Source organism: Streptomyces sp. AC512_CC834 (genome assembly GCF_019049325.1).
Classification (GTDB): Bacteria; Actinomycetota; Actinomycetes; order Streptomycetales; family Streptomycetaceae; genus Streptomyces.
In genome coordinates, this window is sequence record NZ_JAGMUO010000017.1 from 1 (window position 1) to 55,470 (window position 55,470).

Below are 55,470 nucleotides of genomic sequence, written 5' to 3' on the forward strand. Positions count from 1 at the left end.
CCGGGTCAGGCTGCCCTCAGCTTCGACCGCACTGCTGCGACAGCACGGCGGTGGTGGTCTTTCACCTCCACTCGAACAGCGAGCGCCTCACGGCGCACGCACTCATGTCCACAGGCGTGATCATCGCTTTGATCGTGATCGTGGCGGCCGTGCTCGTCGTCGCGGCCGTACTTGCCCTGCGCGCACGGGGCCCCCAGCACGGCGGAAGCCTGAAGCGGCGCTTCGGGCCCGAGTACGACCGGGCCGTGACCCGGCACGACGGCGACACCAAGGCCGCCGAGCGTGAACTGACCGAGCGTGTGGAGCGGCACGGGGCGCTGCGCGAACGGCCGTTGGAAACCGCCGAGCGCGAGCGCTTCGAGGCCCGCTGGACCGCGGCCCAGGAGCGCTTCGTCGACTCCCCGCGCGAGGCGGTCGGCGAGGCGGACCGGCTGCTCGCGGAACTCGCCGGTGCCCGGGGCTTCCCGGACGGCGGACAGTACGAGGAGCAGCTCACGGCGCTGTCCGTGCACCACGCCCACCAGGTCGAGGGCTACCGGCGCGTGCACCGCGTGACGCACGCGCGCGTGGACGGTGTGCAGGACGGGGGCGCGGGCACGGAGGAGATGCGCGCGTCCATGGTCGAGGCCCGCGCGCTGTTCGAGGCCCTCATGCGCCCGTCCCGGCACGACGGCACCCACCACGACGATGCCCGAAACCGCCCCGGGACCGGCGGCAACGCACCGGCACCCGCCCGCGCGCACCGCACCTGGTCCTTCAACAAGCGCCAGCCGAAGGAGAGTTGAGGCACATGTCCGATGTGACCCGGCAGGTCGGCGGCACCCCCGCCGAGCCGGACCGGCAGACACAGGCACAGGCACAGCCAACGGCGCACGCACAGCCAACGGCGCAGGCGCCGACACCGACACCGGCGCCGACACCCGATGTCGTCGGCGGCGAGAGCGGGCTCCTCCCGCGCGACGAGTGGGACAAGCTCGGTCAGCGGCTGCACCACGCGGTGGCCGGATTCGTCGACGCGCCCCGCGCCTCCGTCGAGGAGGCCGACCGGGTCCTGGAGGAGATCACCGCCCGCTTCACGGACGCCGTGACGCACCGGCGTCGGACCCTGCGCACGTCCTGGCAGGACGTCCCCGAGGAGGACAGCGGCGCGCCGAGCACGGACACCGAACAACTCCGCCTGGCCCTGCGGGACTACCGCGAGCTGGCGGACCGCCTGATGCGTCTGTGAACGACAGGCGCTACCGCTCCGCCCGGCGCTCCCGCCATTGCCGTACGACCTCTTCGACGTCGTAGGGCTTCAGACCCAGCGGGGGGCCGGGCGGCGGCTTGAACATGACGTCGCGGATCTTGACGTTGATCTCCTCGACGATGCGGCGCACCACCCGCTCCGACGGTGCCTTCGCCGCCGCCTCCAGGGCGTCCTCCGCCTCCTTGCGCAGGGCCAGCGTGGGCGGCAGTACGGAGAAGCCCTCGCGGGCCATCTTCCGCTTGACCCACCACAGTTCGTCGTAGGTGCTGTCGACCTCGCTGGGAAGGGGCTTGCCCGCACCGGGCAACTGGGCGAAGTCGCCGCGCGCGTCCGCGTCGCGAATTTGTTTGTCGACCCAGGACTCGAAGTCGACGCCGGGTGGCTTTCGCTCGGTCATGACCCCATTGTGCCGGACACCGGACCACCGGTCGATCTATCATGCGGCGGCGACAAGCCAACGACGGACGTGCCAAGCCAACGACGGACGTCTCGGGGACCTCGAAGGAGCGCACGTGCTCGAACTCACCATGGCCACCGTCACCGCGGCGGACGCGGGTGTCACGGCCGGTATGCAGATGGCCGACGCGCCCAGCGAGCCGGACGCGGTGTTGCGGGTGGGCCGGGACAAGTCCGTGTGCCGGCTGTCGACGCCGGACGACTGGCTGTTCGTCTCCCGGGCCCACCTGGAGTTCCGGTGCGGCCCCGACGGCACGTGGAGCCTGGCCTGGCTGCGCGGCTCCCAGCCGGACCCCTCCTGCGAGGTCCGGCTCACCGTCGGCGAGCACGCGCAGGCCCTGTCGTACGGCGGCACCGTGCCGCTGCCCAGGGGCAGTAGCGGCGAGGTCGTGGTCCAGGACCGCGCGGAGCCGCGCAGTGTCAACGTCGGCTTCTACCACGAGGTGTAGGGCGGCCGGGGACCGGTCGTTCAGGCCAGTACGCGTGCCAGCGCGAACCCGTCGTACCCCTTGCTGCCGACCGTCTGTACCGCGGTGCCGCTGAGCCGCGGGTGGCTGCCGATCATTTCGATGGCGGCGCGGGTGCCGCGTACGTCGGCGCCGGTGTCGTCGGCGTCGGCCACGCGGCCGTCGCGGACCACGTTGTCGATGACGATCAGGCTGCCGGTGCTGGTGAGTTTCAGGGCCCACTCGAGGTAGTGCGGGTTGTTGCCCTTGTCGGCGTCGATGAAGACCAGGTCGAAGGGCGGCGGGTTGTCGTCGGCGAGCTTCGGCAGCGACTCCAGGGCCGGGCCCACGCGTACGTCGACGAGGGCGTCGAGGCCGGCGCGGGCGATGTTGCGGGTGGCGACCTCGGCGTGCCGGCCGCTGTACTCCAGCGTGACGAGGCGGCCGTCGGCGGGCAGGGCGCGGGCCAGCCAGATGGTGCTGTAGCCGCCGAGCGTGCCGATCTCCAGGATGGTGCGGGCGCCCTGGATCTGGGCGAGGAGCTGAAGGAGCTTGCCCTGGTTGGCGGCGACGTTCACCGGGGGCAGCCCGGCCGCGTCACTCTCCCTGCGGGCGGCTGCCAGGGCGTCGTCGTCGGGCGAGAGGTGGGTGGTGAAGTAGGCGTCGACGTCGTCCCAGAGCCGTGACTCGCTCATGCCGGTGTGCACCCTGTGTCTCCAGTCGGTCGGACCAGTCTAGTTAGCTCTTCTAAGTAGTTCCGCTAACGAATATAGACGCGAATATAGACGCGGGACGCGGGCACCGCAGGGCATTTCAGAGACGTGTTCGGACCCCGGCGTCCGCCCCGGCCTCCGTCATGAAGGAGCCCGCGGCACTCGGCCGCGGGCTGAAAAGCGACCATGGGCGTTGATGCGCCGTTTACGCCCGGTATGCTTTTCGTTGCGTTGTGCACCAAAATGGCGTACACGCAGGGACATCCGCGCGCCGCGCGGCGTTTCCTCCCGCGTGACCTGTGATCCTTCTCGCTCCCACGGGAGGCGTCCGGAGCTCCCCCGCACTATCGTCGTCCGAACATGTTGTCCGAACAAACGGCCGGACGACTGAAGAAGAAACGGAACGAAATGCGGGCGGCCGTCAGGTTGAGCGGGGGTTGCCTGCGTCTCCTCCCGGGGGTGGTGCGAGCCTCGTAGGGTTCGCGAGGGCGACACACTGCGTACACGGGCACGGTACGTACGGTACGAACGGGGCGGGAGGCCGACGAGGCGTGGCGAATGCGGAGCACAGTGGGCGACCGGCGGAGACCTTCGGAGCGTCGGCCGCCGACGCGACCAGAGCACGACTGCGGGTCGCGCGCCTCGGCCTGTGGCTGGTCGCCGCCGTCCTCGCCGTCAGACAGGTGGCCGCGGTCCTCGGCACCCCGCGCGGGGAACGCCTGACGGACCTGGAGACCTGGGTCGGCGAGCACGGCGTCCTGCACGTGGAGGGGTCCCTCTACGACTCCACGCAGTTCACCGGCACCCCCTTCGTCGGCCTCGTCCTCAAACCCTTCACCCGCGCCGCCGAGCAGGCCCTCGGCTGGGGCTGGACCTTCGGCTCACTGCTGCTGGTCGTGGCCCTCGGCCTGGTCGCCGCCCGGGCCCTGCCCCAGCCGGTCGGACGCCGTACGGCGCTGCTGGCGGCGCCGGTCGCCATCAGCCTGCTGATGCTGTCCCTCCCGGTGCGCAACGCGTTCTGGCTCGGCCAGACCAGCATCATCCCCGTCCTCCTCGTCCTGCTCGGCTGCTTCGCCGTACGCGGGACGCACGGCGACCGCGTGGGCGGCGTGCTGATCGGCGTCGCCGCCGCGTTCCAGCCGACGGTCCTCCTCTTCGTCCCCCTGCTGTGGTTCACCGACCGCAGACGGGCCGCCCTGTCGACGGGGCTCACGTTCCTCGCCTGCACCGCCGTCGCCTGGGCGGCCATGGCGCAGGACTCGTACACGTACTGGGTCCACCACATGGCCGGCGTGGGCCTGGGCGGCGAGGCCGACGACCTCGCCAACCAGTCGCTGCACGGCGCCCTGCTCCGCCTCGGGCTCTCCGGCCCCCTGGAGATCGCCCTCTTCCTCCTGCTCGGCGCCGCAGTCGCCGTCCTCGCCCTGCGCCGCGCCGTGCGCTACGCCCGCGACGGCCAACTGCTGCTCGCGGTCGCCGTCACCGGCTGCGCGGCCGTGGTCGTGTCCCCGGCGACCTGGCAGCACCAGCTTCTGTGGGTGCTGCCCGCGGTCGTCGGCCGGGTCGGCAGGCGCGCCTCCGACCGGTACGTGTGGCCGGTTGCCGTCGTCCTGGTCATGACGCTGCCCGCGAAGATGATGCTGCCGAACATGTCGGTCCTGTACCCGCTGCGGGACAACGTCGTCTTCCTCGCCGCGCTGGCCGCCGCCGTCGCCGTGCCCTTCCTGTCGCGCACGTCCCCGTACTTCGAGACACCGGTGCCGACGGCCTACGCGCCGCCGGTCCCGACCCGTTTCAAGCACGTCCCCCTGCTGCCGTTCCTGCGCCGGGTCCTGACCCGCCCCAACCTCCTCCTGGAGCTGCTCCTCATCCGGGTCACCTACGCCGCCTACTCTCAGGTCCGCCTCGCGGCGACCGGCGGCAGCAACTCGGCGGGCCGGGCGCGCGCCGAGGAGCACGGGACGCAGATCCACGACATCGAGCGATTCCTGCACATCGACATCGAGCACGCGATCAACCACGCGGTGGTCGGGGTCGGCTGGCTGCGGGACTTCTTCGACTTCTACTACAAGTCGTTCCACTTCATCGTCCCGCTGACCATCCTCGGCGTCCTGTACTGGCGCCGCGCCGTCGACTACCGCTGGGCCCGCGCCTCCCTGGGCTTCGCCACGCTGCTGGCCCTGGTCGGCTTCTGGCTCTACCCGCTGGCCCCGCCGCGGCTGATGCCGGGACTCGGGATCATCGACACCGTGCACGGCGTCCAGGACTTCACGAAGCCGGACTACGGCACGCTGACGCACCTCACCAACCAGTACGCGGCGATGCCGTCGCTGCACTTCGGCTGGTCGCTGTGGTGCGGGCTGGTGATCGCGATCATCGCGCCGAGGGTGTGGATGAAGGTCCTGGGCCTGATGCACCCGCTCTTCACCGTCTCCGCGATCGTGGCGACCGGCAACCACTGGATCCTGGACGCGGTGGGCGGCGCGGCCGTGGTGGCCGCCGGCTTCGGCCTGACCTACCTGTTCCAGGGCCCGAGAGCCCGGACGGTCACGGCGGCGGCCGAGGCGGCCAACGCCGCCCAGGCCCCCGCGCCCGTCCAGGCCCCGGCCTCCGCGCAAGCTCCGGCCCGCTCCCCGGCCAAGGATGCCGCCCCCGCCGGCGAAGACCTCAGCAGCGATCTCCCGCATCCGGCGAAGGACCGTACCGGGAGCTGAGCCGGTACTCACCGGGCGCCTCGACGGTCAGCCGGGTGAACTCGCCGTCCTGGGTGAGACACCCGCCGTCGCTGCGCAGCCACGGCGACCAGGCGATCCGTACGGTCACCGCCCCGGGCCGGTCCACGCGCAGCACCAGGTCGGCGCCGCTGGCCGTCACGACGGTGCCCGGCGCGGAGACCAGCGGTACGGCGTCCCGCACCCGGTAGACCTGCCAGTGCGGGTCCTGCCAGACGGGCTCCAGCCACTCGGGCCGCAGCTCCGCATCCCGTACGAGCGCGGCCTCGGCCTCGGCGGGGCCGTCCGGCTTGCCCAGCGGGGCGACGACGAAGCCGACCGCCCAGCGGTCCAGCCACGCCCGGTACGTCGCCGCGGAGAAGGTGCCGTCGTAGAAGAGGCGGGCGCGTTCCACGTCGAGCTGCCGGTTCCAGCCGCGTGCCATGTTGACGTGCGGGGCGAGTGCGGAGGCTTCGCGGTGATTGCGGGCGGGCACCACCTCCACCCGCGTGCGATCGGCGCCGAGCCCGTCCAGGGCACCCACCACACCGTCGGTCTCGGCGGCCCAGGCCGGCACGACGGTGGACACCTTCAGATCGTCGACGGTCTTCTTCCCCACCCACCCGGTGGAGTAGACGAGCCCGACGGCCAGCAGGCCCGACACCAGCCGCCGCGACCGGGCCGCGGTGAGCGCGGGAGGGGCGGTGAGCAGGGCGGCCAGCAGCACGGCGGGCGCGAACAGCTCCGCGAACCGCTCGACGTTCGTGCCGACCGGCGAGGCGACGAGATACGTCAGCACGGTCCCGAGCGCGTAAACGGCCCCGCTCCACCGGGCGACCCGCCAGGTACGCGGGGCCAGCACGGTGATCGCGAGGCCGAGCACGACCGGCGGCCATATTCGGGCCGCCGGCATGGGCTGCTCCCCCGTGAAGGGGAAGAACAGCGTCGTCAGCCCGACGACGGCCGCCGGGGGTATGAGAAGCACGAGGGCGCGCCCCCAGTCCCGTACGAGCAGGAACGCGGCGCCCACGACCGCCAGGAACAGCCCGGCCACCGGCGAGGCCATCGTCGCCAGCGCCGCGTACCCGGCGGCGAGCCACAGCCGCCGCTCCCGCACCAGCGGCACACAGGCGGCCAGCGCGAGGGCGACACCCAGCGCGAAGGTGGCCCGCCCCGAGGCGACGTCGCACCACAACGCGAGGGAGGCGAGCAGCGCGGGCCACACGGGCCGACGCACCCCGCACCGCACGATCAGCACGGCCGCGAGCCAGGAGGCGGCGAGTCCGGACACGACCGTGACCGTGCGCACGCCGACCAGCGCCATCAAGTACGGCGAGATCACGCTGTAGTTGGCCGTGTGCATCCCGCCGTACCAGAACAACCCGTACGCCGAACCGCCGTGCCGCGACGCGAAGTCGGCCCACGCCTCCTGCGCGGCGAGGTCACCGCCGCCCGTGGCGAGAAATGCCCACCAGACCACATACAGCGGGATGGTGGGCAGCGTCGCGAGCAGCGGCACGCGATGCCGGTGCCCGAAGGCGCGCAGTGCGTCGCTCGCGCGTCTTTCCCGACGCCGTTCGGGCCGGGTGACGGTCAGTTCGGCAGGGGCCACGGTCGAGTTTCCGTTCGGCGTCGTCAAGGTGCACGGCAGGGACACGTGCGAAGACGATAAATCGAACAGAAACGTTGACCGGGTCCGGTCAGATCATTCCGGAGTGGTGGCGGCCCAGCCGACGAAGGCGGTGAAGGTGGCGGGGGTGAGGGTGAGGATCGGGCCCGCGGGGGTCTTGGAGTCGCGTACGGCGACGGTGGTGTGGCGGGCCACCTCGGCGACCTCGACGCAGTCGCCGCCCTGGTCGCCGCTGTACGACGACTTGTGCCAGGCCAGCGGGCCGAGCGGTGCGCACTCCACGCACTCGCCGCCCTGGTCGCCGCTGTACCTGGACTTACGCCACTGGATCCTCGTCGGCATCGCCTTGCTCTCCATAGCGTTCCTCCATCACCCGGCGGATCAGCGCCGCCGAGTCCTTGAGGGAGAGCGCGGCGGCTCGGAGATGATCGTAACGGAGTGAACAGTCGTTGACGGTCTCCGGGTTGGCGGACGGATGCCCGGCGCCGTATCCCTCCGTGTAGACGATGGCCGGGTCCCTCGCGAAGCGATAGAGGTTGAATGAGCCTTGGAGGCCCGCGTGCGCTCCCACCGAGAACGGCAGTACCTGGACGTTGATGCGTGGATTGCCCTCGAAGGACAAAAGGTGGGCCAGTTGACCGCGCATCGTCTCTCGGTCGCCGATCTCCTGACACAGCGCGGCCTCGCTGAGGACCGCCCAGAAGACCGGTGGCGCCGTCTTCTCGAAGACGCGCTGGCGGGCGAGGCGTACGGCGGTGCGGTCGTCGAGGTCGGTTGGGTCGAGCGCGCTGAGTACGGCCCGTACGTAGGAGTCGGTCTGGACGAGGCCATGGATCATGCGTGTCTGGAACGTACAGATCTCGACCGCGTGCGACTCCAACTCGGCCACCTGTTGGAACCAGGCCGGGAGCTGGCTGCGCATCACCAGGTCGACGAGCCGGGACAGCAGCCCGCCCGTGCCCAGCGCCGCGTCGACGCGCTCGCTGAACTCCGGCGTCGGCAGCTTCCTCGCGGTCTCGATCTGGCCCACCAGGGAGCCGGTGTAATTGACGATGTCGCCGAGCTGCCGTTGCGTGAGCCCGGCCGCCTCTCGGTGGCGGCGCAGCTCGAAACCGTAGTAGTCGAGCGGTGACGCGCCCGGGTCGAGGACGTTGATGTGGGTCATGCGGAGAGCCCCCTCTCGTACAACTCGGTCCACGGCGGGACCGGTTGTATCCGTTCGGTAGCCCACGGTAGTCGTCCGACGTCAGGCTCGTGCCGTGAACGAATACTTTCCCTCGGTCCTCGTGGGCCACTGTGCGAACCAGTACCGGATGAGTTTCACGGCCGGCGCGCACTCGGCCGGGCATGTCCGGCGCATCGTCCGCTCGTACTTGCGCGAGTGGGACCTCGCCGAGTTGACCGACGCGGTGGAACTCGGCGTGACCGAGCTGCTGGCGAACGTCGTGCGCCATGTCCCGGACCGTCGCTGCACGTTGCTGTTGCTGCGGCGGACGGGCGGGGACGGGAGTGGAGTCCGGGTGGAGGTGGCGGACGGCAGTCCCCGGCAGCCCGTGCGGGCCGCGGGCGTGAGCGACGACGCGGAGTGCGGCCGGGGGCTGGTGCTGCTGGAGGCGGCGGCCGACAAGTGGGGTGTGGAGCCGGGGCCGAGGGGTGGCAAGACCGTGTGGTTCGAGTGCGGGGGCGGCTCCGCACCGGCCTAGAGCTGGGCGAGGAAGGGGTCGATCGCCGCCCACGTCGCCTCCGGGGCTTCGAGGTGAGGGAGGTGTCCGGCTTCCGGAATCTCGATGAACTGCGCGCCGGGTATGGCGCGTGCGACGGCCCGCCCATAGCCCGGCGTGACGATTCGGTCGCTCTCGCCCCACACCACGAGAGTCGGGACGTCCACCGCGTCGAGCCGGCCGAGCAACGTCGGATCGCTCATGTGCGGGCCCGCGACGGCGGCCATGGTGCGTCCGTTCGCCTGCTGGGTTGCGCGCTGCTCTTCGGTGAGGCCGGCCGGGTCGACGTAGCCGCGCTCCGGGTGGTGCCAGGCGGCCTCGGCGAGCCCGCGGGCGTCGAGGGTGAAGAAGTCCGCGACGGGCTCGCCGTCCACCACCGCGCCGACGCCGTCGATGACGACCACGGCCCCGATCACTCCTGCGTAGCGGTCGTCCGAGGCTGCCTGTACCGCCGTCTCAAGAGCGACCCACCCGCCGATCGAGGACCCGATCAGCACGACGTCGCGCTCTTCGTGCTCGCGCAGGCGCGCGAGATAGGCGGCCGCGAGCTGAGCGATCGAGGTGATGGAGTCGGGGCGCGCCGTCCCCTCCCAGCCGGGATGCGTGGGCGCGAACGTGTGCATGGTGGCTGCGAGATGCCCCACGACGGGGGCGACGGTCCGGGGTCCACCGCCGCCGTGCAGCACGAGTGCGGTGCGGGCTGCGGGGGAGCCGGCCTGGAGGGCGGGAAGGTCTTCGACGAGAGAGATGTTCATGGCAGCACTCCACTCTGAATCAACATGTTTATATAAGAGTGTTGATACACTACCACCATGACGACCGACCTGGAAGCCCTCGGGCAGGCGATCAAGCGTGCCCAGTACCGCAACCACCGTGCGATGGACGCAGCGCTGCGCGAGATCGGGGTCAGCCTCGTCCAGTGGGACGCGCTGCGCGCCGTCGAGCGGATGCCCGGAGCCTCAGGGCACGAACTCGCTGTCGCGACGTTCCAGAGCGACCAGGCGTTCGGCACCCTCGCGAACCGGCTCCTTGATCGCGGGCTCATCACCCGGTCCGCAGGCCATGGACGACGCCTCGATCACGCGCTCACCGAGGCGGGGCAGGCAGCACTCGCGGAAGGGCGGCAGTTGGCGGTCGGTGTCCTGGAGGACCTCTTCGCACCTCTCGAGGAGTCGCAACGAGCGCAACTGCTTCGAGTGCTCCGGGATCTCACCGCGGGCGCGTGCTGAGACAGGGCCGCGCCGCGCAAGGCGGCCCGGAGGGGCGTCCCCCGCCCAGGGAGCGGGGGACGCCCGGTGGTCACACCGCTGCGGTGTGGCCGGTGACCGGGCAGGCGCCGGTTGCCGCCGCCGTACCGAAGGCGGCTGTCTTGGCGGTGGGTGCCGTTCCGCCGATCTGCTGGAGTATCTCGTCGGAGAGCAGGTCCTCCTTGCCCTTGAGCGCGTCGGCGACTTCGAGATCGGTGTTGAAGACCATCTCGGCGGCGACGTTGTCCTGGACGATTCGCGCGAGGTTGTCCAGGGCGACGAAGATCGGGTCCGAGGGGGTCTCCACGGTCGGCAGGTCGATGAGGTGGGTGTCCACCTTCGCCTGGTTCATGGTGCGTCGGATGATGATGGACGCCTGGTTGAGCTCGGCCGTGGTCCAGATCGACAGCACCGTGACGTACAGGTTGCTCCACGCCTGTTCACCGATCAACGCGCGCCATCGCTTCATCAGGTCCTCGATGCCGGTGATCTGCGCGGTGGCGGCGAAGGTCATGTTGACGCGGATGGACGGGTAGACGGTGGCCGCGAAGCGGTTGAACGACACCATGTCGAACGACTGGGCCGTGACGGACGCGTCGATGAACTTGACCGCCTCGCTGAGGATCTGGTCGCAGGAGTTCTCCAGGTCGAGGGGAAGGTTCGCGGTGCCGAGCTTGGTGTGCGCTGTCCGGAGCGTGGTCTTGAAGGCGTTCAGCGGGGTGATCCAGCCCTTGTCGCCCGGTGTTCTGGTGACGACCATGTCGAGGTCGTGCGGGTCGATGCGGTCCGCGTTGGGGATGTTGGGGACCTGGTCGCTCAGGTAGGCGGCGAGTATGGAGAAGACGCCCAGGGGAACGTGGGCGATCGACTTGGCGAGCTCGAAGTACGCCGGGACGGGGTCGACGGTCTCGACCTGCTTGCCGTCGTTGATGAGCGTGAAGCGTCCGCCGACCGCGTTGTTGGAGACGACGATGACCGGGCTGAGCTGGGTCGTCAGTTCGCTCTTGAGGGTCGCGTAGTTCGCGCGCATCCTCGCGTTGACGGCGCGTATCGCGTCGCGTGCCGCCTTCTCGTCGGTCGCGGTGGTCCCCGCGGTGGCCGCCGAGGCGGTGGAGGCCGACTGGCCGGTGAAGAGAGTCGCCGCTCCGACGGCCGACGCGGTACCCAGAAATCCTCTACGTGTTGCCATGCCCCGTCTTTCCTTCTTGGTGACTGGAAGTGCCTTGTGGCGATGTGGGGGGAACAGCGTGGGGGGAGTTCGAGGTGGGGGGAGTTCGAGGTGGGGGTGCAGGGAGGCCTCAGGGCTTCAGGGCCTCAAGGGCTCACGTCAGGGACTTCTGTGACGGGACAACGACCCCGTAGAGATCCTGGACCGTGGCGAGAGCGGCCTCGTGGACCTGCTGTGCGGGAACGCCGTCCGGGTCGCCCTTGAGGGGCAGCGGCCGGGTCGCGGAGGCGTCGGCGACCACGGTCGGCGCGTTGCCGTTGAGGAACGCGCCCTGGGCGGTGAACAGGGTGCACATGTTGGTCATGAACCCGGCGACGATGACGTTCTTGTTGCCGGCCTTCTTGACCTTCTCGGCGAGGTCGGTGCCGTGGAAGGCGTTCGGAACGCTCTTCTCGACGACGGGCTCGCCCTTGACCGGCTTGAGTGCCGGGATGATCTGCCCCGCTTTCGACTTCAGGTCGTAGCCCTTGTCGACGATGTGGATGACCGGCGTGCCCGCCGCACGGGCCCGCTTCAGCAGGGCTTCGGCGTTGTCCACCGCGGTCTTCCAGCCGTCGAGCTCCATCACGCCCTCGGTGTAGGTGTTCTGGTAGTCGACGAGGATGAGCGTCGCGTCGGAGAGCGTGGCCGGGGTCTCGTCCAGGCCGTTGAGCTTCCGCAGCGTGGTCGTGTCCTTCGCGACGTTCTTCTCCGCGGTGGTGGCGGTGGCGCCGGTGGCCGAGGGCTTCTCGTCGGAGGTGGCGGCCTGCGAACTTCCGCCGCACGCGGTGGCGGTGACCGAGAGGACTGCGGCGGCGCCGAGCGCGAGAGCGGGGCGGAGCAGCTTCATCAGGAGATCTCCTTCTGCGACAGAACGACGACGCCGTACAGGTCGGCGATGGTGGCGAGGGCGCTGTAGTGCACCTGGCGGGCGCCCAGTTCGGTGTCCGCGACCGGCAGCGCGCGGGTGGCGCACGCATCGGCCACGACAGTGGGGCGGTTGCCGCGCAGGAAGGCGCCCTGTGCGGTGAAAGCCACGCACATGTGGGTCATGAACCCGGCGATGACGAGGTCGCTGTTGCCCGCGGCGTCGACGTGCTTGTCCAGGTCCGTGCCGACGAACGCGTTCGGCACCTTCTTGGCGACGACGGGTTCGCCGTCGACCGGTGCGACGCTGGGGTGGATGGCGCCGATCTCGGCCCGGATGTCGTAAGGCGTCCCCTCACCGCCGTCGTTGACGACGTGGATGACCTTCGTGCCCCCCTGGCGGGCACGGGCGAGCAGTTGGGCGCCGGCGTCGAGTGCGGCCTGCCAGCCGTCGAGTTCCATGACGCCGGTCGTGTAGGTGTTCTGGTAGTCGACGAGTACCAGGGTGGAGGCGGCGAGCTCCGCGGGGGTGTCGTCGAAGCCGTTGAGCCGGCGCAGCGTCGTTCTGGGCATGGGAAACCGCCTGGATTCGCGTGTCGGGGGGGAGCAGTTCACCGGTGCGGTGACCTGTACTTACGACGCTATGGCCCACCGGTCTGTGTCGGCAATGTCAACTAACATGCAGATACCGACATGACCGTTGCCGAACGTGGGGGTCGCTTGAGTACCGTCAGACGACTGATCGTCATAGTTCTCTTCGAGGGCGTCGACCTGCTCGACGTCACCGGCCCACCGGAGGTCTTCTCTCTCGCGCGGCGCGAGACGGACGAGGCAGCGGGCTACCAAGTGGTCCTCGTCGCCGAGACCATGGAGCCGGTCACCACCGGGGCCGGGGTCCGCGTCCTGCCCGACACCACCTTCGACGGACTGGCGGTGCGGAGCATCGACACCCTGATCGTGCCCGGCGCCGTCGAGGTGGACGACCGGCGCCGCGTGCACCCGCTCACCGACTCCGCCGTGGTGGAGCGGGTGAGGCAGCTCGCCGGCCGGACCCGGCGGGTCACGTCCGTGTGCGTCGGAGCACACATCCTCGCCGCCGCCGGACTCCTCGACGGCAAGCGCGCCACCACCCACTGGTCGACCGCGCGCCAACTCGCCGCCGAACATCCCGCGGTCGAAGTCGACGCCGATCCGATCTTCATCCGTGAAGGTGATGTCTGGACCGGCGCCGGCATCAGCGCCTGCCTCGACCTCTCCCTCGCCCTCGTCGCCGACGACCTCGGCGAGGCGGTGGCACTGCGCGTGGCCCGGCAGCTCGTGATGTACCTGAAGCGGCCCAGTGGGCAGAGCCAGTTCAGTGTTCCGCTGGAGCAGGTCTCCGCGACGCGGCGCATCGAAGACCTCCGGCACCACATCATGCGCAACATCACCGAACCGCTCACCGTGGCCGACCTCGCGACCCAGGCCCACGTCAGCGACCGGCAGCTCACCCGTGTGTTCAAGACCGAACTCGGCACGACCCCGCACGCCTATGTCGAGTCGGCCCGCGTGGAAGTGGCACGCCACCAACTGGAAGCCACCGACGCGACCCTCGAACGGGTCGCGGCGGCCTGTGGCTTCGGCACCGTCGACACCCTGGTCAGGGCCTTCCGCCGCAGACTCGACACGACACCGACCGAGTACCGCCGCCGCTTCCGGACCGGCGCGGGCACCCGCGGCTAGCCCAGCCCCGCGCGGGCGCGCCACCACAGGAAGGTGGGGAGGGCGCTCAGCGTCATACCGGCCGTGCCGATCCACAAGGTCCCCGTCGCACCGAAGGCGGAGCCGGAAACTCCGCCCATGAGCCCGCCGAGCGGAATGCCGCCCGAGGAGACGAACCGAGCCGTCGCGGCCATCCGGCCCAGGAGCCGGTCCGGGGTGAGAGCCTGCTGGAGGCTCGACTGGGCCACCACGCGGACGACGCCGCCCATGGAGAGCGCGGCGAGCCCGACGGCGCCCCCGTACAGGGTCCAGCCGGGGCGTGCCAACGGCATGAGTACGGCCAACGGGCAAGTGGCCAGCGTGGCAAGCCAGATGACCGGCCCCTGGCCGATCCGCTTCGACAGCGTGGTGGCCGTCAACGCGCCCAGCAGGGCGCCACATCCCATGCCCGACAGGACGAGTCCGGTGCCGAAGGGCTTCAGGCCCATCGTGCGCTCCAGGAAGACCAGCAACATCGTTTGGTACATGACCAGGGAGAGGTTGAACAGCGCGTCCGAGAGGATGATCGCGCGCAGGGCGGAATGCTGGCACACGAACCGCAGACCCTCCTTGATCTCTCTGCTGAGTTGGGGCCTCTGGCTTGGCTCCGGTTTCTCCTCCCGGCCGCGGATCGTGGCCGCGCAGAGGCCGGACATGGCCATTCCGGCCGAACTCGCCATGAGCGTGGCCGGAGCCCCTACCAGGCCGACCAGGGGGCCCGCCACCGCCGGGCCGCCGATGCTGGTCACCGAGCGGATCGCCGAGAGCTTGGCATTCCCCTCCACGAGGTTGTCGCGTCCCACCAACTGCGGCAGGTAGCTGACGTGGGCAACGTCGAAGAACACGGTCAGTACCCCGTGCAGCAGGGCGACGGCGTACAGCAGCCGGATGGTGAGCAGGTCGGTCCACGACGCGACCGGGATCGTCAGGAGGGCCAACGCGCGGAGGAGGTCGGTGCCGATCATCACCGACCTCTTTCGCATGCGGTCGACCCAGGCGCCCGCCGGCAGCCCGACCAGGAGCGAACCGGCCGTGGTCGTCGCGGCCAGCAATCCGACCTGGAACTCGTCGGCGTGCAAGGTCGCGATCGCGACCAGGGGCAACGTCAGGAAGATGATCCGGTCGCCCAGTTGACCGAGTGCGGTGGCGGCGAAGAGGCGCCCGAAGTCCCGGTCGTTCAGGAGCCCGAGCCGGGGAAGCCCGGACATGCCTATCCCCTGGGGGCTGAGGAGACGGGACGGTCCACTCCGAACTCGTAGACCACCTCCCGGTACCGGTCCGGAATGACCATGTCGGCCGTTTCCACCGGGCGCCGGTCGGTGTCGTACATGGTGCGTTCGATGTGGAGGACGAGGTCTCCCGGGCTGATGCCGAGGAGGTGCGCCTGAGCGCGGGTGGCACGGGCCGGGCGCGGGATCTCGACGACCGTCTCGACGACGATGCCGAGGGAGCGCATGCGCTCGACCACCCCCGCGCCCGCCAAGTGCCCTGTCTCGGGCAGCACGACCGCTGTCCCGTCCGTGAGGGCCAAGGGCTCCCAGGACTCGGAGAGCTGGACCGGTTGTCCACCGGTGAGGAACTCGTACCGCGTGGTGACACAGAGGTCGCCGGGGTCGATGTCCAGCCGTTCGGCGATTCCTTCCGGGGCGGGGACGCGCACCCGACTGTCCGCGTCCCAGGCGTCGGCCCTGCCCCGCTCCCTCGTGTCGGCGCGACGGGGAGGCCCGCTGCGGCGTTCCCGGTGCCGCGAGCGGACCAGGCGCAGGCGCTCACGCGGGCTGCGGACGTACGTGCCCGAGCCCGCGCGTCCTTCGAGGAGCCCGTCGACGATCAGCCGGTTTACGGCCCGCTGTACGACATTGCGCCCGACCCCGTACTCGTCGGCGAGCCGTGCCCGCGACGGCAGCCGCGCCCCGATCTCCCACTCTTCCGCGAGAATTCGCGCGCGCAGCACGTCGGCCACGGCGAGGTACGGCGCCTCTCGGGGCATGGGTGGACCTCCGGTCGTCTCAGGGATGCCGGCAAGCTACTGCACCGCGTGAAAGCTGATGCAGTAGAAATGCGCTCGGCCGCTTTCCGCCCGCGCCCACCGGCCCCACCCGTGCCCACTCGTGAACACTCCGCCCCTCACTGTCCTCGACGCGCTCATCCGAGCGCGCGAAGGACACTTGCCTCCGTAGTGTTCACGCTTGGGCCGCAGTGCGCGGCCCTCGCCCCGTCGGCTCCTTCATCCAGCGCCGCTGCCTGTTCCCGGAGGGCCCGTATCAGTCTGCTGGCCTGGACGTGGTTGCGGCGGAGGATCGTGGCGACGCCGAGGTGCCGGGTCGGAGTCGGGGGGCGTGATCGGGACAGTGCGCAGCCCTGGCGCCGGACTGCCCGCCCTCCCGCACGACACACTGGTGCCGGAGGAGATCGTGGATCCCACCACGTGGCTGGTGCGCACCGACCTGCCCTGGCACGACGCGGCGTACCTGGAGGCGCACTACGCCGAGGGCAAGCGCCAGGCGGAGGCCGTCTTCGCCCAGTATCACGGGTTCGACTCGCCTCCGTGCGCAGCGCCCACGTGCTCGGTGGCGGCGCCCAGGAATTCACCGGCCGACTCGCACACTACGTCGGGCACATCACCCGGGGCACACCGCTCCTGGTGCACGCCGAGGCGTTGCCCACGGTCTTCATCCACTACGAGGAGCCGGCGGACCTGCTGCTGTGGGCGGCCACGGGCACCGACGCCGCCGGCCCGGTCAACGCCTGCTCCGACGGCCTGCTCGACGTCCGCGGCCTGGCCGCCGTGATCGCCGCACGGACCGGCCGACAGGCCGTCTTCCGGAGCGTCGTCGCGGGCGAGCCGGCCTCGCCGTTCTCCTTCGACCGCCATTACGCCACGAGCAACGCCCGTGCGAAGGCCATCGGCTTCCGCTTCTCCCACACGACCGACTGGCTTCCCGGTGCCGTCACCGAAGCCCTCGACGCGTCCGGCGCCCACGCCTGAGGAACGGACAGACCATGCGGTACCGCACGATCGGAAACACCACCGTCAGCGCCGTCAGCCTGGGTGTCATGCCGCTGTCCGTCGAGCACCGCCCGGACGAAGAGCGGGCGACGGCCACCATCCACGCCGCCCTGGACGCCGGGCCACCAAGGGCGGCCGCGGACGCCCCGGCGACGGCAGCCGGACCGTCACCGCTACCCCCGCCCACCTCAAGCGTGCCGCCGAGGGCTCCCTGAAGCGTCTGGGCGTCGACGCCCTCGGCCTGTACCAGCTGCACAAGCCGGACCCGGCCGTGCCCTGGGCGGATTCCGTGGGCGCGCTGCGCGAGTTGCTCGACGCCGGAACGATCCGTGCCGCCGGGATCTCCAACGTCACCACCGGCCAGATCCGCGATGCGCACGCGATCCTCGGCGATGCGCTCGTCTCCGTAGAGAATCAGTACTCGCCCACCGTGCGCGACAGCGAGCCCGAGCTGATCTCCCGCAGTTCCCTCGACGGACCGTCCGGACCGGTTTCTGTGAGCACCGCCTTCCACCGCATCACGGCCGAGCACGGCGCCAGCCCACAGCAGGTCGCCCTGGCCTGGCTGCTGACCCGTTCCCCGGCGATGATCCCGGTCCCGGGAGCCGGCCGCCCGACATCGATCCAGGACTCCGCCAAGGCGGCCGAGCTGAGGCTGAGCGAGGCGGAGCGGGCACAGTTGGACGACGCACTGCCCGGCTGAGCCGACGCACCAGCGCGCCGCGATTCCAGGCTGAAGCGGGGCACATCTCACGATGGGCCCGCACACAGCCGGTTTGACGCTAGCGTGATCGGCGTGACGGCTGAAGACGACGCGACGAACCGCGAAGTGCTGACAGGCGGCATGGCGAACGCAGGTGCAGTCTTCCGTCGAGGTGCTCTGGTGGATCGCCCGGCGCCGCCCACCGGGCGTGCCATCCATGCCCACCTCCGTGCACTGGCACATCACGGCTTCGACGCGGCGCCGACCCCCGTCCGCCTCACTCAGGACGGCCGCGAGCAGCTGACCTTCCTTCCTGGCGACGTTGCGCTGCCGCCGTTCCCACCTTGGGCAATGACCTGGACTGCACTGACGTCGGTGGGCAGCCTGCTGCGGCGCCTTCGCGAGGCCAGTGCGGCCATTCCCCCCGACATCCACGTCGCATGGCCCCGAGACCTTGCTGACCCGGAGGGCGGGACGGTGCTGTGTCACAACGACGTATGCCCGGACAACGTCGTCTTCCGCGACGGCCGTGCCGTCGGCCTGATCGATTTCGACATGGCTGCCCCTGGCCGCCCCCTCTGGGACGTCGCCATGACTGCCCGCTACTGGGTCCCCATGCTCGACCCCGCATCAGCGACCGCCCTGTACCCTGCCGGACTGGATGCCCCTGCGCGACTGCGGATCCTTGCCGACAGCTACGACCTCTCGCTGCGGGAACGCGCCGAACTGCCGGGCGTCATCGAGCAGGCCACGGCAGTATGCCGGGCCTTTGTCGCGCGCCGCGTGGCCGACGGCGACACCATCCATCTCCGGGCACTGGCTGAGCGCGGGGGATGGGAGCGCTGGGACCGTATCCAAGCTTGGCTGGTACGTCACCGCGAGACGTTCACCGCCGCCCTACTGGACTGACCTGCCAAGCCCGGGAGAACGAGCTCACCGCGGCCTGAGCGTCGTCGGCTCTTCGCGGACCCGAGCGTATACGCAGGCGTATACTCCGGGCATGAGCGATGCGATGATCCGGGTTCAGGCCGAGGTGCGGGACCGGTTGGCAGTGATCGCGGAGGCGCGGGGGATGTCGATCCGGTCCCTGGTGCAGGAGTTCGCGGAGTCGACGCTGACGGAGGAGGAGCGTCGGGAGCGGGCCGAGAGGGCGCGCGCCTATCTCGCCGACAACTTCGGAGTCGAGGTGGGGGACGAGGAGAGCGCGGTGATGGGACGCAGGCTCCGGGAGGCGTTCGCCCGGCAGCAGGGTGAGGCCGCGTGATCCTGCACCACCTGGTCCTCGACACGCCCACGCTCGTGGCGCTGTCGGGCAATCGGCAGGTGTCCGCCCTGATCCACCGGGCCTACTTCGAGACGGAGACCCGTTTGTGGGTGCCGACCCTGTCCGTTCTGGAGGCGGAGAACGAACTTCTCGGCATCGCCGAGCACGTCGGACAACTGGACGTGGTGCACACCGTTGACCTCGATTACCCCGCAGTGCTCGCGGTTGCACGGATGAGTCGCGACGGTGTGCCGTCGGGAATCGGCGCGGCCGTCCACGCGGCTCGGCATCTGCCCGAGTGGGGTGCGGACGCGCTGATCGCCACGGTGGCTCCGAAGGCGTACGAGGGGCGCGGTCTTCCGGTGCTGGACCTGAACCGCTGACGCCAGGAACACCACCGCCCGGACACGCGAAGGCGGCGGCCCCGGGGATCAGGGGCCGCCGCCGTCCGTCGGCTACGAAGGCCGCTTCGTAGGTGAACCCCGTCACCTGGGGCGGCTCACCTCGTCCGCCTTCTCGAAGGTGACCGGGGTCTCGAAGGCCGCCCTGCGGGTTGCGCGGCGCAGGGCCTTGAGGACCGGGGTGCCGAGGGTCAGGGTCAGGACGACCGTCATGGCGGCGCGGCCTCCGTCCCAGCCGAGGGATGTGGTCAGGCAGTAGGTGGCGAAGCGGGCGAGGTTGGTGGGGATCGAGGCGTCCGGGTCGAAGGCGATGTTCGAGGCGAGCGTGTTCATGAAGGTCCAGCCCGCGAGGTTCATCACCGTGCCGTAGGCGAAGGCCGCCAGGAAGCCGTACGCCGCCAGCATCAGCAGTTCCGCGCGGCCGCGCAGGCGGTCCGGGCCCGGCAGCAGGCCCGCGCCCATCGTGAACCAGCCCATCGCCAGCATCTGGAACGGCATCCACGGCCCCACCCCGCCCGTGAGCAGCGCCGACGCGAACATCGTGACCGAGCCGAGGACGAAGCCGAAGCCGGGGCCGAGGACCCGGCCGCTGAGGACCATCAGGAAGAACATCGGCTCCAGGCCGGCCGTCCCCGCACCGAGAGGGCGCAGTGCCGCGCCCGCCGCCGCCAGGACGCCGAGCATCGCCACCGCCTTCGGCCCCAGGCCCGACTCCGAGATCGTCGCCGCCACCACGGCCACCAGGAGCACCAGCACGCCCGCGAACAGCCACGGCGCGTCCTGCGCGTGCGCGTTCAGCGAGGCGTCCGGCGGGGCCAGGAAGGGCCAGCCGAAACCCGCCACGCCCACCGCACTGACCAGGACCAGCGCGGCTACCGAACGCGGGCCCAGGCGGACGGCGCGGGCCTGACGGTCGCCGGGAGTGGTACGGCTCTCGGTCATGACAGGGCCTCCTGTACCTGGGCCACCGTCAGCCACTTCCTCGGCGCCAGCACCTTGGCGACCTGCGGGGCGAAGGACGGGGAGGCCACCACCACGTCCGCCGCCGGACCGTCGGCGATCACCTCGCCCTCGGCGAGCAGGACGACCCGGTGGGCCAGTTCGGCGGCCAGTTCCACGTCGTGGGTGGCCAGCACGATCGCGTGGCCCTCGGCGGCCAGGTCGCGCAGGATGCGGGCCAGCCGGGCCTTCGCCGCGTAGTCCAGGCCCCGCGTCGGCTCGTCCAGGAGGAGGAGGGGAGGGCGGGCCGTCAGGACGACGGACAGGGCGAGGGTCAGGCGCTGGCCCTCCGAGAGGTCCCGGGGGTGCGTGTCGTCCGCGATGCCGGGGAGCAGCTCCGTCAGCAGCGCGCGGCAGGTGCCGGCGGGTGCCTGTGCGTCCCGGTCGGCGGCCGCGCACTCGGCGGCGACCGTGTCGGCGTACAGCAGGTCGCGCGGCTCCTGCGGGACCAGGCCGACCCGGCGCACGAGGTCACGGGGGGCCGTGCGGTGCGGTACGGCGTCGCCGGCGCGGACCGAACCGGCGGACGGTTCGACCAGGCCCACGAGCGCGGAGAGGAGGGTCGACTTTCCGGCGCCGTTGCGGCCCATCAGGGCGACCGTCTCGCCGGGGGAGACGGTCAGGTCGACGTGGCGCAGGGCCTGGACGCGGTCGCGGCGGACGGCGAGGGAACGGACCTCGGCGGCGTACGGGGAGGGGGCCGCGGGACTCTCCGGGGGCTTGGCGCGGCGCCGCCAACGGCGGGGGGCGGGCCGGAGCGGCGGGGGTGTGGGCAGCGTGGCCGTCGACGGTGTGTGGTCCGGGATCTCCCGGTCGGCCAGCCGTTCCCGCAGCGGGGCCGCGCGGCGGCGGGCGTCGCGGACCGTCAGCGGCAGCGGGGACCAGTCCGCCAGCCTGCCCAGGCCCACCACCGGCGGGTACACCGGGGACACGGCCATCACGTCCGCCGGGAGGCCGAGGACCGGCGGCGCGCCCGGGGACGGGAGCAGGACGACCTGGTCGGCGTACTGGATGACGCGCTCCAGACGGTGCTCGGCCAGCAGGACCGTCGTACCGAGGTCGTGGACCAGGCGCTGGAGGACGGCCAGGACCTCCTCCGCGGCGGCGGGGTCCAGGGCTGAGGTCGGCTCGTCCAGGACCAGCACCTCGGGGTGCGGGGTGAGGACCGAGCCGATGGCGACCCGCTGCTGCTGGCCGCCGGAGAGCGTCGCGATGGGGCGGGACCGGAGGTCGGTCAGGCCCAGCAGGTCCAGGGTCTCCTCGACGCGGCGGCGCATCACGTCCGGGGCCAGGCCCAGGGACTCCATGCCGTAGGCCAGTTCGTCCTCGACGGTGTCCGTCACGAAGTGGGAGAGCGGGTCCTGGCCGACCGTGCCGACCACGTCGGCGAGTTCGCGCGGCTTGTGGGTGCGGGTGTCGCGGCCGGCCACGGTGACCCGGCCGCTCAGCGTGCCGCCGGTGAAGTGCGGGACGAGGCCGCCGACCGCGCCGAGGACGGTGGACTTGCCGACCCCCGACGGGCCTGCCAGCAGGACGAGTTCGCCCTCCGGGACGTTGAAGTCCACGCTCCGGACCGTGGGTTCGGCGGCACCGTCGTACGTGACCGACACGTTCTCGAAGCGGATCACGACGGCTCCTTCACAGCGGTCTCCACGGTGGTCTTCGCAGCGGTCTCGGGCGCGGGGGTGATGAACGCCGGGAGCAGGCCGACGAGTACGGCCGCCGCGGGCCACAGCGGCAGCGACGGCGCGACCAGCGGGACCACGCCCGGGTGCAGCGCCGCCGGGTCGCGGGCGGCGGCCAGGAACAGCAGCGCGGCGACCGCGACGCCGGACGCGGTGACCAGCCAGGCGCGGGCGCCCCAGCGGTCCGGGCGGTAACGGGTGCGGACCGTCCGGCGACCGCCGAGCCACAGGCCCGCGAGCGCGGCGGCGAGACCGCCGACGAGGACGGGGATGCCGTACGTGCCGCCCGCGGCGGTCAGCAGACCGTACGTCCCCGCGCAGACGCCGAGCAGTCCGCCGAGGGTGAGGGCGGCGGTGGTACGGCGTACGGGGGCCGGCACGTGGGCGGTACGGCCGTAGCCGCGGGCGTCCATCGCGGCGGCGAGCGCGACGGAGCGCTCCAGGGCGCCCTCCAGCACCGGGAGCCCGACCTGGAGCAGACCGCGTACGCCCCGGTCCGGGCGGCCGCGCAGGCGGCGGGCGGCGCGCAGGCGCTGGACGTCGGCGATGAGGTTCGGGGCGAAGGTGAGGGCGACGACGACGGCCACGCCCATCTCGTACAGGGCCCCGGGGAGGGACTTGAGGAGGCGGGAGGGGTTGGCGAGGGCGTTCGCGGCGCCGACGCAGATGAGGAGCGTGGCCAGCTTCATCGCGTCGTACAGCGCGAAGGCGAGGCCCTCGGCGGTGACCCGGCCGCCCAGGCGGATGCCCTGCGCCCAGTCGGGGAGGGGGACTTCGGGGAGCGTGACGAGGGTGTGGGTGCCGGGGATGGGGGAGCCGAGGACCGTGGTGAACAGGAGGCGGATGACGAGGACCGCCAGGGCGAGCTTGACGAAGGCGCCGTAGGAGCGGGACCAGGGGGCGTGCGGGCGGCGGGTGATGACGACGTAGGCGGAGACGGCGATGAGGAGGGCGAGCAGGAGGGGGTTGGTGGTGCGGGTGGCGGCGGTGCCGAGGGCCAGCGCCCAGAGCCACCAGGCGCCGGGGTGCAGGGGTGCGGTGCGCCGGCGGCGGGGGGTGGGGGCGCTGACCGGTGCTTGCCGGGTGCCGCCTCGCTGTGGGACGGGCGCCGCCCCGGCCGTACGACTGCCCCCGGGCTGCGGCTGTGCGGCGCGACTGCCCGCAGCTTCAGCCGGTGGCATTTCTGCGCCGCCTTGCCTGCCAGGCGCCTGCGGCGGCCAGGGCGGCGACGATCGCGATGCCCGCGACGAGGCCGACCGACGGGCCGTCGTCGTCCTGCGTGTTCTTCTGCGTGTTCTTCTGCTCCGGGGCGGCGGAGGCCGTCGAGTCGCCCTTCTGCGACACCTGCTCCCCGCACCCCGTCTTCGGGTAGCCGGCGATCGCGCACAGCAGGGCGTTGGTGTTGTAGCGGAGCGGGCCGGCGACGGCGGCCAGGGCGTCGGCCGTCGTCGCGTCGGGGGAGACCTGGGCGCAGGCCGTGCGCGGGGCCGGCGGGGTCTCGCCGGACGGGGCGTCGGCGGCCGTGCCGAAGTCGAGGACCAGGGCCACCCGCTTGCTGCCGCCCTTCGGCGGGGTTTTCGCGCAGATCGAGTCGAAGTCCGCCGTGCCGCGCGGCTGGGCCGCGTCGCCCGAGTCCTCGCTCACCGCGAAGCGGAAGCCCTGTACGTCGCCGTCGGAGGGGCGGACCAGGGAGGGGCCCTGGGTGGCGTAGACCCAGTGGTCGCCGTCGCGGTCCCAGAAGGACCAGTAGCGGTAACCGGCGGCCTGCGCCTGGCCCGCGCTCCCGACGAGCAGGAACGCGGCCAGGAAGAGGAGGGCGACGCGGCGGGTCACGGCTGCTGCTTCTTGTTGCGGTTGCTGAGCAGGAAACCGATACCGATGCCGAAGACCAGGCAGACGCCGACGAACCACCAGACGCCGAAGGGGGAGTCGTCGTCCTTCTGCTCGTCCTCGGCGCCGTCCGCGGCCTTGTCGCCGGTGGTCGCGGCGTCGCTCGCCGCTGCCCCCTGCGGTGCGGGACCCGTGGCGTTCAGCAGCTCCACCAGGTCCGTGCCGCCGAAGTCGCGCGGGTCGGTGCCCGTGGCGTGGGCGGCGAAGATGAGCTGTGCGTAGGCGGCCGGGCCGCTCTCCTCGGCCCACTTCGCCGCGTTCTTCTTCAGCCAGGCCAGCGGCTTCGCCGCCTTGTCGGCGCCGCCCTGCGCGGCGAGGGCGACGACGGCGTCGGCGGTGTTGCCGTAGTCGGGCTGGTCGGCGGAGCCGCCGAGGGCGGACTTGAGGTGGCCGTCCTTGGCGACGGCGTCGGCGAGGTACGCGGCGGCGTTGGTGGCGGCCTGCTCGCGGGTCGGCTTCTTCGCGTCGGCGCAGGTGGCGGCGTCGGTCTCCTTCTCCGCCTCGGCGACCAGGTCCTTGCCGAGCACGCCGAGGACACCGGCGGCGGTGGCGTCCGCGTTGGCGAGCAGCTTGCCGTCCTTGTCGGGCTGGAAGGCGAAGGCGCCCGCGCCCTTGTCCTCGGCACAGGGCAGGGCGAACGTCAGCAGGGCGTCGTAGGGGGACTTGCCGTCCTTGCCGACCTGCTCCGGGTCGGTCCTGGTGGCGGTCAGCGCGCCGATGACGACGGAGGTGGAGTTGGCGTCGCTGGGGCCGCCGGGGCTGTAGCCCCAGCCGCCGTCCTTGTTCTGCACGGACTTCAGCCAGCCGAGGGCGTCCTCGAGGACGTCGCCGTGTCCGCCGACGGCCCACAGCGCCTGGACGGCGGCGGCCGTGTTGTTGGTGTCGACCATGGTCTTGGCGTCGCAGGCCTTGGCCGGGTCGGCGCGGAAGGGGGCGAAGGCGCCGTTGTCGCACTGCTGGTCCGTGAGCCACTTCACGGCCTTCGAGGACGGGATCACGCCCACCGTGTCCTGCGCGAGCAGGGCCAGGGACTGGCGCCAGACCCCGTCGTACTGGGGGTCGGTGGACCCGTACAGCCCGGACGGCGCGGACGGCGTGGACGCGGAGGCGGACGGCGACGGATCGGCGGCGACCGCGGGCGCGGCGGCGGCGCCGATCACGGCTATGGCGGCCAGAGCCGCGGCGCTGCTGCGACGGCGGACGTTCATGATCGGCGGGTGCCTTTCCCTGTGCGGGGCCGGGCAGCACGGGGCACCCCCGGCGGCTCGGCCCCGTATGCCTCGACGGTGCCCGTGCACCGGCGGGCGCCGGGCACGTGAGCCGGTCACATCCGCGCGGGGCAGTCCGGCTCACCGTCCGGAAGCCTCAAGGGCTCGGCGGGCGGCTCACGGTTGCGGGTCAGCGCCGGAATTGCACCGGCTTCCCCCCGTACGGGTGATGACGACGCCGCCACTTTACCCGTCCGCGGGATCCGGGCCGAGGGGTGGCCGGACGGGAGCGGCGGCCGGGGGCTACGTTCCGGGCATGCGGACGGGGCGACTGATCGGGGCGGGGCGTACGGCCGACGTGTACGAGGCCGACGCGGGGTGGGTGCTGCGGCGCGACCGGGCGGGCATCGGGGACGCCGCGGCCGAGGGCGCGGTGATGGAACACGTACGGGCGCACGGCTATCCGGTGCCCCGGGTGCGTTCCGGCGGGCCTGAGGCACCGCGTACGGACCTGGTCATGGAGCGGCTGTCCGGGCCGACGATGCTGCGGGCGTGCCTGGACGGGGCGCTGACGCCCCAGGACGCGGGCGCCGTGCTCGCCCGGCTGCTGCGGCTGCTGCACCAGGTGCCCGCGTACCGCTCCGCCGACCCGGGCGTACGTGTCCTCCACCTGGACCTGCACCCGGACAACGTGATCCTCACGGCCGACGGGCCCCGGGTCATCGACTGGTCCAACGCCGAGGAGGGCGACCCCGGCCTCGACTGGGGGACGTCGGCGGTGATTCTCGCCCAGGTGGCGGCCGGTGACGGGCCGATGGCCGAGCCCGCCGGGGTCATGCTGGCCGCGCTGCTCGCCGACCCGTCGGCCGCACTCACGCCGGACGGCCTCGCTCAGGCGTTGCGGCGACGGGCGGCCAACCCGACCATGAGCCGCGGTGAGGTGGAGGTGCTGCCCGCCGCCGGGGAGCTGATCCGCTCCCGCCTGGGCTGAACGGCGGGCCTCAGGGGCGCTGGCCGCTTACTCTCCCGGCCCGGTCTCCGTCAGGTCGATCAGTCGGCACACCGTTGCGATGTCCACCCGGACCTGGGCGAGGGACGTGCGGCCGGCGAGCCAGGTGATCAGGGTCGAGAGCCAGGTGTGCTCGATGACCCGGACGGCCGACAGTTGCTCGGGGGTCGGGTTCTCCAGGCCGCCCATCGCGTCCAGGATGATCGCCGTGGTCTGCCGGGAGACCTGGTCGACCTCGGGGGAGACGCTGCGGTCGGCGAAGGTCAGGGCGCGGGCCATCGCCTCGGCCAGCCGCGGTTCGCGCTGCAGCGCGCCGAAGGCCCGCATCAGGGTCTGCGCCACCCGGTCCGCGGCCGTCGCACCGGTGGGCGGGCTCTTGCGCAGGGCGCCGTGCAGCCGCTCCAACTGGTCGTGCATGGTCGCGACCAGCAGATGCACCTTGGACGGGAAGTAGCGGTACAGCGTGCCGAGGGCGACCTGCGAGGACTCCGCGACCTCCCGCATCTGCACCGCTTCGAAGCCGCCCCGGCAGGCCAGCCGGGCGGTCGCGTGCAGGATGCGGCCGCGGCGCTCCCGCTGCCGCTCGGTGAGGGGCGGCGCGGCGGAGTGGCGCGCGAAACCGGAACCGGAAGCGGAACCGGGAGCGGGAGCGAAGGCTTCCGCTCCCGGCTTGTCCACCTTGCTCGTCTTGGTCACCTTCTCGCCCTCACCTCCCCCTCACCCGGCCCGGCGGCGTGTCGCGCCGTGGCGTGAATCACCTGATCCACTCGTCACAGCTTCCCTACCTGCCGGTAGATTCGGAGCCTCTGACGATCAAGTCTGAAACTTGTTCTAGATTAACGTCCCGACGTAGTGTCACGGGAGCGCAGTGAGAAGGGGGCCCAGAGTGACCGCCGAGGCCAGTCAGACGGGTCCCCGTCCGGAGCCCGCCGCCGACGGCTTGCGACCGCTCCGCATCGCACTCCTCACGTACAAGGGAAACCCGTTCTGCGGCGGCCAGGGCGTCTACGTCCGCCACCTCTCGCGTGAACTGGCCCGCCTCGGCCACCGCGTCGAGGTCATCGGCGCCCAGCCCTACCCCGTCCTCGACGAGGAGCCCGTCGAGGAGAGCCTCGTCGGGAACCGGCTGTCCCTCACCGAGCTGCCCAGCCTCGACCTCTACCGCCAGCCCGACCCCTTCCGCACCCCCAAGCGCGACGAGTACCGCGACTGGATCGACGCGCTCGAGGTCGGCACAATGTGGACCGGCGGCTTCCCGGAGCCGCTGACGTTCTCGCTGCGCGCCCGCCGCCATCTGCGCGCCCGCCGCGGCGACTTCGACGTCGTGCACGACAACCAGACGCTGGGGTACGGACTGCTCGGCGACGTCGGCGCGCCGCTCGTCACCACCATCCACCACCCCATCACCGTCGACCGGCAACTCGAACTCGACGCCGCCGACGGCTGGAAGCGCCGGTACTCCGTACGCCGCTGGTACGCCTTCACCCGGATGCAGAAGCGCGTCGCGCGCCGCCTGCCCTCCGTGCTCACCGTCTCCGGCACCTCCCGCCAGGAGATCGTCGACCACCTAGGCGTCCGGGACGACCGCATCCACGTCGTCCACATCGGCGCCGACACCGACCTGTTCTCGCCCGACCCGTCGGTGCCGCGCGTGCCGGGCCGGATCGTGACGACGTCCAGCGCCGACGTGCCGCTCAAGGGCCTCGTCTTCCTCGTCGAGGCACTGGCCAAGGCACGCACCGAGCACCCCAGGGCCCACCTCGTCGTCGTCGGCAAGCGGCCCGCGGAGGGGCCCGTCGCGCAGGCGATCGAGCGGTACGGCCTCGCGGACGCCGTCGAGTTCGTCAAGGGCATCTCGGACGCCGAACTGGTCGGCCTCGTGCGGTCGGCGGAGGTCGCGTGCGTGCCGTCGCTGTACGAGGGGTTCTCGCTGCCCGCCGCCGAGGCCATGGCGACCGGCACGGCGCTGCTCGCCACCACCGGCGGGGCCGTCCCGGAGGTCGCCGGGCCCGACGGGGAGACCTGCCTCGCGGTGCCACCGGGGGACGCGGACGCGCTGGCCGCCGGGCTGAACCGGCTGCTCGGCGACCGCGAACTGCGGGCCAGGCTCGGCGCGGCCGGACGCGAGCGCGTGCTGCGGCACTTCACCTGGGCCCGCGCCGCCGAGGGCACGGTCGCCCGTTACCGGGAGGCCATCGGACCCTCCGCCCCGGCCGCCCCGGCCGACCCGGCCGACCCGGCCGACCCGAGGGTCGTGGCCGCGACCCCGACCCCGACCTCGACCACCAGTGACACCGGCGTCTATCCCGAAAGCAGGGCCACGTGCTGACCGTCGACTTCTCCCGGTTCCCGCTCGCCCCGGGCGACCGCGTCCTGGACCTCGGCTGCGGCGCCGGACGGCACGCCTTCGAGTGCTACCGGCGCGGCGCCCAGGTCGTCGCGCTGGACCAGAACGGCGAGGAGATCCGCGAGGTCGCCAAGTGGTTCGCGGCGATGAAGGAGGCCGGCGAGGCCCCGGCCGGCGCCACCGCCACCGCGATGGAGGGCGACGCGCTGGCCCTGCCCTTCCCGGACGAGTCCTTCGACGTCGTCATCATCTCCGAGGTGATGGAGCACATCCCCGACGACAAGGGCGTCCTCGCCGAGATGGTCCGGGTGCTCAGGCCCGGAGGCCGCATCGCGGTCACGGTCCCGCGCTACGGCCCCGAGAAGGTCTGCTGGACCCTCTCCGACGCCTACCACGAGGTCGAGGGCGGCCACATCCGCATCTACAAGGCCGAACAACTCCTCGCCCGGATCCGCGAGGCGGGCCTCAAGCCGTACGGCACCCACCACGCACACGCGCTGCACTCGCCGTACTGGTGGCTGAAGTGCGCGTTCGGCGTCGACAACGACAAGGCGCTGCCGGTGCGGGCGTACCACAAGCTGCTGGTCTGGGACATCATGAAGAAGCCGCTGGCGACGAGGGCCGCCGAGCAGGCGCTGAACCCACTGATCGGCAAGAGCTTCGTCGCCTACGCGACCAAGCCGCACCTGCCGACGGTGGACGCCGCGTGACAACCTCGCGCACGCCCCGCACGCCCCGTACCGAACACCTCGTCCTGCCCGGAGTGCTCACCGAGGAGCAGGCCGCCGCGACCGTCCGCGGCATCCTCGACGTGCAGCGCGACGACGGTGCGATCCCGTGGTTCCGCGGCCACCACCTCGACCCCTGGGACCACGTCGAGGCGGCGATGGCCCTGGACGCGGCCGACGAGCACGAGGCCGCCGAGCGGGCCTACGAGTGGCTGGCCAGGCACCAGAACCAGGACGGCTCCTGGTACGCCGCCTACGCCGACGGGGACTTCGCCGACGTCACCGACCGCGGCCGGGAGACCAACTTCGTCGCCTACGTCGCCGTCGGCGTCTGGCACCACCACCTCGCCACCGGGGACGACACGTTCCTGGACCGGATGTGGCCCGTCGTCCACGCGGCCGTCGAGTTCGTGCTGCGCCTCCAGCAGCCCGGCGGACAGATCGGCTGGCGCCGCGACGACGACGGCACCGACACCACCGACGCGCTGCTCACCGGCAGCTCCTCCGTCCACCACGCGCTGCGCTGCGCGCTCGCCATCGCGGAGCAGCGCGAAGAGCCGCAGCCCGACTGGGAGCTGGCGGCGGGCACGCTGCGGCACGCCATCCGCCACCACCCGGAGCGGTTCCTGGACAAGGGCCGCTACTCGATGGACTGGTACTACCCGGTGCTGGGCGGCGCGGTGCGGGACACGGAGGCCAAGTCCCGCATCGAGGAGAGCTGGGACCGTTTCGTCGTCCCGGACCTCGGCGTGCGCTGCGTCGTCCCCAACCCGTGGGTGACGGGCGGCGAGTCGGCCGAACTCGCGCTCGCCCTGTGGGCGGTGGGCGAGTCCGACCACGCCCTGGCGATCCTCCAGTCCATCCAGCACCTGCGGGATCCGGACAGCGGCCTGTACTGGACGGGCTACGTCTTCGAGGACGACGCCATCTGGCCGCGCGAACTCACCACCTGGACGGCGGGCTCCCTGCTGCTCGCCGTCGCCGCGCTCGGCGGCCACGAGGCGACCTGCCAGGTCTTCGCGGGCGACCGCCTGCCGATGGGGCTCGACCCGGACTGCTGCGTCTGACCGCCGGTTGCCGGGCCGGGTCCGGTGCTGGATCAGTGCCGGTGGAGGCGGTTGGCGATGGCGTGGCCGATGAAGAGGTAGACGACCGCGGCCAGGCCGTAGCCGGCGACGACCCTGGCCCAGGCCTCGTCAAAGGTGAAGAGGTCGTGCGACCAGCCGGCCAGCCAGTCGGCCGCGTCATGGACGAACCGCACCAGGTCGTTGGCCCGGTTGGCGTCCAACAGGTACATCAGGATCCACAGTCCGAGGATGAAGGCCATGATGTCCGCGATCACCGCGACGGCCGTTCCGGCGGAGTTGGACCCACTGCGAGTTCGAGGGGACATGCCTTCCGTCTGGCCCCGGATGTCTGTTTGAAACCAACGACGACGGCCCCTCGCCCGGAAGTACCGGTGGGCGAGGGGCCGTTGGCGTTGAGAGTTGAGCGTTGAGCGGGTGGGCGGGCGCGTCAGCCGCGCTGGATGCCCGAGGTGTCCTGGAGGACGCCGCGACGGCCGTCCTGCGTCTGGGCGACCAGGTTGGCGCCGCGCTGCTCGACGGCCAGGTACCAGGTGCCCGGCGCCAGCTCGGCGATCGGGGTGGGGGAGCCGTCCTCCGCGAACAGCGGACGCGGCACCGGCACGGCGAACCAGAACGGCGAGAAGTCCCCGGCCGGCTGGGCCTGCGCCTGCTGCGGGGCCTGCGGCTGCGGCGCCTGCGGCTGACCGGGCTGCGGCTGACCGGGCTGACCCGGCTGGCCGCCGAAGGACGGACCCGGCTGACCCGGCTGACCGGGCTGACCCGGCTGGCCGCCGTACGGCTGCTGCTGGGCGCCCGGGTAGCCGTAACCACCCTGGGGCTGGCCGCCGTAGGGCTGCGGCGCGGCCGGACGGGAGGCCGGGAGCAGGGACCCCTTGAGGGCGGGGAGCAGCGGGGTGGCCACGGCCGCGGCGGCCATGATCAGCGTGGCGATCAGGGCGAGGATCAGGCCCAGGCCGGCGCTGATACTGTCCACGCCGCCGTCGTTGTCGAAGGCGCCCGCCGGGTCGAAGATGTTGCCGAGCGCGCACCACGCGGCGAAGACCGTGAACGCGATGCCGAACGGGCCGAGGTCGAGACCCGCGACCTTCTTGGGCTGCGGCAGGGTACGGGCCACGACGATGAGCGCGGCTCCGATGACGCCCGCCAGGACGACACCGAGAACGACCGAGCCACTGCCCCACAGGCTGGGGACTTCGGCGCCGTCCGGGGCACCGTCGATCGAGTAGATGTCGAGGAACGACGCGATCAACAGCAACACCGCTGCTCCGATCACCACGCCGTCGCCTCGAGTGAGGGAGCGGATATTCACTTCAGGTCCTTCGTAGGTCGTCTCGTCGTCGGTAGAGGCGTCGCTGTCACGATGGCGCCGAAAGGTTCCGGTGTGAAGCGCGGGGGTGGCCCCTCATCGTACGGACGACACTATCGTCCGTACCTCGGCGCTGTCCGCAGGGATCGGGGCGCTGATCGCTACCCGCGCAGGAAACTCACAATTCCCTCAGACATTCCCTGCGCCGCCTTCTGCCGCCAACTTCCGCTGGTCAGCAGCGCCGCGTCCTTGCCGTCGCGCATGTTGCCGCACTCGATGAACACCTTGGGAACTGTTGACAGATTGAGACCGCCCAGGTCCGTGCGCGTCACCAGACCGGTGCCGTCGCCGAGGTAGTTGGAGGGCGCGGTGCCCGTGACGCGCACGAAGCTGCCCGCGACGCGCTTGCCCAGCTCGGCGGAGGGGGCGACGATGTCGCGGGTGTCGGCGGCGCCCTCGTGCACCGGCCCCGGCATGATCACGTGGAAGCCGCGGTTGCCGGCCCCCGACCCGTCGGCGTGGATGGAGATCGCGGCGTCGGCGTGGGCCTCGTTGCCGATCCGGGCGCGCTCGTCCACGCAGGGTCCGTAAGAACGGTCGCCGTCCTGCGTCAGCTTCACGGTCGCGCCCTGCTTCTCCAGCAGGGTGCGCAGCCGGTGGGCCACGTCGAGGGTGAACTTCGCCTCGGGCCAGCCCGCGTTGGTGGCGGTGCCGGTCGTGTCGCACGCCTTCCAGTGCGTACCGACGTTCACCTTGCGGTTGATCTCGGTGGCGTGCTGGAAATTGGCCGTGTTGTGTCCCGGGTCGATCACGACGACCTTGCCCTCGAGAGGGCCGGAGGCCGCCGCGGGCGCGGACTTCGAGGCGGACGCCGACGGTTTCGACGGTTTCTCCGACGTCGGGACGGACGACGAACCCGTCGTGGGCTTCTCGCCGTCGTCGCCCGCGGAACCGCCGGAGGACGGCGCCGACGACGTCCGTACGCCGCCCGCGCGGTCGGAGCCGCCCCCGTCCCCGTCGTCCGGGCCGCCGACCGCCGCGTACACCCCCCACCCGAGCAGCGCCCCGGGCACGAGCGCGGCGACCGCCACGGTCAGCGGGCGGCGCAGTGGGGAACGGCGGGGCTGGGAAGGTTCGAAGTCCGGGCCTGTGTACGACACGTCAGCGACTCTAACCGCGCCCTCAGATCCCCGCGCCCGTTCGCCGCAGGACGCGCAGCGAGCCGGTCGCGGAGACCTCGGTGAACGCTCCTGAGGCGAGTGCCCTGAGGTAGACGCGGTACGGGGCCTGGCCGGTGAACTCGTCGGCCGGTTCCGGGAAGACGTCGTGGATCGCCAGGAGGCCGCCGTCGGCCACGTGCGGTGCCCAGCCCTCGTAGTCGGCGTTCGCGTGCTCGTCGGTGTGGCCGCCGTCGACGAAGACGAGGCCGAGCGGGGAGTTCCAGACCGCCGCGACCTGCGGGGAGCGGCCGACCAGGGCCACCACGTGCTCCTCCAGGCCGGCCCGGTGCAGGGTGCGGCGGAAGGTGGGCAGGGTGTCCATGACGCCCAGCTCGGGGTCGACCGTCTCCGGGTCGTGGTAGTCCCAGCCCGGCTGCTGCTCCTCGCTGCCCCGGTGGTGGTCGACGGTGAGCGCGGTCACCCCGGAGCGGCGGGCCGCGTCGGCGAGCAGGACGGTGGAGCGCCCGCAGTACGTGCCGACCTCCAGCAGCGGCAGCCCGAGCCCACCGGCCTCCACGGCGGCGGCGTACAGCGCGCGGCCCTCGTGCGCCGGCATGAACCCCTTCGCGGCCTCGAACGCGGCCAGGGCGTCGGGGGAGGGGGACGGGGAGGGTGCGGGGACGGAGTCGGGGGCCGCGGTCATGGGGGCCTTTCGGAGGTGGTGTGCGGGTGTGCAGGCGCCCCACATGCTGCCGCACCCCCTGCCGCGCGGTGCGACAGGGGGTGCGGGGGACTGGCCGGGGCCGGAGGGTCGGGTGGGGACCTGTCTCAGGCGGCGGCCCCTCACGCGGGGGACCCGTCAGGCGGGGACCGTCTCGCCCGGCAGGGAGAGGTCCAGGTCGACCGGGCGGTCGCCGCCGTGGGTCGCCGAGTGGGCGAGCGGGCCGTGGCCCGCGGCGCGGGCGGCCAGCACGTACGGGCCCTCGGCGGGGACGGCGAGGGTGTAGCTGCCGTCGCCGGTGGACAGGGTCGCGCCCGCCTGGCGTCCGTGCCGGTCGATCAGCGTGACCTTGGCGCGCGCGACGGGGGCGCCGTCGGCGGCCAGCACCCGGCCGCGGAAGCCGTGCGGCGCCTCTCCGGCTCCGGCGAGCGCCTGCTCGGCACGGGCCAGGTTCGCGTCCTCCTCGCTGCTCGCGCGTAGCTGCGTGACGGTGGCCGGGCTGCGGCGGGGGAGGAAGAAGGCCAGCGCCAGGCCGACGGCGACCGCGGCGGCCGCGATCAGGAAGGAGACGCGGAAGCCCTGCATGGTGGGGACGGCGACGCCGCCGACGTCGTTCGCCGTGTTGGCGAGCACCATGCCGATGACGGCGCTCGACACCGACGTACCGATGGACCGCATCAGGGTGTTGAGGCCATTGGCCGCGCCCGTCTCCGAGGCCGGGACCGCACCGATGATCAGCGCGGGCAGCGAGGAGTAGGCGAGGCCGATGCCCGCGCCGATCAGCATCGAGGTGATGATGGTCTGCCAGGCGGCGTTCATCAGGCCGAGGCCGCCGGCGTAGCCGACCCCGATGATCAGCAGGCCGGCGATCAGGGTGGTGCGGGGGCCGTAACGGGCGGACAGACGGGCGTACACCGGCGCGGTGAACATCATCGTCAGGCCCAGCGGGGCCACGCACAGGCCGGCGACGACCATCGACTGACCGAGGCCGTAGCCGGTCTCGGAGGGCAGTTGGAGGAGCTGCGGCAGGACGAGGGAGATGACGTAGAAGGAGACGCCGACCATGATCGAGGCGAGGTTGGTGAGCAGTACCTCGCGGCGGGCCGTGGTGCGCAGGTCGACCAGCGGAGCCTTGACGCGCAGCTCCATCAGGCCCCACAGGAGCAGGACCACGACGGCGGCGGCGAACAGGCCGAGCGTGGTGGGCGACGACCAGCCCCAGTCGCTGCCCTTGGTGATCGGCAGGAGGAAGAGGATCAGACCGGCGGCCAGGCCCAGCGCGCCCGGCAGGTCGAAGGAGCCCTTGGCGCGCAGCGGGGACTCCGGTACGACCAGGAGGGTCAGGACGATGGAGAGGACACCGAGGCCGGCGGCGCCGTAGAACAGGGTGTGCCAGTCGCTGTGCTGCGCGACCAGGGCCGCGCCGGGCAGTGCCAGGCCGCCGCCGACGCCGATCGAGGAACTCATCAGCGCCATCGCCGAGCCGAGCCGCTCACGGGGCAGCATGTCGCGCATCAGGCCGATGCCGAGGGGTATCGCGCCCATCGCGAAGCCCTGGAGCGTACGGCCGACGATCATCGGGAGCAGGGCGTCGGTGAACGCGCTGACCAGCGCGCCGACCACCATCACCGACAGGCTGACGATCAGCATGCGGCGCTTGCCGAACAGGTCGCCGAGCCGGCCCATGATCGGCGTGGCCACGGCTCCGGACAGCAGGGTGGAGGTCATGACCCAGGTGGCGTTGCCGGGGCTGGTCTCCAGAAGTTGCGGCAGGTCTTTGAAGACCGGGACGAGCAGGGTCTGCATCACCGCGACGACGATGCCCGCGAAGGCGAGCACCGGGACGGTGGCCCCGCTCGCTTTCCGGACGGGTTCGTCGGTCGTCGTGTGGGACATGGGGTGGGGCCTCCAGGCCGGAGTCGGCGAATGCGTGGGTGATCGGGGATCAGGGTGATTCGGGGTGATCAGAGTGATCGGGGTGGTCGAGTTGATCGAGGTGTGTGCAGGCTGAACCTCGTGCGCCTGGGCAACTATTCCGTTGCTTCGAGTCCCTAACTAATTCTTGACCTTCTCTTGGGGACGCGCCTACGTGCAGTTCACCGGCCGGCCGCCTGGGCCCCTGGCCCAGGCCCTGGACCCGTCCCTGGTCTAGGCCCCTGGTCCTAGGACGGGTGGAAACGGGACTGGGGACCAAATTCCGATGCAAGGGGCGCCGCCGGGTTGAGACCATGACACCCATGCTCGAAGCCCCCGGTACCTCCACCGCCGCCACATCCGCCCGAATATCCCCGCGCCGCACGCCACCGACCTGGCTGGTCGTGGCGCTGGCCTGCGCCGGACAGTTCCTGGTCGTGCTCGACGTGTCCGTCGTCAACGTCGCCCTGCCCTCGATGCGGGCCGACCTCGGGCTGAGCCCGCAGGGGCTGCAGTGGGTGGTCAACGCCTACGCCATCGCCTTCGCCGGGTTCATGCTGCTCGGCGGGCGGGCCGGCGACCTGTACGGGCGCAAGCGGATGTTCCTGATCGGGCTCGGGCTCTTCACCCTGGCCTCGCTGGGCGGCGGCCTCGCCCAGGAGGGCTGGCAGTTGCTGGCCGCACGTGCCGTGCAGGGGCTGGGCGCGGCGGTCCTGGCGCCGTCGACGCTGACGATCCTGACCGCGGCGGTGCCGGAGGGCGCGGCGCGGGCCCGGGCGATCGCGACCTGGACCGCGGTGGGCGCCGGTGGCGGGGCCGCGGGCGGACTGGTGGGCGGCGCCCTGGTGGACGGGCTGTCCTGGCGCTGGGTGCTGCTGATCAACGTGCCGGTGGGCGCGGTCGTGCTGGCCGGCGCCGCGCTGTGGCTGACCGAGAGCCGGGGAGAGGGGCGGCGGCGCCTCGACCTGCCGGGCGCGCTGCTGGTGACCGTCGGTCTCGCCACGCTCGCCTACGGCATCTCGCAGACCGAGTCGGAGGGCTGGGCGTCGACCGCGACGCTGGTGCCGCTGGCGGCCGGGCTCGCGCTGCTCGCACTGTTCCTCCTCGTCGAGACGCGGACGAAGGCACCGCTGATGCCGCTGGGGCTGCTGCGGCTGCGGGCGGTGGCGTCGGCGAACGTGGCGATGCTGGTGTCCGGCTCGTCGATGTTCTCGATGTGGTTCTTCATGACGCTGTACGCCCAGAACGTCCTGGGCTACTCCCCCTTCGAGGCCGGTCTCGCCCTCGTGCCCAGCTCGCTGGCGGTGATCCTCGGGTCCAAAGCGGCACCGCGGTTCATGCCGGTGATCGGGGCGCGGAACGTGGCCGTACTGGGCACGGTCGTGGCGGCCGTCGGCTTCGGCTGGCAGTCGACGATGACCGCGGACGGCGGCTATCTGACCGCGATCATGATCCCCGGCGTGCTGATGATGCTGGGCGCGGGCATGGCGGCGACCCCGCTGGCGTCGCTGGCCATCTCCGGCGCGGCGCCCGGGGACGCCGGACTGGTCTCCGGGCTGATCAACACCTCCAGGACGATGGGCGGTTCGCTGGGACTCGCGGTGCTGTCGACGGTCGCGGCGTCCCGGGCCGGGGGAGAGAACGCCGGCCCGGTGGCCCTGACGGACGGCTACGCGCTGGTGTTCCGCACGGCCGCCGTCGTCCTGGTCGCCGCCGCGCTGCTGATGCGCGCGTGGCTGCCCCCGGGGAGGCCGAGCGGCGAGGCCGTGGAACGGGGCTAGGACGGGGCTGGAACGGGGCTAGGACTGTCCTGCTCAGAGCCAGCCCTGGTGGTGGGCCTCGCGCAGGGCCTCCGTGCGGTTGCGGGTGGCGGTTTTGCCGATGGCGGCGGAGAGGTAGTTGCGGACCGTGGACTCGGAGAGGTGCAGGGCCGCGGCGATGTCGGCGACGGTCGCGCCGTCCGCCGAGGCCCGCAGGACGTCGCACTCCCGGGCGGTGAGCGGGCTGGGACCCGCACTGAGCGCGGCGGCGGCGAGCGCGGGGTCGACGACCGTCTCGCCGTCCAGCACCCGGCGGATCGCGTCGGCCAGCCCCTCCACGGGGGCGTCCTTCACCAGGAAACCGGCGGCACCCGCCTCCATGGCCCGCCGGAGGTAACCGGGGCGGCCGAACGTGGTCAGGATCAGCACCCGGCAGCCGGGCGCCCGCTCCCGCAACTCGGCGGTGGCGTCCAGGCCGCTCAGGCCCGGCAGTTCGATGTCGAGGAGGGCGATGTCGGGATGGTGCGCGAGCACGGCGCCGACGATCTCGTCCCCGGCCGACACCTGCGCGACCACCTCGAGGTCCTCCTCCATCCCGAGCAGCAGCGCGAGCGCGCCCCGCATCATGCCCTGGTCCTCGGCGAGGAGGACGCGGACGGGGCGGGCGCGGGGCTTCTCGTCGGTCACGGGGCAAGGTTAGGCGCAGGCAAGGGGCAGAGTTGGGCGCGCGGTGCGGGCGCGAGGCAAGGCGCAGGGCAAGACGCGACGCAAGGGGCAAGGCAAGACGCGAGGCAAGGGGCAAGGTCAGGCGCAAGGTCAGGGGGAACGGCGCGACGCGCGGGGACTACGCCGGTGCGCCCACCGGCGCCCCTGCCTCCTCCTCCCCCTCCTCCCGCACCGGCAGCTCCGCCGTCACCGAGAAGCCGCCCCGCGGCTCCACCCCCGCCGTCAGCGAACCGCCCGCCGTGGCGAGGCGTTCCGTGAGGCCGGTCAGGCCGGTGCCCGGGCCCTGGGTGGAGTCGGCGACGCCCGTGCCGTTGTCCGTGACCGTCAGCCGGGCCCGCTCCCCGCTGCCCGACACCGCGATCTCGCACCGGCTCGCCCCGCTGTGCCGTACGACATTGGTGACCGCCTCCCGCACCACCCACCCCAGCAGCGCCTCGGCCTGCGGCGGCAGCGGCGGTCCCGACCGGCGGACCACCGGCTCCACGTCGGCCGCGCTCAGCGCCGAACGGGCCCGGTCCAGTTCGGTCCCCAGACTGCCCTCCCGGTAGCCGGTGACCGCCTCGCGGATCTCGGTCAGCGCCTGGCGGCCGACCGACTCGATGTCCGTGATCTGGGTCAGGGCCGCGTCCAGGTCTCGGTGAGCCAGCCGGCGGGCGGCCTCCGACTTGACCACGATCACCGACAGGGTGTGCCCCAGCAGATCGTGCAGGTCCCGGGAGAACCGCAGCCGCTCCTCCGCCACCGCCCGCGTGGCCAGTTCCTCCCGCGCGGCCCGCAGTTGCCGTACGGCGTCGGACAGGCTCAGGATCGCGGCCGTCACCATCGTCGAAAGGAACGTCCCGTAGGCGATGTTCAGGCCGGTCCAGCCGTCCTTGACACCGGCCACCACACCCGCCACCACCGCCAGCGACCAGCCCCACCGCCCCAGCCACCGGCCACGCAGCGCCGCCCCCGCGGCCAGGCCGAGCAGCGGGAAGAACAGCAGCCAGCTACCGCCGTACGCCAGGGCCAGACCGCAGGTCACCAGCCCCATGGCGGCCAGCGCCAGCCGCGTCGACGGCGCCTCGCGCAACGTCTTGTCGAAGGAGCGGAAGGCGACGTAGATGTACAGCGAGTTGAAGACGAGCAGGCCCGCGCCGCCGATCCAGGGGTTGGAGCTCTGCCCCTGGAAGATGTTCGCCAGGCTCCCCAGGCCCATCAGCAGCCACGGCAGCAGCGTGAAACCGGTGGGCGGCGGACCGACCCGCTCCGGCCCCCCGCCTGCCTCGGACGGCTCGGAGGGATCGAACGGCTCGGACTGCCGCGCCAACTGCCACGCGTCCAGACGGCACGAGATCCTCCGCAGCCGCCCTCGGGTCCCGGTCATGACCGTCGACTCCCTTCCACTTCCACTTCCACTTCCGCTTCCGTGTCTCGTGTCTTGTGTCTTGCGTTCGTCGCTCAGCTTTCAGCCATTTCCCGCGCCACGGCGGTAGGACAGGACGGCGTACGCCCCGAACACCAGCAGCCATGCCGTCAGTACGAGAATCCCACCCGCCGGTGGCGCGTGCCCCGTGGCGACCGAGGTGCCCAGCTCGGCGAAGCGGTTGGTCGGCGTGTACGCCGACACCGCGCGCAGCCACTCCGGGAACAGCGCGAGCGGGAACCACAGTCCGCCGAGCACCGCGAGCCCCAGGTTGGCCACCATGTTCGCCACGCCCGTGGTCTGCCCGGTCAGCCGGTAGCCGTTGCCGAGCCCCAGCAGCGTGAAGGGGACCGACCCCAGCCAGAGCAGCAGCGCCAGCGCCGCCCACTGCCAGGCCGCCAGCCGTACGCCGTTGATCAGACCGCCCGCGGCGAGTACGGCCGTGATCGCGGGCAGCACGGTGACCGAGGCGGTCAGGGCCCGGCCCACGACCACCTGGTGCGAGGGCATCGGCGTCACCCGCAGTTGCCGCAGCCAGCCGATCGCCCGGTCCTCGGCGACCCCGCCGCCGGTGTTCAGCGCCGAGCCGACCGCGCCGTAGGCGGCCATGCCGACCATCGCGCCGGTCTTCCACTCGCCGACGTCGCCGCCCCCGAGGTTGGTGAACAGCAGGTACATGAGCACCGGCATGGCGACGCCCCCGATGACGAAGCCGGGATCGCGCAGCGTACGGCGGGTCTCCAGCCGCAGATAGTCCCTCATCGCACCCTTCACCTCACCCTTCGTCGCGCCCTTCATCGCGGGCTCTCCCCGTCCGTCGTCGCCGTCAGGGCCAGGAACGCGTCGTCCAGGGACGCGGGGGCGACCTCCAGGCCGCGGATCGCGCCGAGTGCCGCGAGGGCGACCACGGTCGCGTCGGAGTCCTCGGTGCGCAGCAGCGCGCGGTCGCCCCGTATCTCCAGCGTGCGCACCCCGGGCAGCAGTGTCAGGTCCCCGGTGGGCCGCCCGGCCAGGTCGAAGGAGACGCGGCTGCCGCCCGCCGCCCGGCGCAGCTCGTCGCCGGTGCCGTCCGCGACGATCCGCCCCCGGTCGACGACCAGGATCCGGTCGGCGTGCGCCTCGGCCTCCTCCAGGTAGTGGGTCGAGAAGAGGACCGTGCTGCCGTGCCGCGCGTAGGCCCGCATCGCCCGCCAGAAGGTGTGCCGGGCCTCCACGTCCAGGGCCGCCGTGGGTTCGTCCAGGACGAGCAGGTCGGGGTGGCCGGCCAGCGCGAGGGCGAACCGCACCCGCTGGGTCTGCCCGCCCGACAGCCGGTCCACGCGCCGCCCGGCCAACTCGGCGATCCCGGCCAGCTCCAGGGCCTGCCCGACCGGCATCGGCGCCGGATAGCGGCCGGCCACGAACGCGACCAGCTCGCCCACGGTGACCCGGGGCACCGCCCGTGCCTCCTGGAGCATCGCCCCGACCCGGCCGTCGCGCACGGCGCGCTCCGGAGGCCCGCCGAACAGCTCCACCGTGCCCGCGTCGGGCGGACACAGGCCGAGCAGCAGCGCGATCGCCGTCGACTTGCCCGCGCCGTTGCGGCCGAGCAGCGCGACCGTCTCGCCGCGCCCGATGCGCAGGTCCACGCCGTCGACGGCGCGGACATCGCCGTAGGCCTTGGCCGCTCCCGCGAAGGAGACGGCGGGGGTGGCGCCCTTTGCGCCCTCGCTGCCCTCGGTGCCCTGTGTTGGTCCCATGCCGGTGACGCTACGGAGCCGGCGGGGGTGGGCGGCAGATGCGGTTGTCCGGAGTTCGGCAGGACAAATGTCACGGGTGGCCGGCGTCCCGCACCGCCTGCGTCCCGTACGGTCGGGCTGTCCGTGATCGTCGTCGTGACGGTGAGGAGCAGGAGGGGCGTGCCCATCGACGCAGCCGGGGTACTCGCCGCCGCGCCCCGGGTCCGTGAGATCGCCTGGGACCACAAGGACGTCCAGCTCTACCACCTCGGCATCGGCGCCGGCCGACCTGCCACCGACCCGCGCGAACTGCGCTACACCCTCGAGTCCCGGCTGCACGTCCTGCCGAGCTTCGCGACCGTGGCCGGCGGTGGCCCCCCGGGCGTGATCCGCGCCCTGTCCGTGCCCGGCGTCGACGTCGACCTCGCGCACGTCCTGCACGGCGGGCAGCGGCTGCGCCTGCACCGGCCCGTTCCGGTGCGCGGCCGGGCGAGCGCGGCCTCGCGCGTCGTCGCCGCGTACGACAAGGGCACGGCGGCCGTCCTCGTCCTGCGCACCGAGGTCACCGACGCGGACGGGCCGCTGTGGACCGACGAGGCCGAGGTCTTCGTACGCGGGGAAGGCGGCTGGGGCGGCGAGCGGGGCCCGTCCGGGCGTCCGGCGCCACCACCCGCCGGGTCACCGGACCACGTCGTCGAACGGGCCGTACGCGAGGACCAGGCACTGCTCTACCGGCTCTCCGGCGACCGGAACCCCCTGCACGCCGACCCGGAGTTCGCCGCCCGCGCCGGCTTCGAGCGGCCCGTCCTGCACGGGCTGTGCACGTACGGCGCCACGCTCAAGGCGGTCGTCGACACGCTGCTGGACGGTGACGTGACCCGGGTGCGCGAGTACCGCACGCGGTTCGCCGGAGTGGTGTACCCGGGGGAGACGCTGCGGGTGCGGATGTGGCGTCCCGCGGGGGCTGCTCGGAGCAGTGAGACCGGGGAGACGGGAGAGAGTGGGGAGACGGGGGAGACCGGGGAGGCGCGGGTGGCCGTGAGCGCCGTCGAACGGGACGACGCGCCCGTCCTCGCCGACACCGTCGTCCGCTACGGATGACAGCGACGGTGACGGTGACACCGACAGTGACGACAACGGCCCCGTCCGCCGGTTGCGACGAACGGGGCCGGAGCCACTTGTGTTTCTGTGCCTTGTCCGGGCCGTCAGGCGGCCGTCTCGGACTCCTCGGCCGGCTTGCGGTGGCGGCCCTGCGGACTCGCCACCACCTCCTGGCTGGAGACCGGCCCGCGGTGCTTGCCGTGGCCGGTGTCGGTCTCGGGAACGTCGGCACCGGCGGCCTGGATCGGCTGGGTCGTGCTGGCGTCGTTCATCGGAAGGAATTCACCCCGTCAACATGATCTTTCCTACAGCCGGGTGAGTCTAACCGGCACACCTCGGGCCGAATCCAGGCGGCCACGCCAACCGGGACTACTTCGTTACAAGCCGTGCCAGCGGGGCCTGTTGCAGCGGTACGGGGCGCGGTGGAGCGGATGTCGAAGCGTCTGCCGTGTCCGGTTCGCCGGACCCGCCCGGAGCTGATTCCTCCGTACCCCCCACATCCCCCACATCCCCCACACCTTCCACAACCTCCGCATCCCACGCATCCGCAGTGCGCTCGTCGTCACCCGCGTCGGGTGCGGCCAGCCGGGCCACCCCGCACGGCAACTGCGGTGTGGAGCACGGCAGACGCAGTTCCCCCTCCGGGGTCCACAGTCCGGCGCCCGTCAACCACCCCTCGGGCGCCGGAAGGTGCCGCACCTGCCGCTCGGCGGGCCGCCACACACCGACCCAACTGCCGAACGCGCCGTCCACCCGCAGCGCCACCGCGCAGCGTTCCGGGGTCAGCACCTGCCCCGGCTGGATCGCGAACGGCGTCACGACGCAGTCCGGCAGCCGCAGGCACTCCGGGAAGCGCACCGGCAGCGTGCTGCCCAGGACCCCCCAGCCGAGCCGTTCGTGCCCCGGCGAGGGGGCGTCCGAGCGGATCAGCACCAGCCCGCTGTCGGGGTCGGCCAGCAGTATCCGGTCGTCACTGTCCGCGGCGATCTGGAGCAGCGGCGACACCTCGCCGCCCCGCTCCAGGTCCACCACGACCGCCTTGGTGCGCCCGCCGGTCTCCCGGTCCACGGCCAGTATCCGGCCCGTACGGTCCAGCCAGGCCCCGCCCGAGCAGCGGCCCGGGATCTCGGCGAGCCGCTCGGGCCCGAAGGCGCCGCCGGCGACCTGCCACAGCACCGTCGAGCGCGGGCCCACCGCGAGGGCGTACGCCCGCTCGCCGTCCGGGGCCGGCGGCAGCAGCCGCAGCCCGGTGGTGTCCGCCGGGCACTCGACCGCGCCGAGGGCCAGCTCGCCGGTGCCGGGTCCGGTCGGGTACAGCAGCGAGAAGACGTGCCGGCCCGCCGTGAGGCGGTGGATCAGGACCCGCCCGTCGCCCATCGGCTGCACCTCGGTGCCGGGCTCCTCGGGCTGGTTGCCCGGCAGCGGCACCGCGTACGGCTCGGGTCCGTCCAGGGTCCAGCGCTCCGGATACCAGGAGTCCCCGTTGTTCCCCCCGCTCTCCCCGCTTCCCCCGCGCCGGGTGAGGCGCGCGGCATAGGCGCCCTCCGCGGTGATGCTGCAGCCCGCCCTCGGGGCCCCGTCGCTCCCGGGGTCCGCCGAAGACTCGATCGCACAGGCCGTCATCGTTCGGTCACCTCCGGCGACGAAGCTAGTTTTCGCACGCACGGGCGGGGGACCTGCGACGGCCCCCATCACACATACGTGTGGCACAGGAACGATTCGCCTGAGGGGAGGGCGGGGTGTGTGCTGTGCCGGACGGGACCGGGGCCACCGCGGTGCACGGCGCACGCCGCCGGTACACACGCCGCCGGTACAACGGCACAGAACCTCCAGGTAGCCTTGCAGGCGTGCCCCGTCTGTCAGAAGTCATCGCCGCGCTGGACAACCTGTGGCCCGCCGAGCGGGCCGAGGCCTGGGACGCGGTCGGCACCGTCGTGGGCGACCCCGACCAGGAGGTCTCCCGGGTCCTGTTCGCCGTGGACCCCGTGCAGGAGATCGCCGACGAGGCGGTGAAGCTGGGCGCCGACCTGCTCGTCACCCACCACCCGCTGTATCTGCGGGGGACGACGACGGTCGCCGCCTCCACCTTCAAGGGCCGCGTGGTGCACACGCTCATCAAGAACGACGTCGCCCTGCACGTCGCCCACACCAACGCCGACTCCGCCGACCCGGGCGTCTCCGACGCGCTGGCCGGCGCCCTCGACCTGCGCGTCGTACGGCCCCTGGTGCCGGACCCGACCGACCCGGACGGGCGTCGGGGCCTCGGCAGGGTGTGCGAGACGGAGCATCCGCTGACCGTCCGCGAGTTGGCCGCCCGCGCCGCCGAGCGGCTCCCCGCCACCGCGCAGGGCATCCGCGTCGCCGGCGACCCGGAGGCGACCGTGCGCACGGTCGCCGTCAGCGGCGGCTCCGGCGACAGCCTCTTCGATCACGTACGGGCGGCCGGCGTCGACGCCTTCCTCACCGCGGACCTGCGCCACCACCCCGTCTCGGAGTTCACCGCGGACCGCGCTCACCGCGCTCACCGCGCCCACCGTCCCCTCGCGCTGCTCGACGCGGCGCACTGGGCCACCGAGTGGCCCTGGTGCGAGCTGGGCGCGGCCCAGCTCGACGAAGTCTCCGACCGTAACGGCTGGGACCTCAGGGTCCACGTCTCCAAGACGGTCACCGACCCCTGGACCGCCCACGCGGCGTCCACCCCGACCTCTAACGCATTGGGAGCCCCCAACTGAAAGCCGCGCCCGCCGACCAGATCCGACTCCTCGACGTGCAGGGCCTCGACACGCGTCTTCAGCAGCTCGAGCACAAGCGCCGGTCCCTGCCCGAGCACGCCGAGATCGAGTCGCTGACCAAGGACCTCACCCAGCTCCGTGACCTGCTCGTGGCCGCGCAGACCGAGGAGAGCGACTGCGCCCGCGAGCAGACCAAGGCCGAGCAGGACGTGGACCAGGTGCGCCGGCGTGCCGGCCGCGACCAGCAGCGCCTGGACTCCGGCGCCGTCACCTCCCCGAAGGACCTGGAGAACCTCCAGCGCGAGATCGCCTCCCTCGCCAAGCGGCAGGGCGACCTCGAGGACGTCGTCCTGGAGGTGATGGAGCGCCGCGAGTCCGCGCAGGAGCGGGTCGCCGAGCTGACCGAGCGGGTCGGCTCCGTCCAGGGGAAGACCGACGACGCCGCCGCGCGCCGCGACGCGGCCGTGGAGGAGCTGGACGCCGAGGCCGCCTCGGTGACCAAGGAGCGCGAGGTCATCGCGGGCTCCGTCCCCGACGACCTGCTGAAGCTCTACGGCAAGCTGCGCGAGCAGCAGGGCGGCGTCGGTGCGGCCAAGCTGTACCAGCGCAGTTGCCAGGGATGCCGCCAGGAGCTGGCGATCACCGAGCTGAGCGAGATCCGTTCGGCGGCGCCCGACACGGTCGTACGCTGCGAGAACTGCCGCCGCATCCTGGTGCGTACGGCCGACTCCGGGCTGTGACCGCTCCCGCGCGGGAGTTCGTCGTCGAGGCCGACGGCGGGTCGCGGGGCAACCCGGGGCCCGCGGGCTACGGAGCGGTGGTCCTGGACCCGGCGACGGGGGAGGCCCTCGTCGAGGCCGCCGAGTACCTCGGGGTCGTCACGAACAACGTGGCCGAGTACCGGGGTCTGCTGGCCGGCCTGCGCGCCGCGAAGGAACTGGACCCGGACGCGGCCGTGCACGTACGGATGGACTCCAAGCTCGTCGTCGAGCAGATGTCAGGCCGCTGGAAGATCAAGCACCCCGACATGAAGCCGCTGGCGGCCGAGGCGGCGCGCGTCTTCCCACCGGGGCGCGTGACGTACGAGTGGATCCCCCGCGCGCACAACAAGCACGCCGACCGCCTGGCCAACGAGGCGATGGACGCGGGGGCGCGCGGCGAGCAGTGGTCGGCGTCGACGTCGACGGCGGAACTGGACACGGGCGGTGCCGCGGGACGCGCCGTCCGGGCCCGCCGTACCGGGGGTGAGCCGAGCGCGGCTCCTGCCGGGACCGGGGCCGGGACCGGGACCGGAGCGGGGTCCGGAGGCGGTACCGGCGTGGAGGCCGCCGCCGGCGATGACCCTGCCGCGGCCGCCCCCGACGCGGGGGCCGTCGACCTGGCCGGCCTCGGTGACCGCGGCGGTGCCGCCGAGGACGAGCGCGTCGCACAGGCGGCCGGGACCGCGCCGCCTGGCACGTGGTCACGCGACACTGACACCGACACCGTCGCTGAGACCTCGACCTCGGCCTCGGCCTCGACCTTGGCCTCGACCTCGGCCGACGCCGACGTGCGGGCCGCGAAGACCGTGGCCTCGCCCGGCTGGGGACCCCCCGACATGGGCGCCCCCGCCACCTTCGTCCTCCTGCGGCACGGCGAGACGCCACTCACCCCCCAGAAGCGGTTCTCCGGGAGCGGCGGCAGCGATCCGTCCCTGTCGTCCGTCGGCCGGGAGCAGGCCGAGAAGGTCGCCGCGAGCCTCGCCCGGCGCGGCACGATCGAGGCGGTCGTCGCCTCGCCCCTGGCCCGTACCCGCGAGACCGCGGGCATCGTCGCAGCGCGCCTCGGTCTGCGGGTGGCGATCGAGGAGGGGCTGCGGGAGACCGACTTCGGCGCGTGGGAGGGGCTCAGCTTCGGCGAGGTGCGCGAGCGGTACCCCGACGACCTGGCCGCCTGGCTGGCCTCCCCGGACGCGGAACCGACCGGCGGCGGCGAGAGCTTCGCGGCCACCGGCGCCCGGATCGCCGCCACCCGGGACAAACTGGTCACGGCCTACGCGGGCCGCACGGTGCTGCTGGTCTCCCACGTGACGCCGATCAAGACGTTCCTGCGACTCGCCCTGGGCGCGCCGCCCGAGTCGCTGTTCCGGATGGAACTGTCGGCGGCGTCGCTGTCGGCGGTGGCGTACTACGCGGACGGCAACGCGAGCGTCCGCCTGTTCAACGAGACGTCCCACCTGCGCTGAGCGCCGCCGCCGCACGGGCCAGGGCCTCCACCCGCCCCCAGTCCCGGTCGGCCACCGCGTCCTTCGGCAGCATCCAACTGCCCCCGACGCAGCCGACGTTGGGCAGCGCCAGATACTCCGGAGCGGAGGCCGGACCGATGCCGCCGGTCGGGCAGAAGCGAGCCTGCGGCAGCGGCGCGGCGAGCGCCTTGAGGTAGGCGGTGCCGCCCGCGGCCTCGGCGGGGAAGAACTTCATCTCCCGCACCCCGCGCTCCAGCAGCGCCACCACCTCCGACGTCGTCGACACCCCCGGCAGGAACGGCACCCCGGACGCCCGCATCGCCTCCAGCAGCACGTCCGTCCACCCCGGGCTGACCAGGAACCGCGCCCCGGCCGCCACGACCTCCCCGACCTGCTCCGCCGTGATGACCGTGCCCGCCCCGACCACCGCGCCCGGCACCTCACCGGCGATTGCCCGGATCGCGTCGAGGACGACCGGCGTCCGCAGCGTCACCTCGATCGCGGGCAGCCCACCGGCGACGAGCGCCCTGGCGAGCGGCACGGCGTCGGCGGGGTCGTCGACGACCACGACGGGCACGACGGGCGCGAGATCCAGCACCGAGGCGGCGGGGGAGGAGGGCAGCGGAGAACTCATGACGTCATCGTGCCGCCGAAACGCACTCTCTGCAATCACCGTTGCAGCAAGTGCAATGGCAGGATCGGCAGGTCAGTGGAGTCAGTGGACCTCGTCCACGAGCACGTCCAGCGCCCACGGCCTCCCCGCCCTCGCGGGCGCCGCCGCCTCCACCTCGTACCCCAGGGCCCGCAGCGCCTCCACCAGCTCCGCCGGCCCCTCGGGGGCGGTCCCGGACGCCAGCAGACTCCGTACGATCCGCCCCTTGGTCGCCTTGTTGAAGTGGCTGACCACCTTCCGGGTCGGCGCGTGCAGCACCCGCACGGTCGCGGTCCGTGAGGCGACCTCGCCCTTCGGTTTCCAGGCCGCCGCGTACGCCGCCGAACGCAGGTCGAGGACCAGCCCGCCCCCGGCCCCGGCCGCAGCCGGCAGCACCTCGGCCATCGGCGCCCGCCAGTGCGCGCCCAGCGCCCCGAGCCCGGGCAGCTTCACGCCCATCGAGCACCGGTAGGAGGGAATCCGGTCGGTCACCCGTACCGCACCCCACAGCCCCGAGAACACCAGCAGCGACCTGGCTGCCCGCCTCTTGGCGGCCGCGTCGAGGGAGGCCAGGTCCAGGGCGTCGTACAGCACACCGGTGTAGATCTCGCCGGCCGGACGCGCTCCCGCCGTCAGCAGCTCCACGTTCTTGGCGACCTCGCCGCGCAGCCCCTCGCTCAGCCCGAGCACCTCGCGCGCCTTCTCCTCGTCACCGGCGCACAGCTCGACCAACTCGCCGAGGACGGCCTCCCGGGCCGCGGTGAGCCCCGGCAGGGACAGCGACCCGGTCTTCAGCGGGGCGCCCCGGCCGGACGCGGCCTTCCCCTCGGACGGCGGCAGCAGGACAAGCACACGTACTCCTTCACTCCGAGCTCCCAGGCTCCAGGGCTCCTGGTCAGGGTACGGCGTACCCCTCCCGCGCCTGCCTGACGGCCCGTACGAGACCGTCGGCGTCGTCGGCGTGACAGCGCACCACGCGGACCTCGCGCCGCCGCCCGAAGAAGGTGACGTGGGTGACGGGCTCGGCGAGCTCGACGGTGACGGAGGTCTGCGCGCCCACGGCGAGATCCAACGCGCCCTCGGCCCGCTCGTGCGTCGCGCGCAGCTCACGCCGGACGGAGGCGATCCGCTCCAGCGGTATCCGTACGTCGACGTGGACGGCCCGGCGGATCCGCAGCGTCCCGGCGGCCGGGTCCAGGACGTGCGGCCGGACCACGGACGCGGCGTGCAGCCCGACCACGACCACGACCGTGTACACGTCCAGGACCAGCACCACGTGGTGCACCGTGGGCCAGTCCCGCAGCAGCACGGACATCATCACGGACTCGACGACACACACGAACGCGAACCCGGACATCATCGCGCCCTGCCCCCGCGCGTACCCGAAGACGGACCCGTCGGCCACCGCCCCGTGGGTCCGCCGGGCCGCCCACAGCCACAGGCTCACCAACAGCCGCAGCTCGTGCCGTACCAGAAGGTGGGGGACCGTGAGGAAGGACGACCGGCCCTTCATGGCCGCAGCTCCCGCGAGACGATCTCCATGGCCCGCCGGATCGCCGCCGCCTGCCCCGGCGCGAAGTCGGCGTACATGGCGCGCAGGATCCCGTGCCCGGAATCGAGTTCGACGCCCTCCGCGGGCAGCAGCTCCGCGGGGATGCAGTCGGCGAGCGCCCGCGCGGCCCCGGCCACGCGGGGATCGTCGGCCCCGGCGTCCGCCAGCTCGTCGAGCAGGGCGTACGCCTGGTGGGCGCGCGCCACCGCCCCCGGTGAGTCGAGGGCGCCGCGCAGCGCCGCCAGCAGCCCCTCCCGCGCCTCCGGCGGCACGGTGCTCTCCATCATCGCCAGCATCTCCCGGTCCCGAAGGGCCATCGGCGAGCCGGACACGTCCCCCATCCCGGCGAACAGCGCGGCCAGCTCCGGCGAGACGGGCCCCTCGGGCGGCAGCCCGCCCTCCGCCTCCAGCAGCGCCCGCAGCCGCGCCCGGCGGTCCCGGATCGCCGCCTCCTGCCTCGCCAGATCCGCGTCCAGCTCCGCCAGCACCTCGGCCAGCTCCTTCCCGGCCTCGTCCGCCAGCACGTCCCGCACCTCGGCAAGACCGAGCCCCAACTCGGTCAGCCGCCTGATCCGGGCCAGTACGACGACGTGCCGCAGGGTGTACGTCCGGTACCCGTTGGCCAGCCGCTCCGGCTCGGGCAGCAGGCCCTGGTGGTGGTAGTGCCGCACGGTCCGCGTGGTGACGCCGACGACGTCGGCGAGTTCTCCGATCCGCATGGCCCCAGTAGAAACGTTGACGTTGCGACAGGGTCAAGCGGCCACGATCGAGGGAAGGTTTTCCACGCTCACGCACCACGTGAGCCGGCTGCCCCAACATGGCGAGTCAAGGAGTCAAGGACGGAAGGGACGGCCGCGCGATGACACATGACCCGATCACGCAGAAGCTGCTCGTGGACTGGTTCGTCGATCTCGAGACTCCCCTGGGTTTCAGGGCGGAACTCGTCGAGGGGGAGTTCGTCCTGACGCCGCCGCCGGACGGAAACCACGAACACCACATCAGCCGGATCGTGGGCCAGGTGTACAGGCGGTCCCGGACCGACATGCAGTTCTCCGGCCACAAAGGCCTGATTTTGAAGAGGGCGAAGGGCCGTCCCCTGGACCACGTGATCCCAGACGGCACGTTCGCCCCCAGCGCGCTTCGGCCGTACCGAGGTGCCGCTCCCTGGATGCCCTGCGAAGGAGTCGCCCTGACGCTGGAAGTGACGTCGCCGACACCGCACACCAACCGCGTGACCAAGCGCCGGTGCTATGCGCGCGGTGGCGTACCCCTCTACCTGCTCGTCGACCGCGAAGCCTCCTCGATCACGCTGTTCAGCACCCCGGAGAAGGACGACTACCGAGAGCACCGCACCAGCCCCTTCGGCAAGCCACTCACCCTCCCCGCCCCCTTCTCCTTCGACCTGGACACCACCGACTTCCTCTGAGCCCGTCCGGAAGCCACCCCCGCGCCCGGTACCATGGTCCACACGGCAGACGAGCCGGGCGGGCGGCCGCGTGGAGTCCCTCACGGGACTTCCCGAGGAACGTCCGGGCTCCACAGGGCAGGGTGATGGCTAACGGCCACCCGGGGTGACCCGCGGGACAGTGCCACAGAAAGCAGACCGCCGGAGGCTTCGGCCCCCGGTAAGGGTGAAACGGTGGTGTAAGAGACCACCAGTGCCCAGGGCGACCTGGGCAGCTAGGTAAACCCCACCCGGAGCAAGGTCAAGAAGGAAGCGCCTCGGTGCTTCTGCGCGGACGTTCGAGGGCTGCCCGCCCGAGTCCGCGGGTAGACCGCTGGAGGCCGGTGGCAACGCCGGTCCTAGATGGATGGCCGTCGCCGGCGGGACCGCGAGGCCCCGCCGGAACAGAACCCGGCGTACAGCCCGACTCGTCTGCCTTTATCGTGTTTTGGCGGATTATGGTCACTTTGAATGCCTCTAGTGCTGTGACCGCATAGGTTCACCGGGTTGGACGGCCAGGGTTGCTGGTGAGGGCGGTCGGCCGCGGCGCAGGCCGCTGACGCCTCCAACGCCGCGTGGGTGACAATGACGCTGTGGAGCCAACCAGTCGGATCATCGTTGCTTTGGATTATGACAACCGCCGAGCGGCTGACGAAGTCGTCGACCTGCTTGGTGAGGAGTGTCGTTTTTACAAGGTCGGGATGGAGCTGCTCACGGCGGCCGGGCCGGACCTGATCGAGCACCTCGTTGCCAAGGGCAAGGAGGTCTTCCTGGACCTGAAGCTCTTCGAGATCCCGAACTCTGTGGCCGGGGCGGTCCGCGCCGCTGGCGCTCTGGGTGTCTCGATGGTGACCGTCCACAGTATGGGCGGCACCGGCACCATGTCCGCCGCGGTCGCCGCGGCCCGCGACTTTCCACGCCTTCGCGTGCTGGCTCTGACCGTCGTCACCAGCATGACGAGCTCCGATCTCGCTGACATCGGCGTCACCGGCTCAACCGCGACCGAGGAGCAGGTGTTGCGGCTGGCCCGGCTGGCGCAAGGCGCTGGTTGCCATGGTGTGATCGCATCGCCGCAGGAAGCCGGGCCACTGCGGGGTGTGCTGGGAGCCGGCACCCTGATCGTCACGCCGGGAGTCGCGCTTCCTGGTGAGTCCTCAGGTGAGCACGCCCGGCCCGGCACCCCGCGTGCTGCCGTTGCCGCTGGTGCGTCACATGTCGTCGTGGGCCGGACGGTCACCCGTGCTGCGGACCCGGCGGCCGCATTCCGGCTCGTCCGCGCCAACCTGGAGCTGTGAGCGGAAACGATCACCGGACCAGATGGTCAGGCCGCTGCCGATGATGGCGGTCGACCGCCCCAGCGGATGCCCTTCTCACTGCGAATGCGGGCGCGTTCTTTGCGTTGGGCGGCCAGAACGTCGGGATGGCGGGCGTTGGCGTTGCGCCAGCGTAGATAGGCGTGCAGTGCGCGGATCTGGACGGTGTGGTTCGGGTGGTTCGAGTTCGCCAGGGTGAACTGCCGCAGCGGTCCGAAGTGCGCCTCGATCGGATTCGGCCCAGGAGGCGTTCGTCGGGGTGAAGCACAGCTCGGTCTTGTTCTTCCGCGCCCATTTGCGGATCTTGCTGCCCTTGTGTGCCGAGAGGTTGTCCAGGATCACGTAGATCGGGGCGCCGTCGGGGCGTGCTGCCCGGATGGATTTGAGCGCGGCCAGAGACTGGGCGGCACCTTTGTGGCGGCGGTTGACGCCCCACAGGGTGTCGTCGCCGACCGAATAGCAGCCGTGGAAATAGGTGACCCCGTGGGTGCGGTGGTAGGTCGCCGGGACCCGGTCGGGCCGGCCCGCCTTCGCCCAGCAGGACCCGCCTGTGGGGCGGATGCCGAGCGGTCCGAACTCATCGAAGGCGAAGACCCGGTCGGGGAAGTGGTCCAGGACGTGCTCGATCCGGTCGAGCTTTGCATCGCGGTCTGGGTCGGTGGACTCCTTCCAGGTCTTGGTGCGCTGGAAGGTGATCCCGCGGCGGGCGAGAAGGCAGCGCAGGGCCTCGCGTCCGATGCGGATCAGTCGGCCGTGGATGCGTCGCAGGTAGGCGGCGAGTTTGCGGATCGACCAGCGGGTGAAGGGCTGGCCGAGCTTGGTCGGGCGGGTGGTGGCCGTCTGGATGACGAAGTCCTCGTCATCAGTGCTGAGCTGGCGGGGACGGCCTCCCGCCCACTGAGGGTCCAGGCAGGCCAGTCCGATCTCGTTGAACCGGTGGATCACATCGCGGACTGTGTCCTCGTCAGCCTGCACCAGCTGTGCAATCACCGGTACTCGGTTGCCGCTGGCTGAGGCCAGCAGCATCATCGCGCGCCGGTAGCGCACCGTACTGGTACTGCCCCGGCGCACGATCCGCTGTAACTGCTGGCCTTCCAGATCTGTCAATCTCCGGACGCTGACCGGCTCCGCCACCACGCCTCCCCGCACCTTGGATGTCCGCCCACATCCAACCGGTCCGGACCGTGCCACCGCCAACTCGGTAAACCTATGCGGTCAGAGCACTAGGCGCCTCTGCTTGGCTGAAACTGGGTGGTTTGCAGTCGAGGTGACCGTGGACATTTCAGACGTGTACTTCTGTTCGGCTCGCCTGCGGCGAAGGCGCGGTCGCGGAGCTCGGCGGTGATTCTCGGGACGCCGTAAGTGCCGTCCGACTCGCGGTGCACGGCCCGTATCCGGGTGACGAAGCGGTCGTCGGCCGCCTGCCGGGAGCCTCGGTCCGCGGCGGTGCGACGCCAAGTAGTAGCGAGATGTCCGTTCTCAGATCCTCGGGATCCAGCGTCTCGTGTGTCCAACAACAGGGGGCAAGGCCCTTCGCCGAGTGAACCGGCCGAACATCGTCCGCGGCTGCTTCGGCGGCCCGCAGGTCCGCTACATCCTGGACGAGAACCCCATGAGTTTCTGATCAACAAGTGATCGTCCTCTGCGGCAATGATCAACTCTGAAGAATCAAGCCCAATGGGACGATCCGCTCACCCACGCGATCAGCGCCTTCGGCCAAGTGGTGACCTTCTGGTCCTGGTCACGAGCCGACGGCCGACGAAGTGAACTGAAACTCGCGCCGTCACGTTGTACTGGCCAAGCGGTGCAGACAGCCAGTGGAGGTTGTCCGGCACTGTCGCAGGCTCAATGGGATGACGCCATCGTGGCAACAGCATGCCGACCACTGGGTCGGCCGCGATTGCCTTCTGAATCTACGCGACTCATCAAATGCGAGTGTTAGCGTGCATAAACCGCAAGAATCGCACTCTAAATCACCGCAGGGTAAGGGTATTCAATCTGCCTCCATGCAACCTCAAAGGATTGCACGTTCGGCTCCAGAAGAAACTGTACTCAAGCGCCTACTGTTATTGCAGAACAAGGCAGGAAACACTGCAGTCGCTCGCCTCGTGGCGCCTCGCCGACGTGACGGTGGGGGGGCATAGAGGATTGTGGTCATGTCGGATTCGAATCACTGAAGTGATATCCACAGTTTTTCTGTACTCAAGGGAAGGACCAAGCTCCGTGAAGAGAATTCAGCACGACCGATCCCCTGCTACTCATACTGTGTTGAGCGGCGTGCCGATCGAGGCTCATTCGCCGAACCTCACCGCAGACTGGGTCCAGCACATACAGCGGCTGGCGTCGAGGCCCGACCGTGAAGTTACCTCGGACGCTACTCGGGCAGAAGTGCAACGGGCCGCGGTTGACCGGGTGACCAGGAAACCTGGAGGGGCCATGGAACCGGGCCTGCGCGCTGAAATGGAGCACCGATTCGGCGGAGTCGACTTCAGCCCGGTCCGCTGGCACGACGACCACGATGCACGCGCAGCCACTAGTGCGCTTGATGCAGCGGCTTTCACGACCGGTCCTCACATTGCCGTGAGCGGTCAGGTGAGTAAGTCCGTTGTTGCTCACGAGTTGAGTCATTGGCTGACCGGTCGACAAGGAGGCGCCGTTCCGGCGACGGATAACGGAGCGGGCCTCGCAGTGTCTCATCCGGACGACCCCGGTGAGCGGCACGCCGAGGCAAAAGCGGCAGAAGTCATGGGGAAAACCTATTCGGTGCAGCGCGCTGTTGACAGTGCCCGAGCTGACGACGTTCGTACGGCGACGCCTGGGAATGGCGATGGCTGCGGGAACGAAGCACACTGCGGCGGAGCCGCCACAGTGCAGCGCTACAGCATCATCAAGCCGACGGCGAGGGCCTACCCTCGGAAGAGTGAGAACACGGATGACTTCTTTGTCAGTAACGAAAAGAATGCGGAAGGTAGTTGGTTCGACGAGCGTTCCAAGTATGGACCGCCCGTTCCGCATCTTGTTTATGACGGGGAGTTGGATCTCGCGGTGTCCGATGGGTTTGATTTGGCTGTACCGTACGGAGTTCAAGCGAAGAATTTCTTTGCGACCAAGGATAAGATTAAGGAATCCAACGAAAGGCTTGCGGGCCGGAATGGAGGTAAAGGTCTTTCCTTGTCCAGAACGGGAAGGTATTTGGAGTTTACATCTGAAGGCGGCGGCTCAAATGTAAAGTTGTACGAGGTTCAGCCCAAACATCGTAAGCAAAGGAACGAGGAGGTGAAAGAGGGGCTTGACGTCAAGACGCCGCAGCGCTGCAACGAGATGCTCGGCTTCGTGACAGGCCACAGGAATCTTGAACACGAGGCGTATCCGAAATACTGGGGAGCGATTGAGGAATTTCTCGAGAATATGGAGACGACGCGC

At 71.7% G+C, this 55,470-nt stretch carries 56 protein-coding genes, 1 other RNA gene, 2 pseudogenes and 1 riboswitch (1 of these 60 only partly in view); of the genes and pseudogenes, 25 read left to right on the forward strand and 34 right to left on the reverse strand.

The window, feature by feature from the left end; genetic code table 11:
• The first annotated feature begins 104 nt into the window (after positions 1–104).
• Together KUM40_RS06650 and KUM40_RS06655 are read left to right on the forward strand one after the other, a co-directional pair.
• Positions 105–785: a hypothetical protein gene (locus tag KUM40_RS06650; RefSeq protein ID WP_217163852.1), complete on the forward strand. Its 681-nt coding sequence runs from the start codon at positions 105–107 to the stop codon at positions 783–785.
• Positions 786–790: 5 nt separating this feature from the next.
• Positions 791–1,228, forward strand: a complete 438-nt coding sequence (locus KUM40_RS06655; protein WP_374227351.1) for a hypothetical protein — start codon at positions 791–793, stop codon at positions 1,226–1,228.
• Positions 1,229–1,238: 10 nt separating this feature from the next.
• Here KUM40_RS06655 and KUM40_RS06660 read toward each other — a convergent pair whose 3' ends face one another.
• Entirely contained in the window at positions 1,239–1,646 is a 408-nt protein-coding gene (locus tag KUM40_RS06660) for a DUF1992 domain-containing protein (protein WP_217163855.1), read from the reverse strand.
• Positions 1,647–1,761: 115 nt separating this feature from the next.
• Between KUM40_RS06660 and KUM40_RS06665 the strand changes: the two genes are divergently transcribed.
• Positions 1,762–2,154 (forward strand): hypothetical protein, encoded by a 393-nt coding sequence (locus KUM40_RS06665; protein WP_217163857.1) that lies wholly within the window; start codon positions 1,762–1,764, stop codon positions 2,152–2,154.
• 20 nt (positions 2,155–2,174) lie between these two features.
• Here the strand turns inward: KUM40_RS06665 and KUM40_RS06670 are convergent, their stop codons facing one another.
• Positions 2,175–2,846 carry an O-methyltransferase gene (locus KUM40_RS06670; protein ID WP_217163859.1) on the reverse strand — a complete coding sequence of 224 codons (672 nt, stop codon included), beginning with the start codon at positions 2,844–2,846 and terminating at the stop codon, positions 2,175–2,177.
• Between the two features lie 569 nt (positions 2,847–3,415).
• Here KUM40_RS06670 and KUM40_RS06675 point away from each other — a divergent pair.
• Positions 3,416–5,578 carry a bifunctional glycosyltransferase 87/phosphatase PAP2 family protein gene (locus KUM40_RS06675; protein WP_217163861.1) on the forward strand — a complete coding sequence of 721 codons (2,163 nt, stop codon included), beginning with the start codon at positions 3,416–3,418 and terminating at the stop codon, positions 5,576–5,578.
• On the opposite strand, the gene KUM40_RS06680 is transcribed toward KUM40_RS06675, so the two are convergent.
• From KUM40_RS06680 to KUM40_RS06690, 3 genes are all read right to left on the reverse strand, one after another.
• Entirely contained in the window at positions 5,532–7,187 is a 1,656-nt protein-coding gene (locus KUM40_RS06680) for a hypothetical protein (protein WP_217163863.1), read from the reverse strand. The genes KUM40_RS06675 and KUM40_RS06680 overlap by 47 nt on opposite strands.
• Before the next feature lie 93 nt (positions 7,188–7,280).
• Complete coding sequence (locus tag KUM40_RS06685; protein WP_254394678.1) at positions 7,281–7,547, reverse strand: DUF397 domain-containing protein; 267 nt, start codon at positions 7,545–7,547, stop codon at positions 7,281–7,283.
• Entirely contained in the window at positions 7,522–8,370 is an 849-nt protein-coding gene (locus tag KUM40_RS06690) for a helix-turn-helix transcriptional regulator (RefSeq protein WP_217163866.1), read from the reverse strand. The genes KUM40_RS06685 and KUM40_RS06690 overlap by 26 nt, the downstream gene beginning before the upstream one ends.
• 94 nt (positions 8,371–8,464) lie before the next feature.
• Here KUM40_RS06690 and KUM40_RS06695 point away from each other — a divergent pair, with 94 nt between their 5' ends.
• A complete protein-coding gene (locus KUM40_RS06695; RefSeq protein WP_308401071.1) occupies positions 8,465–8,908 on the forward strand; it encodes an ATP-binding protein in 444 nt (147 codons plus the stop codon).
• On the opposite strand, the gene KUM40_RS06700 is transcribed toward KUM40_RS06695, so the two are convergent.
• The gene (locus KUM40_RS06700) at positions 8,905–9,681 is read right to left on the reverse strand and encodes an alpha/beta fold hydrolase (RefSeq protein ID WP_217163867.1); all 777 of its coding nucleotides are present in this window, start codon (positions 9,679–9,681) and stop codon (positions 8,905–8,907) included. The two genes, KUM40_RS06695 and KUM40_RS06700, sit on opposite strands and share 4 nt — an antisense overlap.
• A gap of 57 nt (positions 9,682–9,738) precedes the next feature.
• On the opposite strand from KUM40_RS06700, the gene KUM40_RS06705 reads away from it, so the two are divergent.
• A complete protein-coding gene (locus KUM40_RS06705) occupies positions 9,739–10,155 on the forward strand; it encodes a MarR family winged helix-turn-helix transcriptional regulator (RefSeq protein ID WP_217163868.1) in 417 nt (138 codons plus the stop codon).
• A gap of 70 nt (positions 10,156–10,225) precedes the next feature.
• On the opposite strand, the gene KUM40_RS06710 is transcribed toward KUM40_RS06705, so the two are convergent.
• The 3 genes from KUM40_RS06710 to KUM40_RS06720 all read right to left on the reverse strand — a co-directional run bounded on the left by KUM40_RS06710 (position 10,226) and on the right by KUM40_RS06720 (position 12,820).
• Positions 10,226–11,362 (reverse strand): hypothetical protein, encoded by a 1,137-nt coding sequence (locus KUM40_RS06710; protein WP_254394679.1) that lies wholly within the window; start codon positions 11,360–11,362, stop codon positions 10,226–10,228.
• 133 nt (positions 11,363–11,495) lie between these two features.
• Positions 11,496–12,230, reverse strand: coding sequence for a cysteine hydrolase family protein (locus tag KUM40_RS06715; RefSeq protein ID WP_217163869.1), 735 nt, complete (start codon positions 12,228–12,230; stop codon positions 11,496–11,498).
• Positions 12,230–12,820, reverse strand: a complete 591-nt coding sequence (locus tag KUM40_RS06720; RefSeq protein ID WP_217163870.1) for a cysteine hydrolase family protein — start codon at positions 12,818–12,820, stop codon at positions 12,230–12,232. Before KUM40_RS06720 ends, KUM40_RS06715 begins: the two co-directional genes overlap by 1 nt.
• A gap of 147 nt (positions 12,821–12,967) precedes the next feature.
• Here KUM40_RS06720 and KUM40_RS06725 point away from each other — a divergent pair, with 147 nt between their 5' ends.
• Entirely contained in the window at positions 12,968–13,969 is a 1,002-nt protein-coding gene (locus KUM40_RS06725; protein ID WP_217163871.1) for a GlxA family transcriptional regulator, read from the forward strand.
• On the opposite strand, the gene KUM40_RS06730 is transcribed toward KUM40_RS06725, so the two are convergent.
• Entirely contained in the window at positions 13,966–15,195 is a 1,230-nt protein-coding gene (locus KUM40_RS06730) for an MFS transporter (protein WP_217163872.1), read from the reverse strand. The genes KUM40_RS06725 and KUM40_RS06730 overlap by 4 nt on opposite strands.
• A 2-nt stretch (positions 15,196–15,197) precedes the next feature.
• Positions 15,198–15,977, reverse strand: a complete 780-nt coding sequence (locus tag KUM40_RS06735) for a GntR family transcriptional regulator (protein WP_217163874.1) — start codon at positions 15,975–15,977, stop codon at positions 15,198–15,200.
• Positions 15,978–16,535: 558 nt separating this feature from the next.
• On the opposite strand from KUM40_RS06735, the gene KUM40_RS06740 reads away from it, so the two are divergent.
• The 5 genes and pseudogenes from KUM40_RS06740 (at position 16,536) to KUM40_RS06760 (ending at position 19,347) form a co-directional block, all read left to right on the forward strand.
• A complete protein-coding gene (locus KUM40_RS06740; protein WP_217163875.1) occupies positions 16,536–16,976 on the forward strand; it encodes a hypothetical protein in 441 nt (146 codons plus the stop codon).
• Between the two features lie 14 nt (positions 16,977–16,990).
• Positions 16,991–17,700 (forward strand): annotated as a pseudogene (locus tag KUM40_RS06745) (aldo/keto reductase).
• 84 nt (positions 17,701–17,784) lie between these two features.
• Complete coding sequence (locus KUM40_RS06750) at positions 17,785–18,609, forward strand: phosphotransferase (protein ID WP_308401072.1); 825 nt, start codon at positions 17,785–17,787, stop codon at positions 18,607–18,609.
• Between the two features lie 91 nt (positions 18,610–18,700).
• On the forward strand, positions 18,701–18,964 hold the full coding sequence (locus KUM40_RS06755; protein ID WP_217163876.1) for a hypothetical protein: 264 nt from the start codon (positions 18,701–18,703) through the stop codon (positions 18,962–18,964).
• A complete protein-coding gene (locus KUM40_RS06760) occupies positions 18,961–19,347 on the forward strand; it encodes a hypothetical protein (protein WP_217163877.1) in 387 nt (128 codons plus the stop codon). The genes KUM40_RS06755 and KUM40_RS06760 overlap by 4 nt, the downstream gene beginning before the upstream one ends.
• A 102-nt stretch (positions 19,348–19,449) precedes the next feature.
• On the opposite strand, the gene KUM40_RS06765 is transcribed toward KUM40_RS06760, so the two are convergent.
• The 5 genes from KUM40_RS06765 to KUM40_RS06785 are packed head-to-tail and all read right to left on the reverse strand — an operon-like array spanning position 19,450 to position 25,147.
• Entirely contained in the window at positions 19,450–20,307 is an 858-nt protein-coding gene (locus KUM40_RS06765; RefSeq protein ID WP_217163878.1) for an ECF transporter S component, read from the reverse strand.
• Positions 20,304–21,992, reverse strand: coding sequence for an ABC transporter ATP-binding protein (locus tag KUM40_RS06770; RefSeq protein WP_217163879.1), 1,689 nt, complete (start codon positions 21,990–21,992; stop codon positions 20,304–20,306). Before KUM40_RS06770 ends, KUM40_RS06765 begins: the two co-directional genes overlap by 4 nt.
• Positions 21,989–23,230, reverse strand: a complete 1,242-nt coding sequence (locus tag KUM40_RS06775) for an energy-coupling factor transporter transmembrane component T (RefSeq protein ID WP_217163881.1) — start codon at positions 23,228–23,230, stop codon at positions 21,989–21,991. The genes KUM40_RS06770 and KUM40_RS06775 overlap by 4 nt, the downstream gene beginning before the upstream one ends.
• Positions 23,217–23,882 (reverse strand): SCO2322 family protein, encoded by a 666-nt coding sequence (locus KUM40_RS06780; RefSeq protein WP_217163882.1) that lies wholly within the window; start codon positions 23,880–23,882, stop codon positions 23,217–23,219. Before KUM40_RS06780 ends, KUM40_RS06775 begins: the two co-directional genes overlap by 14 nt.
• Positions 23,879–25,147, reverse strand: a complete 1,269-nt coding sequence (locus KUM40_RS06785; RefSeq protein WP_217163884.1) for a prenyltransferase/squalene oxidase repeat-containing protein — start codon at positions 25,145–25,147, stop codon at positions 23,879–23,881. The genes KUM40_RS06780 and KUM40_RS06785 overlap by 4 nt, the downstream gene beginning before the upstream one ends.
• Before the next feature lie 129 nt (positions 25,148–25,276).
• Positions 25,277–25,365, reverse strand: a riboswitch (cobalamin riboswitch).
• A 98-nt stretch (positions 25,366–25,463) separates the two neighbouring features.
• Here KUM40_RS06785 and KUM40_RS06790 point away from each other — a divergent pair.
• Entirely contained in the window at positions 25,464–26,138 is a 675-nt protein-coding gene (locus KUM40_RS06790; RefSeq protein WP_217163886.1) for a phosphotransferase family protein, read from the forward strand.
• 27 nt (positions 26,139–26,165) lie between these two features.
• Here KUM40_RS06790 and KUM40_RS06795 read toward each other — a convergent pair whose 3' ends face one another.
• On the reverse strand, positions 26,166–26,852 hold the full coding sequence (locus tag KUM40_RS06795) for a TetR family transcriptional regulator (protein ID WP_217163888.1): 687 nt from the start codon (positions 26,850–26,852) through the stop codon (positions 26,166–26,168).
• Positions 26,853–27,042: 190 nt separating this feature from the next.
• Between KUM40_RS06795 and KUM40_RS06800 the strand changes: the two genes are divergently transcribed.
• From KUM40_RS06800 to KUM40_RS06810, 3 genes are read left to right on the forward strand one after another with little or no spacing between them, the layout of a single operon-like run.
• On the forward strand, positions 27,043–28,485 hold the full coding sequence (locus KUM40_RS06800; protein ID WP_217163890.1) for a glycosyltransferase family 4 protein: 1,443 nt from the start codon (positions 27,043–27,045) through the stop codon (positions 28,483–28,485).
• Positions 28,479–29,213 (forward strand): class I SAM-dependent methyltransferase, encoded by a 735-nt coding sequence (locus tag KUM40_RS06805; protein WP_217163892.1) that lies wholly within the window; start codon positions 28,479–28,481, stop codon positions 29,211–29,213. Before KUM40_RS06800 ends, KUM40_RS06805 begins: the two co-directional genes overlap by 7 nt.
• Complete coding sequence (locus tag KUM40_RS06810; protein WP_217163894.1) at positions 29,210–30,298, forward strand: prenyltransferase/squalene oxidase repeat-containing protein; 1,089 nt, start codon at positions 29,210–29,212, stop codon at positions 30,296–30,298. Before KUM40_RS06805 ends, KUM40_RS06810 begins: the two co-directional genes overlap by 4 nt.
• 32 nt (positions 30,299–30,330) lie before the next feature.
• Here the strand turns inward: KUM40_RS06810 and KUM40_RS06815 are convergent, their stop codons facing one another.
• The 5 genes from KUM40_RS06815 to KUM40_RS06835 all read right to left on the reverse strand — a co-directional run bounded on the left by KUM40_RS06815 (position 30,331) and on the right by KUM40_RS06835 (position 35,402).
• The gene (locus KUM40_RS06815; RefSeq protein ID WP_217163896.1) at positions 30,331–30,624 is read right to left on the reverse strand and encodes a hypothetical protein; all 294 of its coding nucleotides are present in this window, start codon (positions 30,622–30,624) and stop codon (positions 30,331–30,333) included.
• Positions 30,625–30,746: 122 nt separating this feature from the next.
• Complete coding sequence (locus tag KUM40_RS06820; RefSeq protein WP_217163898.1) at positions 30,747–31,628, reverse strand: DUF5336 domain-containing protein; 882 nt, start codon at positions 31,626–31,628, stop codon at positions 30,747–30,749.
• A 158-nt stretch (positions 31,629–31,786) separates the two neighbouring features.
• Entirely contained in the window at positions 31,787–32,785 is a 999-nt protein-coding gene (locus KUM40_RS06825; RefSeq protein ID WP_217163899.1) for an N-acetylmuramoyl-L-alanine amidase, read from the reverse strand.
• 22 nt (positions 32,786–32,807) lie between these two features.
• Positions 32,808–33,488: a class I SAM-dependent methyltransferase gene (locus KUM40_RS06830; protein ID WP_217163901.1), complete on the reverse strand. Its 681-nt coding sequence runs from the start codon at positions 33,486–33,488 to the stop codon at positions 32,808–32,810.
• Between the two features lie 156 nt (positions 33,489–33,644).
• Positions 33,645–35,402 (reverse strand): MFS transporter, encoded by a 1,758-nt coding sequence (locus KUM40_RS06835; RefSeq protein ID WP_217163903.1) that lies wholly within the window; start codon positions 35,400–35,402, stop codon positions 33,645–33,647.
• A 332-nt stretch (positions 35,403–35,734) separates the two neighbouring features.
• On the opposite strand from KUM40_RS06835, the gene KUM40_RS06840 reads away from it, so the two are divergent.
• A complete protein-coding gene (locus tag KUM40_RS06840; RefSeq protein ID WP_217163905.1) occupies positions 35,735–37,201 on the forward strand; it encodes an MFS transporter in 1,467 nt (488 codons plus the stop codon).
• A gap of 33 nt (positions 37,202–37,234) precedes the next feature.
• Here KUM40_RS06840 and KUM40_RS06845 read toward each other — a convergent pair whose 3' ends face one another.
• From KUM40_RS06845 to KUM40_RS06860, 4 genes are all read right to left on the reverse strand, one after another.
• Positions 37,235–37,867 (reverse strand): response regulator transcription factor, encoded by a 633-nt coding sequence (locus tag KUM40_RS06845; protein ID WP_217163907.1) that lies wholly within the window; start codon positions 37,865–37,867, stop codon positions 37,235–37,237.
• A gap of 157 nt (positions 37,868–38,024) precedes the next feature.
• Positions 38,025–39,272 carry a sensor histidine kinase gene (locus tag KUM40_RS06850; RefSeq protein WP_217163909.1) on the reverse strand — a complete coding sequence of 416 codons (1,248 nt, stop codon included), beginning with the start codon at positions 39,270–39,272 and terminating at the stop codon, positions 38,025–38,027.
• Between the two features lie 81 nt (positions 39,273–39,353).
• Positions 39,354–40,073 (reverse strand): ABC transporter permease, encoded by a 720-nt coding sequence (locus KUM40_RS06855; protein WP_217164071.1) that lies wholly within the window; start codon positions 40,071–40,073, stop codon positions 39,354–39,356.
• A 32-nt stretch (positions 40,074–40,105) separates the two neighbouring features.
• The gene (locus tag KUM40_RS06860; RefSeq protein WP_217163911.1) at positions 40,106–41,050 is read right to left on the reverse strand and encodes an ABC transporter ATP-binding protein; all 945 of its coding nucleotides are present in this window, start codon (positions 41,048–41,050) and stop codon (positions 40,106–40,108) included.
• A gap of 159 nt (positions 41,051–41,209) precedes the next feature.
• Between KUM40_RS06860 and KUM40_RS06865 the strand changes: the two genes are divergently transcribed.
• On the forward strand, positions 41,210–42,130 hold the full coding sequence (locus KUM40_RS06865; RefSeq protein WP_217163913.1) for a MaoC/PaaZ C-terminal domain-containing protein: 921 nt from the start codon (positions 41,210–41,212) through the stop codon (positions 42,128–42,130).
• A 104-nt stretch (positions 42,131–42,234) separates the two neighbouring features.
• Here KUM40_RS06865 and KUM40_RS06870 read toward each other — a convergent pair whose 3' ends face one another.
• Complete coding sequence (locus KUM40_RS06870; protein WP_217163915.1) at positions 42,235–42,402, reverse strand: hypothetical protein; 168 nt, start codon at positions 42,400–42,402, stop codon at positions 42,235–42,237.
• A 97-nt stretch (positions 42,403–42,499) separates the two neighbouring features.
• Positions 42,500–43,753 (reverse strand): hypothetical protein, encoded by a 1,254-nt coding sequence (locus KUM40_RS06875; RefSeq protein WP_217163917.1) that lies wholly within the window; start codon positions 43,751–43,753, stop codon positions 42,500–42,502.
• 224 nt (positions 43,754–43,977) lie between these two features.
• Between KUM40_RS06875 and KUM40_RS06880 the strand changes: the two genes are divergently transcribed.
• Genes KUM40_RS06880 through KUM40_RS06890 form a run of 3 tightly spaced genes read left to right on the forward strand, consistent with a single transcriptional unit; the run spans position 43,978 to position 47,086 of the window.
• Positions 43,978–44,862: a Nif3-like dinuclear metal center hexameric protein gene (locus KUM40_RS06880; RefSeq protein ID WP_217163923.1), complete on the forward strand. Its 885-nt coding sequence runs from the start codon at positions 43,978–43,980 to the stop codon at positions 44,860–44,862.
• Entirely contained in the window at positions 44,859–45,602 is a 744-nt protein-coding gene (locus KUM40_RS06885; RefSeq protein WP_217164073.1) for a zinc ribbon domain-containing protein, read from the forward strand. Before KUM40_RS06880 ends, KUM40_RS06885 begins: the two co-directional genes overlap by 4 nt.
• Complete coding sequence (locus KUM40_RS06890) at positions 45,599–47,086, forward strand: bifunctional RNase H/acid phosphatase (protein WP_217164095.1); 1,488 nt, start codon at positions 45,599–45,601, stop codon at positions 47,084–47,086. The genes KUM40_RS06885 and KUM40_RS06890 overlap by 4 nt, the downstream gene beginning before the upstream one ends.
• On the opposite strand, the gene eda is transcribed toward KUM40_RS06890, so the two are convergent.
• The 4 genes from eda to KUM40_RS06910 all read right to left on the reverse strand — a co-directional run bounded on the left by eda (position 47,061) and on the right by KUM40_RS06910 (position 50,009).
• Entirely contained in the window at positions 47,061–47,720 is a 660-nt protein-coding gene (gene eda / locus KUM40_RS06895) for a bifunctional 4-hydroxy-2-oxoglutarate aldolase/2-dehydro-3-deoxy-phosphogluconate aldolase (protein WP_217163925.1), read from the reverse strand. The genes KUM40_RS06890 and eda overlap by 26 nt on opposite strands.
• A gap of 81 nt (positions 47,721–47,801) precedes the next feature.
• Positions 47,802–48,590 carry a peroxide stress protein YaaA gene (gene yaaA, locus KUM40_RS06900; RefSeq protein ID WP_217163926.1) on the reverse strand — a complete coding sequence of 263 codons (789 nt, stop codon included), beginning with the start codon at positions 48,588–48,590 and terminating at the stop codon, positions 47,802–47,804.
• Positions 48,591–48,633: 43 nt separating this feature from the next.
• Entirely contained in the window at positions 48,634–49,251 is a 618-nt protein-coding gene (locus KUM40_RS06905; protein WP_217163928.1) for a hypothetical protein, read from the reverse strand.
• Positions 49,248–50,009 (reverse strand): MerR family transcriptional regulator, encoded by a 762-nt coding sequence (locus KUM40_RS06910; RefSeq protein ID WP_217163930.1) that lies wholly within the window; start codon positions 50,007–50,009, stop codon positions 49,248–49,250. The genes KUM40_RS06905 and KUM40_RS06910 overlap by 4 nt, the downstream gene beginning before the upstream one ends.
• A gap of 140 nt (positions 50,010–50,149) precedes the next feature.
• Here KUM40_RS06910 and KUM40_RS06915 point away from each other — a divergent pair, with 140 nt between their 5' ends.
• From KUM40_RS06915 to pyrF, 3 genes are all read left to right on the forward strand, one after another.
• On the forward strand, positions 50,150–50,716 hold the full coding sequence (locus KUM40_RS06915) for a Uma2 family endonuclease (RefSeq protein WP_217163932.1): 567 nt from the start codon (positions 50,150–50,152) through the stop codon (positions 50,714–50,716).
• Positions 50,717–50,766: 50 nt separating this feature from the next.
• Positions 50,767–51,169: RNase P RNA component class A (gene rnpB, locus KUM40_RS06920), an RNA gene on the forward strand.
• A 158-nt stretch (positions 51,170–51,327) separates the two neighbouring features.
• Positions 51,328–52,029 carry an orotidine-5'-phosphate decarboxylase gene (gene pyrF, locus KUM40_RS06925; protein ID WP_217163934.1) on the forward strand — a complete coding sequence of 234 codons (702 nt, stop codon included), beginning with the start codon at positions 51,328–51,330 and terminating at the stop codon, positions 52,027–52,029.
• Positions 52,030–52,055: 26 nt separating this feature from the next.
• Here the strand turns inward: pyrF and KUM40_RS06930 are convergent.
• Both KUM40_RS06930 and KUM40_RS42610 read right to left on the reverse strand, forming a co-directional pair.
• Positions 52,056–53,181 (reverse strand): annotated as a pseudogene (locus KUM40_RS06930) (IS630 family transposase).
• Between the two features lie 89 nt (positions 53,182–53,270).
• Positions 53,271–53,705 carry an IS3 family transposase gene (locus KUM40_RS42610; RefSeq protein WP_374227352.1) on the reverse strand — a complete coding sequence of 145 codons (435 nt, stop codon included), beginning with the start codon at positions 53,703–53,705 and terminating at the stop codon, positions 53,271–53,273.
• A gap of 778 nt (positions 53,706–54,483) precedes the next feature.
• On the opposite strand from KUM40_RS42610, the gene KUM40_RS06940 reads away from it, so the two are divergent.
• A protein-coding gene (locus KUM40_RS06940; RefSeq protein WP_217163939.1) for a DUF4157 domain-containing protein crosses the window boundary here: on the forward strand, positions 54,484–55,470 show its 5' portion. 474 nt of this gene lie beyond the right edge of the window; the window shows 987 of its 1,461 coding nt (coding positions 1–987); its start codon is at positions 54,484–54,486; its stop codon lies beyond the right edge, outside the window.

Bases quoted from the DNA above. Each gene is read 5' to 3' on its own strand.
- KUM40_RS06650 (WP_217163852.1), top strand. From the start codon at position 105: ATGTCCACAGGCGTGATCATCGCTTTGATCGTGATCGTGGCGGCCGTG.
- KUM40_RS06655 (WP_374227351.1), top strand. From the start codon at position 791: ATGTCCGATGTGACCCGGCAGGTCGGCGGCACCCCCGCCGAGCCGGAC.
- KUM40_RS06660 (WP_217163855.1), bottom strand. From the start codon at position 1,646: ATGACCGAGCGAAAGCCACCCGGCGTCGACTTCGAGTCCTGGGTCGAC.
- KUM40_RS06670 (WP_217163859.1), bottom strand. From the start codon at position 2,846: ATGAGCGAGTCACGGCTCTGGGACGACGTCGACGCCTACTTCACCACC.
- KUM40_RS06685 (WP_254394678.1), bottom strand. From the start codon at position 7,547: ATGCCGACGAGGATCCAGTGGCGTAAGTCCAGGTACAGCGGCGACCAG.
- KUM40_RS06690 (WP_217163866.1), bottom strand. From the start codon at position 8,370: ATGACCCACATCAACGTCCTCGACCCGGGCGCGTCACCGCTCGACTAC.
- KUM40_RS06700 (WP_217163867.1), bottom strand. From the start codon at position 9,681: ATGAACATCTCTCTCGTCGAAGACCTTCCCGCCCTCCAGGCCGGCTCC.
- KUM40_RS06705 (WP_217163868.1), top strand. From the start codon at position 9,739: ATGACGACCGACCTGGAAGCCCTCGGGCAGGCGATCAAGCGTGCCCAG.
- KUM40_RS06710 (WP_254394679.1), bottom strand. From the start codon at position 11,362: ATGGCAACACGTAGAGGATTTCTGGGTACCGCGTCGGCCGTCGGAGCG.
- KUM40_RS06715 (WP_217163869.1), bottom strand. From the start codon at position 12,230: ATGAAGCTGCTCCGCCCCGCTCTCGCGCTCGGCGCCGCCGCAGTCCTC.
- KUM40_RS06720 (WP_217163870.1), bottom strand. From the start codon at position 12,820: ATGCCCAGAACGACGCTGCGCCGGCTCAACGGCTTCGACGACACCCCC.
- KUM40_RS06730 (WP_217163872.1), bottom strand. From the start codon at position 15,195: ATGTCCGGGCTTCCCCGGCTCGGGCTCCTGAACGACCGGGACTTCGGG.
- KUM40_RS06735 (WP_217163874.1), bottom strand. From the start codon at position 15,977: ATGCCCCGAGAGGCGCCGTACCTCGCCGTGGCCGACGTGCTGCGCGCG.
- KUM40_RS06755 (WP_217163876.1), top strand. From the start codon at position 18,701: ATGAGCGATGCGATGATCCGGGTTCAGGCCGAGGTGCGGGACCGGTTG.
- KUM40_RS06765 (WP_217163878.1), bottom strand. From the start codon at position 20,307: ATGACCGAGAGCCGTACCACTCCCGGCGACCGTCAGGCCCGCGCCGTC.
- KUM40_RS06775 (WP_217163881.1), bottom strand. From the start codon at position 23,230: ATGCCACCGGCTGAAGCTGCGGGCAGTCGCGCCGCACAGCCGCAGCCC.
- KUM40_RS06785 (WP_217163884.1), bottom strand. From the start codon at position 25,147: ATGAACGTCCGCCGTCGCAGCAGCGCCGCGGCTCTGGCCGCCATAGCC.
- KUM40_RS06790 (WP_217163886.1), top strand. From the start codon at position 25,464: ATGCGGACGGGGCGACTGATCGGGGCGGGGCGTACGGCCGACGTGTAC.
- KUM40_RS06815 (WP_217163896.1), bottom strand. From the start codon at position 30,624: ATGTCCCCTCGAACTCGCAGTGGGTCCAACTCCGCCGGAACGGCCGTC.
- KUM40_RS06830 (WP_217163901.1), bottom strand. From the start codon at position 33,488: ATGACCGCGGCCCCCGACTCCGTCCCCGCACCCTCCCCGTCCCCCTCC.
- KUM40_RS06835 (WP_217163903.1), bottom strand. From the start codon at position 35,402: ATGTCCCACACGACGACCGACGAACCCGTCCGGAAAGCGAGCGGGGCC.
- KUM40_RS06840 (WP_217163905.1), top strand. From the start codon at position 35,735: ATGACACCCATGCTCGAAGCCCCCGGTACCTCCACCGCCGCCACATCC.
- KUM40_RS06850 (WP_217163909.1), bottom strand. From the start codon at position 39,272: ATGACCGGGACCCGAGGGCGGCTGCGGAGGATCTCGTGCCGTCTGGAC.
- KUM40_RS06855 (WP_217164071.1), bottom strand. From the start codon at position 40,073: ATGAGGGACTATCTGCGGCTGGAGACCCGCCGTACGCTGCGCGATCCC.
- KUM40_RS06860 (WP_217163911.1), bottom strand. From the start codon at position 41,050: ATGGGACCAACACAGGGCACCGAGGGCAGCGAGGGCGCAAAGGGCGCC.
- KUM40_RS06870 (WP_217163915.1), bottom strand. From the start codon at position 42,402: ATGAACGACGCCAGCACGACCCAGCCGATCCAGGCCGCCGGTGCCGAC.
- KUM40_RS06875 (WP_217163917.1), bottom strand. From the start codon at position 43,753: ATGACGGCCTGTGCGATCGAGTCTTCGGCGGACCCCGGGAGCGACGGG.
- eda (WP_217163925.1), bottom strand. From the start codon at position 47,720: ATGAGTTCTCCGCTGCCCTCCTCCCCCGCCGCCTCGGTGCTGGATCTC.
- KUM40_RS06905 (WP_217163928.1), bottom strand. From the start codon at position 49,251: ATGAAGGGCCGGTCGTCCTTCCTCACGGTCCCCCACCTTCTGGTACGG.
- KUM40_RS06910 (WP_217163930.1), bottom strand. From the start codon at position 50,009: ATGCGGATCGGAGAACTCGCCGACGTCGTCGGCGTCACCACGCGGACC.
- KUM40_RS06915 (WP_217163932.1), top strand. From the start codon at position 50,150: ATGACACATGACCCGATCACGCAGAAGCTGCTCGTGGACTGGTTCGTC.